Source organism: Halomonas sp. GFAJ-1 (assembly GCF_000236625.2).
Taxonomy (GTDB): domain Bacteria; phylum Pseudomonadota; class Gammaproteobacteria; order Pseudomonadales; family Halomonadaceae; genus Vreelandella.
Genome location: NZ_AHBC01000027.1, coordinates 56,474 through 113,164, shown reverse-complemented (window position 1 = coordinate 113,164; position 56,691 = coordinate 56,474). Strand labels below are relative to the sequence as shown.

56 protein-coding genes and 1 pseudogene (2 of these 57 only partly in view) are annotated in these 56,691 nt (G+C 56.1%); 23 read left to right on the top strand and 34 right to left on the bottom strand.

Features of this window, described 5'->3' with window-relative positions; genetic code table 11:
• From MOY_RS07540 to MOY_RS07530, 3 genes are all read right to left on the bottom strand, one after another.
• Positions 1–219, bottom strand: partial view of an endonuclease/exonuclease/phosphatase family protein gene (locus MOY_RS07540; protein WP_009098271.1) — the 5' portion only. It extends 639 nt beyond the left edge of the window; 219 of the gene's 858 nt are visible here — the first part of the coding sequence; the start codon lies at positions 217–219; its stop codon lies off the left edge, out of view.
• Positions 220–221: 2 nt separating this feature from the next.
• Entirely contained in the window at positions 222–854 is a 633-nt protein-coding gene (locus MOY_RS07535; RefSeq protein ID WP_009098269.1) for a thiol:disulfide interchange protein DsbA/DsbL, read from the bottom strand.
• Between the two features lie 108 nt (positions 855–962).
• On the bottom strand, positions 963–1,592 hold the full coding sequence (locus tag MOY_RS07530; RefSeq protein ID WP_009098267.1) for a c-type cytochrome: 630 nt from the start codon (positions 1,590–1,592) through the stop codon (positions 963–965).
• Between the two features lie 308 nt (positions 1,593–1,900).
• Here MOY_RS07530 and yihA point away from each other — a divergent pair, with 308 nt between their 5' ends.
• Positions 1,901–2,563 carry a ribosome biogenesis GTP-binding protein YihA/YsxC gene (yihA, locus tag MOY_RS07525; protein ID WP_009098266.1) on the top strand — a complete coding sequence of 221 codons (663 nt, stop codon included), beginning with the start codon at positions 1,901–1,903 and terminating at the stop codon, positions 2,561–2,563.
• Positions 2,564–2,600: 37 nt separating this feature from the next.
• Here yihA and MOY_RS07520 read toward each other — a convergent pair whose 3' ends face one another.
• From MOY_RS07520 to MOY_RS07490, 8 genes are all read right to left on the bottom strand, one after another.
• Positions 2,601–3,338, bottom strand: a complete 738-nt coding sequence (locus MOY_RS07520; protein WP_009098264.1) for an HAD family hydrolase — start codon at positions 3,336–3,338, stop codon at positions 2,601–2,603.
• A gap of 2 nt (positions 3,339–3,340) precedes the next feature.
• Positions 3,341–4,246, bottom strand: coding sequence for a tyrosine recombinase XerC (locus tag MOY_RS07515; protein ID WP_009098260.1), 906 nt, complete (start codon positions 4,244–4,246; stop codon positions 3,341–3,343).
• The gene (locus MOY_RS07510) at positions 4,239–4,949 is read right to left on the bottom strand and encodes a DUF484 family protein (protein ID WP_009098258.1); all 711 of its coding nucleotides are present in this window, start codon (positions 4,947–4,949) and stop codon (positions 4,239–4,241) included. The genes MOY_RS07515 and MOY_RS07510 overlap by 8 nt, the downstream gene beginning before the upstream one ends.
• A 16-nt stretch (positions 4,950–4,965) precedes the next feature.
• The gene (dapF, locus tag MOY_RS07505) at positions 4,966–5,799 is read right to left on the bottom strand and encodes a diaminopimelate epimerase (RefSeq protein WP_009098257.1); all 834 of its coding nucleotides are present in this window, start codon (positions 5,797–5,799) and stop codon (positions 4,966–4,968) included.
• Positions 5,799–7,070 carry a diaminopimelate decarboxylase gene (gene lysA / locus MOY_RS07500; RefSeq protein WP_009098256.1) on the bottom strand — a complete coding sequence of 424 codons (1,272 nt, stop codon included), beginning with the start codon at positions 7,068–7,070 and terminating at the stop codon, positions 5,799–5,801. Before lysA ends, dapF begins: the two co-directional genes overlap by 1 nt.
• Positions 7,070–7,198, bottom strand: coding sequence for an LPS translocon maturation chaperone LptM (lptM, locus tag MOY_RS16905; protein WP_009098254.1), 129 nt, complete (start codon positions 7,196–7,198; stop codon positions 7,070–7,072). Before lptM ends, lysA begins: the two co-directional genes overlap by 1 nt.
• On the bottom strand, positions 7,195–8,598 hold the full coding sequence (argH, locus tag MOY_RS07495) for an argininosuccinate lyase (protein WP_009098249.1): 1,404 nt from the start codon (positions 8,596–8,598) through the stop codon (positions 7,195–7,197). Before argH ends, lptM begins: the two co-directional genes overlap by 4 nt.
• 97 nt (positions 8,599–8,695) lie before the next feature.
• Positions 8,696–11,143 carry a sensor domain-containing protein gene (locus tag MOY_RS07490; RefSeq protein ID WP_009098247.1) on the bottom strand — a complete coding sequence of 816 codons (2,448 nt, stop codon included), beginning with the start codon at positions 11,141–11,143 and terminating at the stop codon, positions 8,696–8,698.
• 137 nt (positions 11,144–11,280) lie between these two features.
• Here MOY_RS07490 and hemC point away from each other — a divergent pair, with 137 nt between their 5' ends.
• The 4 genes from hemC to MOY_RS07470 are packed head-to-tail and all read left to right on the top strand — an operon-like array spanning position 11,281 to position 15,734.
• A complete protein-coding gene (gene hemC / locus MOY_RS07485) occupies positions 11,281–12,225 on the top strand; it encodes a hydroxymethylbilane synthase (protein WP_009098246.1) in 945 nt (314 codons plus the stop codon).
• Positions 12,222–13,001 (top strand): uroporphyrinogen-III synthase, encoded by a 780-nt coding sequence (locus tag MOY_RS07480; protein ID WP_009098244.1) that lies wholly within the window; start codon positions 12,222–12,224, stop codon positions 12,999–13,001. The genes hemC and MOY_RS07480 overlap by 4 nt, the downstream gene beginning before the upstream one ends.
• Positions 13,002–13,017: 16 nt before the next feature.
• Positions 13,018–14,451 (top strand): uroporphyrinogen-III C-methyltransferase, encoded by a 1,434-nt coding sequence (locus MOY_RS07475; protein ID WP_009098240.1) that lies wholly within the window; start codon positions 13,018–13,020, stop codon positions 14,449–14,451.
• Entirely contained in the window at positions 14,448–15,734 is a 1,287-nt protein-coding gene (locus MOY_RS07470; protein ID WP_009098238.1) for a heme biosynthesis HemY N-terminal domain-containing protein, read from the top strand. The genes MOY_RS07475 and MOY_RS07470 overlap by 4 nt, the downstream gene beginning before the upstream one ends.
• A gap of 200 nt (positions 15,735–15,934) precedes the next feature.
• Here MOY_RS07470 and MOY_RS07465 read toward each other — a convergent pair whose 3' ends face one another.
• Complete coding sequence (locus MOY_RS07465) at positions 15,935–16,708, bottom strand: CoA-transferase subunit beta (protein ID WP_009098236.1); 774 nt, start codon at positions 16,706–16,708, stop codon at positions 15,935–15,937.
• Complete coding sequence (locus MOY_RS07460) at positions 16,708–17,538, bottom strand: CoA transferase subunit A (protein ID WP_009098234.1); 831 nt, start codon at positions 17,536–17,538, stop codon at positions 16,708–16,710. Before MOY_RS07460 ends, MOY_RS07465 begins: the two co-directional genes overlap by 1 nt.
• Before the next feature lie 323 nt (positions 17,539–17,861).
• On the opposite strand from MOY_RS07460, the gene MOY_RS07455 reads away from it, so the two are divergent.
• Positions 17,862–18,605, top strand: a complete 744-nt coding sequence (locus tag MOY_RS07455; protein ID WP_009098232.1) for an SDR family NAD(P)-dependent oxidoreductase — start codon at positions 17,862–17,864, stop codon at positions 18,603–18,605.
• A gap of 13 nt (positions 18,606–18,618) precedes the next feature.
• Here the strand turns inward: MOY_RS07455 and MOY_RS07450 are convergent, their stop codons facing one another.
• From MOY_RS07450 to MOY_RS07435, 4 genes are all read right to left on the bottom strand, one after another.
• Positions 18,619–19,845 (bottom strand): CaiB/BaiF CoA transferase family protein, encoded by a 1,227-nt coding sequence (locus MOY_RS07450; protein ID WP_009098229.1) that lies wholly within the window; start codon positions 19,843–19,845, stop codon positions 18,619–18,621.
• 24 nt (positions 19,846–19,869) lie between these two features.
• On the bottom strand, positions 19,870–21,369 hold the full coding sequence (locus tag MOY_RS07445) for a tripartite tricarboxylate transporter permease (RefSeq protein ID WP_009098228.1): 1,500 nt from the start codon (positions 21,367–21,369) through the stop codon (positions 19,870–19,872).
• Between the two features lie 27 nt (positions 21,370–21,396).
• Complete coding sequence (locus MOY_RS07440) at positions 21,397–21,897, bottom strand: tripartite tricarboxylate transporter TctB family protein (RefSeq protein ID WP_009098227.1); 501 nt, start codon at positions 21,895–21,897, stop codon at positions 21,397–21,399.
• A gap of 77 nt (positions 21,898–21,974) precedes the next feature.
• A complete protein-coding gene (locus tag MOY_RS07435; RefSeq protein ID WP_009098226.1) occupies positions 21,975–22,961 on the bottom strand; it encodes a Bug family tripartite tricarboxylate transporter substrate binding protein in 987 nt (328 codons plus the stop codon).
• A gap of 226 nt (positions 22,962–23,187) precedes the next feature.
• On the opposite strand from MOY_RS07435, the gene MOY_RS07430 reads away from it, so the two are divergent.
• Complete coding sequence (locus tag MOY_RS07430; RefSeq protein WP_009098225.1) at positions 23,188–23,967, top strand: IclR family transcriptional regulator domain-containing protein; 780 nt, start codon at positions 23,188–23,190, stop codon at positions 23,965–23,967.
• On the opposite strand, the gene aroQ is transcribed toward MOY_RS07430, so the two are convergent.
• The 7 genes from aroQ to MOY_RS07395 form a co-directional block, all read right to left on the bottom strand.
• Positions 23,960–24,397, bottom strand: a complete 438-nt coding sequence (gene aroQ, locus MOY_RS07425; protein ID WP_009098224.1) for a type II 3-dehydroquinate dehydratase — start codon at positions 24,395–24,397, stop codon at positions 23,960–23,962. The two genes, MOY_RS07430 and aroQ, sit on opposite strands and share 8 nt — an antisense overlap.
• 101 nt (positions 24,398–24,498) lie before the next feature.
• Positions 24,499–25,158, bottom strand: a complete 660-nt coding sequence (locus tag MOY_RS07420; RefSeq protein ID WP_009098222.1) for a NapC/NirT family cytochrome c — start codon at positions 25,156–25,158, stop codon at positions 24,499–24,501.
• Complete coding sequence (locus MOY_RS07415; RefSeq protein ID WP_009098220.1) at positions 25,155–25,640, bottom strand: nitrate reductase cytochrome c-type subunit; 486 nt, start codon at positions 25,638–25,640, stop codon at positions 25,155–25,157. The genes MOY_RS07420 and MOY_RS07415 overlap by 4 nt, the downstream gene beginning before the upstream one ends.
• A gap of 20 nt (positions 25,641–25,660) precedes the next feature.
• A complete protein-coding gene (gene napA, locus MOY_RS07410; protein ID WP_009098219.1) occupies positions 25,661–28,165 on the bottom strand; it encodes a nitrate reductase catalytic subunit NapA in 2,505 nt (834 codons plus the stop codon).
• Entirely contained in the window at positions 28,162–28,449 is a 288-nt protein-coding gene (locus MOY_RS07405; RefSeq protein ID WP_009098217.1) for a chaperone NapD, read from the bottom strand. The genes napA and MOY_RS07405 overlap by 4 nt, the downstream gene beginning before the upstream one ends.
• Positions 28,442–28,951 (bottom strand): ferredoxin-type protein NapF, encoded by a 510-nt coding sequence (locus MOY_RS07400; RefSeq protein WP_009098215.1) that lies wholly within the window; start codon positions 28,949–28,951, stop codon positions 28,442–28,444. The genes MOY_RS07405 and MOY_RS07400 overlap by 8 nt, the downstream gene beginning before the upstream one ends.
• Positions 28,952–29,042: 91 nt before the next feature.
• The gene (locus MOY_RS07395) at positions 29,043–29,225 is read right to left on the bottom strand and encodes a periplasmic nitrate reductase, NapE protein (protein ID WP_009098214.1); all 183 of its coding nucleotides are present in this window, start codon (positions 29,223–29,225) and stop codon (positions 29,043–29,045) included.
• Positions 29,226–29,406: 181 nt separating this feature from the next.
• Between MOY_RS07395 and MOY_RS07390 the strand changes: the two genes are divergently transcribed.
• A complete protein-coding gene (locus MOY_RS07390) occupies positions 29,407–30,261 on the top strand; it encodes a DUF72 domain-containing protein (protein WP_009098213.1) in 855 nt (284 codons plus the stop codon).
• A 176-nt stretch (positions 30,262–30,437) separates the two neighbouring features.
• Positions 30,438–31,781 carry a sodium-dependent transporter gene (locus tag MOY_RS07385; protein ID WP_009098212.1) on the top strand — a complete coding sequence of 448 codons (1,344 nt, stop codon included), beginning with the start codon at positions 30,438–30,440 and terminating at the stop codon, positions 31,779–31,781.
• 73 nt (positions 31,782–31,854) lie between these two features.
• Here MOY_RS07385 and MOY_RS07380 read toward each other — a convergent pair whose 3' ends face one another.
• Positions 31,855–32,067, bottom strand: coding sequence for a PA3496 family putative envelope integrity protein (locus MOY_RS07380; protein ID WP_009098211.1), 213 nt, complete (start codon positions 32,065–32,067; stop codon positions 31,855–31,857).
• A gap of 314 nt (positions 32,068–32,381) precedes the next feature.
• Between MOY_RS07380 and hexR the strand changes: the two genes are divergently transcribed.
• From hexR to MOY_RS07365, 3 genes are all read left to right on the top strand, one after another.
• Positions 32,382–33,236, top strand: coding sequence for a transcriptional regulator HexR (gene hexR / locus MOY_RS07375; RefSeq protein WP_009098210.1), 855 nt, complete (start codon positions 32,382–32,384; stop codon positions 33,234–33,236).
• A gap of 77 nt (positions 33,237–33,313) precedes the next feature.
• Positions 33,314–35,512 (top strand): DNA helicase II, encoded by a 2,199-nt coding sequence (gene uvrD, locus MOY_RS07370; protein WP_009098209.1) that lies wholly within the window; start codon positions 33,314–33,316, stop codon positions 35,510–35,512.
• A gap of 130 nt (positions 35,513–35,642) precedes the next feature.
• Complete coding sequence (locus tag MOY_RS07365; protein WP_009098208.1) at positions 35,643–36,731, top strand: TRAP transporter substrate-binding protein; 1,089 nt, start codon at positions 35,643–35,645, stop codon at positions 36,729–36,731.
• 74 nt (positions 36,732–36,805) lie between these two features.
• Here the strand turns inward: MOY_RS07365 and MOY_RS07360 are convergent, their stop codons facing one another.
• The gene (locus MOY_RS07360; protein WP_009098207.1) at positions 36,806–37,219 is read right to left on the bottom strand and encodes an acyl-CoA thioesterase; all 414 of its coding nucleotides are present in this window, start codon (positions 37,217–37,219) and stop codon (positions 36,806–36,808) included.
• Positions 37,220–37,303: 84 nt separating this feature from the next.
• Here MOY_RS07360 and MOY_RS07355 point away from each other — a divergent pair, with 84 nt between their 5' ends.
• From MOY_RS07355 to cysZ, 6 genes and pseudogenes are all read left to right on the top strand, one after another.
• Positions 37,304–38,266, top strand: coding sequence for a PstS family phosphate ABC transporter substrate-binding protein (locus MOY_RS07355; RefSeq protein WP_009098206.1), 963 nt, complete (start codon positions 37,304–37,306; stop codon positions 38,264–38,266).
• A gap of 96 nt (positions 38,267–38,362) precedes the next feature.
• Positions 38,363–39,481 (top strand): ABC transporter permease subunit, encoded by a 1,119-nt coding sequence (locus MOY_RS07350; RefSeq protein ID WP_009098205.1) that lies wholly within the window; start codon positions 38,363–38,365, stop codon positions 39,479–39,481.
• Positions 39,478–40,896, top strand: a complete 1,419-nt coding sequence (gene pstA, locus MOY_RS07345; RefSeq protein WP_009098204.1) for a phosphate ABC transporter permease PstA — start codon at positions 39,478–39,480, stop codon at positions 40,894–40,896. The genes MOY_RS07350 and pstA overlap by 4 nt, the downstream gene beginning before the upstream one ends.
• Positions 40,890–41,714 carry a phosphate ABC transporter ATP-binding protein PstB gene (gene pstB / locus MOY_RS07340; RefSeq protein ID WP_009098202.1) on the top strand — a complete coding sequence of 275 codons (825 nt, stop codon included), beginning with the start codon at positions 40,890–40,892 and terminating at the stop codon, positions 41,712–41,714. Before pstA ends, pstB begins: the two co-directional genes overlap by 7 nt.
• 30 nt (positions 41,715–41,744) lie before the next feature.
• Positions 41,745–42,470, top strand: coding sequence for a phosphate signaling complex protein PhoU (gene phoU / locus MOY_RS07335; RefSeq protein WP_009098200.1), 726 nt, complete (start codon positions 41,745–41,747; stop codon positions 42,468–42,470).
• A gap of 70 nt (positions 42,471–42,540) precedes the next feature.
• Positions 42,541–43,262 (top strand): annotated as a pseudogene (gene cysZ / locus MOY_RS07330) (sulfate transporter CysZ).
• 287 nt (positions 43,263–43,549) lie between these two features.
• Here cysZ and MOY_RS07325 read toward each other — a convergent pair.
• The 5 genes from MOY_RS07325 to MOY_RS07305 all read right to left on the bottom strand — a co-directional run bounded on the left by MOY_RS07325 (position 43,550) and on the right by MOY_RS07305 (position 47,881).
• Positions 43,550–43,864 carry a hypothetical protein gene (locus tag MOY_RS07325; RefSeq protein WP_009098198.1) on the bottom strand — a complete coding sequence of 105 codons (315 nt, stop codon included), beginning with the start codon at positions 43,862–43,864 and terminating at the stop codon, positions 43,550–43,552.
• Between the two features lie 389 nt (positions 43,865–44,253).
• The gene (gene phoR, locus MOY_RS07320) at positions 44,254–45,588 is read right to left on the bottom strand and encodes a phosphate regulon sensor histidine kinase PhoR (protein WP_035540376.1); all 1,335 of its coding nucleotides are present in this window, start codon (positions 45,586–45,588) and stop codon (positions 44,254–44,256) included.
• A gap of 3 nt (positions 45,589–45,591) precedes the next feature.
• Entirely contained in the window at positions 45,592–46,281 is a 690-nt protein-coding gene (phoB, locus tag MOY_RS07315) for a phosphate regulon transcriptional regulator PhoB (RefSeq protein ID WP_009098196.1), read from the bottom strand.
• A gap of 110 nt (positions 46,282–46,391) precedes the next feature.
• Positions 46,392–47,282 carry a 4-hydroxybenzoate octaprenyltransferase gene (gene ubiA / locus MOY_RS07310; RefSeq protein ID WP_009098195.1) on the bottom strand — a complete coding sequence of 297 codons (891 nt, stop codon included), beginning with the start codon at positions 47,280–47,282 and terminating at the stop codon, positions 46,392–46,394.
• A gap of 32 nt (positions 47,283–47,314) precedes the next feature.
• On the bottom strand, positions 47,315–47,881 hold the full coding sequence (locus tag MOY_RS07305) for a chorismate--pyruvate lyase family protein (protein ID WP_009098193.1): 567 nt from the start codon (positions 47,879–47,881) through the stop codon (positions 47,315–47,317).
• An 87-nt stretch (positions 47,882–47,968) separates the two neighbouring features.
• Between MOY_RS07305 and MOY_RS07300 the strand changes: the two genes are divergently transcribed.
• The 4 genes from MOY_RS07300 to yccS all read left to right on the top strand — a co-directional run bounded on the left by MOY_RS07300 (position 47,969) and on the right by yccS (position 52,263).
• Positions 47,969–49,165 carry an NAD(P)/FAD-dependent oxidoreductase gene (locus tag MOY_RS07300; RefSeq protein ID WP_009098192.1) on the top strand — a complete coding sequence of 399 codons (1,197 nt, stop codon included), beginning with the start codon at positions 47,969–47,971 and terminating at the stop codon, positions 49,163–49,165.
• A gap of 117 nt (positions 49,166–49,282) precedes the next feature.
• Positions 49,283–49,555, top strand: a complete 273-nt coding sequence (locus MOY_RS07295) for an HU family DNA-binding protein (RefSeq protein WP_009098191.1) — start codon at positions 49,283–49,285, stop codon at positions 49,553–49,555.
• Entirely contained in the window at positions 49,555–49,911 is a 357-nt protein-coding gene (locus tag MOY_RS07290; protein WP_009098190.1) for a hypothetical protein, read from the top strand. Before MOY_RS07295 ends, MOY_RS07290 begins: the two co-directional genes overlap by 1 nt.
• A gap of 150 nt (positions 49,912–50,061) precedes the next feature.
• A complete protein-coding gene (gene yccS / locus MOY_RS07285) occupies positions 50,062–52,263 on the top strand; it encodes a YccS family putative transporter (RefSeq protein WP_009098189.1) in 2,202 nt (733 codons plus the stop codon).
• 11 nt (positions 52,264–52,274) lie between these two features.
• Here yccS and recG read toward each other — a convergent pair whose 3' ends face one another.
• Positions 52,275–54,353, bottom strand: coding sequence for an ATP-dependent DNA helicase RecG (gene recG / locus MOY_RS07280; RefSeq protein ID WP_009098188.1), 2,079 nt, complete (start codon positions 54,351–54,353; stop codon positions 52,275–52,277).
• The gene (locus MOY_RS07275; protein ID WP_009098187.1) at positions 54,350–55,279 is read right to left on the bottom strand and encodes a hydrogen peroxide-inducible genes activator; all 930 of its coding nucleotides are present in this window, start codon (positions 55,277–55,279) and stop codon (positions 54,350–54,352) included. The genes recG and MOY_RS07275 overlap by 4 nt, the downstream gene beginning before the upstream one ends.
• A 170-nt stretch (positions 55,280–55,449) precedes the next feature.
• Here MOY_RS07275 and MOY_RS07270 point away from each other — a divergent pair, with 170 nt between their 5' ends.
• Entirely contained in the window at positions 55,450–56,331 is an 882-nt protein-coding gene (locus MOY_RS07270; RefSeq protein ID WP_009098186.1) for an SDR family oxidoreductase, read from the top strand.
• 87 nt (positions 56,332–56,418) lie between these two features.
• Here the strand turns inward: MOY_RS07270 and MOY_RS07265 are convergent, their stop codons facing one another.
• A protein-coding gene (locus MOY_RS07265; RefSeq protein WP_009098185.1) for a RidA family protein crosses the window boundary here: on the bottom strand, positions 56,419–56,691 show its 3' portion. Its footprint extends 117 nt past the window's final position; 273 of the gene's 390 nt are visible here — the last part of the coding sequence; its start codon lies off the right edge, out of view — the gene reads right to left on this strand; it ends in the stop codon at positions 56,419–56,421.

Sequence of the window (56,691 nt, the reverse complement as noted above, 5' to 3'; positions counted from 1 at the left end):
GCTTAGCACTTCACCCATCACCGCTAACCGCTTCAAACGCTGGGGATGAGGTAAAAAATGCTGCCAGCTACGGGTTACATAGTGGTGGTAGGCGGAGGTTTGAATCCCCACCTGCAGATTGAACGTCAGTAGCCTGAGGTGGCCATGATCCAATAACGATTTTCCGCGATTGGACGTTAGCCCACCTGTTAAGCTGCCAACATGACCCTGCTCCAGCATTGTTATTCTGTGCGCTCGCTGCGGACGCGCTCAACTAACGCACCGGCAATCTGCGGCATGTTATCCAAGCTGCCGGCCGTACTAGGGGTAATCACATAGCGGCCATCAACCACTAGCGCAGGAACACCCATAAGGCGCATTTCTCGCATGCGGCTGTTCGCTTTGTTAACGTCACTGCGCACGCTGAAAGCCGTTAGCGCTTGCTTTGCTTCTTCTTCGCTGACGCCGTAATCCGCAAAAAATGCCGCAATGTCATCAGCATCTGTTAACGCACGACCGTCTTCATGAATCGCAGCGAAGAAATCTGCATGCAGCTCTTCTTCAATCCCCAGCGACTTAGCGGCATAAAAAGCATTCGCGTGGGTATTCCAGTCACCGCCCATGGTCGCAGGCATGTGCACGATGCTGACATCGTCCTCAAGCGACTCATACCACTCGCTTACCGGCGTTTGGAGGCGATAGCAGTGCGGGCATCCGTACCAAAACGCTTCGGTCACTTCGATCTGCCCTTCGTCTACGTTTGTCGCCACGGGGGTAGCAAGTAGCGTGTAGTGCTGGCCTTCGACCAACTCCTGGGCACTGACAGCAGCGGAAAGGCCGAAACCGGCCAACGCGACCACTAACGTTTTAAACATAGCGAGAATTCTCCAAGGATAAGCGAAAGCTGTGACCGTCAATGTAGGCCACAGGTTCCCCGCTTTGCCAACGTCGTTTAGCAAAAGGGAGAACCCTAGACGCTGAACTTAGTGCAAGCCCAACAGGTAGTTCGCTACCGCTTCCATGTCGCTGTCGCTCATTTTAGAAGCGATATCGCGCATTATGTTGTTCGGGTCGTTAGCCCGCTCACCGGCTGCAAAATCCTGCAGAGTAGCAATCGTATATTCCGCATGCTGACCGGAAAGCCCCGGATACACCGCACTGCCAATACCAACACCGGTAGGTGTGTGGCAAGCGCTACAGGAGGGGATACCTTTCGCCATGTCACCTGCACGATAGAGCTCTTCACCGCGGGCGAGAAGCTCTGCATCTTCATCGCTAGTTTGGCCCAAGTTAGCATCTTGCCCAGCGAAAAACGCGGCTACATCCCAGGCGTCCTGGTCGGAGTAATCATCTACTTGCCCCGCCATGGTGGGCACCATACGGTGGCCATCGCGGATGTCCTTAATTTGCTTGGCCAGGTAAGACATCTGCTGACCTGCCAGGTTAGGAAACGCACCCGACGGGCTGATGCCCGCTTGGCCGTGACAGGCCGCACAGGTTTGGGCCAGTTCACGACCTGCTGAAGCATCGGCTTCCGCTTGATAGTCGGTTTGCGCATGGGCGGTGCCAACGGCACCCATGGTAATTGCCAGGCTTGCCAGTAACTTTCTCATTGCTAGTCCACTATGCCGTTTGATTATTGACTGGTACGCATCCCGGGCGCTGCCCAGGTTCAGCACTTTACCAGGGTCAGCTCCGCCAAAACGAACAACATGTCGTGTTGGTCGCTGCTGGCTAGAGCGCGATGGTACACTAGCGCCCCAGGTCGCAGTTATAAACCTCTTGCATTATAACGAATCACCCTAGCGGCGGGAATGCAAGTCCAAGACTGCTTTCGGGGTAATTCGTCGCGGTATCGCTTTTTTTCACACTAATGTGGTGAAGCGGGCCGTTTATACGTTCGTTTTCCAGGATTGATTCCATGACTACCCCCCATGATAGCCTAGTCCCCCGACTGAACTACCCCACCGCCCGCTTTGTTATCAGTGCGCCGACCCTTGCGCTCTGCCCTGACGATACCGGTGCGGAAGTGGCCTTTGCCGGGCGCTCCAATGCAGGTAAATCCAGCGCTATTAACGCGCTTACCCAGCAGACCGCGCTGGCGCGCACGTCGCGCACCCCGGGTCGTACCCAGCTGATTAACTTTTTTAGCGTGATGAACGATGAATCACGCCGTTTGGTTGATTTGCCCGGCTATGGTTACGCCAAAGTGCCAGAATCGGTCAAGTTAGAGTGGCAAAAGCACTTGGCTGAGTATCTTCGTAACCGCTTTAGCCTGCGCGGCTTGGTGCTGCTGATGGATGTACGTCACCCGCTTACCGAGTTCGACCAAATGATGCTCAACTATGCCGACCAGCGTGAAATGCCGGTGCATATTTTGCTCACCAAGTCCGACAAACTCAAAAAAGGCCCAGCCAGTGCCACGCTACAAAAAGTCCGCTCACGCCTGAAAGAGTGGGAGGACCTCGTGTCTGTGCAGCTTTTTTCATCGCTTAAGCGCGACGGCGTGGATACGCTTTCCAAGAAGCTCGACCAGTGGCTGCATACACCGGACCAATCAGAGCACGACCAGCCGCCTGCCTAAGCGGCTCGTAACATTCGCTGGTGAAAATACAGCGCACTCAGCGCCGCTTCTCCAGCCACTCGATCAGGTTAGGCAACTCTTTGACATGGGCTATGCGGTGGACGCGCGCGGGTAGTGCCTGGTCACCGCGCTCGGCAATCCACGCAGCATGCATCCCCAGCTGCTGGGCGGGCAGCACATCCTCTTTCCACGAGTCACCCACGTGCATAGCCCGGTTTGGGGCCACGTTAAGCCGCTCAAGCGCGGTAAGAAAGGGCTTGGGATCAGGCTTCGGCGCCAGCAACTCACCTGCGGCAATCGCCACGGGAAAATAGCTGGCCAAAGGTTGGCGCTTTAAGTGGATATTGCCATTCGTAATCGCGGCCAACTGGTAGCGTTCAGCTAAAGCGGCTAACAAACCGGCCGCTTCAGGATGAGGCGTTACCTGTACCCGCAGGCGGTGAAACTCATTCATCGCGGCGGCCGCCCACATGAAGGCGGCACTGCGCGTCAGGCCCTGTGCCTCAAGCTGCTCTTCCAGCGCCCTTAACCGCAGCCAAGTAAAGTCTCCACGCCGTTCCGGCACCCGCTGTGCCCACTGCTGGCGACGCTGCAAATAATCCGCCACGCCTTGCTGGTAATGCAGTGCTAACGGCGGCTCCTGGCGTGCTTCGCGCCACATCGCCAGGGCTTCTAACAGCCAGCGATAGTGCCCCTCTTCCGTTTTTAGCATCACGCCCTGGTTGTCCCAAAGCGTATCATCAAGATCAAAAGTAATCGCTTCTAGCGACGACATGGTTAGCTCCCAGCAGGGCGGCGTTTAGCGCGCGGGTGAGCAGCATCGTAGCTTTCGGCTAGGTGCTGCCAATCCAGCCGCGTATATACCTGGGTGGTAGATAAGTTGGCATGGCCGAGTAGCTCTTGCACCGCGCGTAGATCCTGGCTCGACTCCAGCAGATGACTGGCAAACGAGTGGCGCAGGCGGTGAGGGTGCAGGTGTTCAGGCAAGCCACGGGTTACCGACAGCTGCGCCAAACGCTTTTGGATAGCACGATGCCCAAGGCGCGAGCCGCGCTGACCGACAAATAGCGCGACGTTACCCTCAGGCGCAAGCCCGCTACGGCAGGCAAGCCACGCTGTGAGCGCCTGATGAGCTCGCCGACCCACCGGTACTTGGCGGGGCTTACTGCCTTTACCCATTACCCGCACATGATTAGCGGTTAAATGGTTAAGGTCCAGCGCCGCCAGCTCCGCCAGGCGCAAGCCACTGGAGTAAAACAGCTCCAGCATGGCTTGGTCGCGTATCGCCAGCGGCGTGCCGTCGTGGGGGGTATCTAAAAAGCGCGCCAGCGCATCTACATCCACGGGCCTGGGCAGATGGCTTGGTTGCTTCGGGGTTCGCAGCAGGCCGACGGGGTTATCCGCAAGCACGCCTTGCTTTACCAGGTCATCCGCAAAGCGCGAAAGCGCAGCCCGCCTGCGTGCCAGGCTTCTGGGGGCTAGGCCACGGCTGCGCTCGGCCCCTAAAAATGCTCTGAGCAGGGTGGCATCCAGCGCGCTGGGCTCAGTGATGTCACGCTGCTGCGTAAAGCGGCAAAGCGCGGCTAAATCCTGGCGATAAGCCGCTACCGTAGCCGGGCTTGCGTGGGCCGCCAGGACCGCTAAATAGCGCTCAACCTGCTCAGCAATGGACGTGTTAGGCATGGGGTTCCAGGCGCATCAACAGCCGCGCCACAATATCGCCCAGGTACTCGGTAAACAGCGTATCCATACTGGCGCGGTAGCTCTCGGGGTCGGGACTGGCAAGCAGTAAATACCCTAGCGGCTCCCCTGCCGATAGCCGTGAAATGGCGCAGGAACCGGCCCTACGCGGCGCCTTGGTATGGGGCAGCAGGCACTTCCAGTCGCTCACGCTAAGCTTGGCGCAACGGCTGGTGCGGCCATCCAGCAGCGCCGCTAACCGCGCGCTGGCGTGCTGGTCTAACACGTGACGCGGCGGCTGTGGGGGCGCGGCTTCGCTATCGCTTAATGACGCCGGGCACCACAGCGCCATAGCGGGCGTATCAAAACGCTCGCTTAGCTGGGTGGCCAGGGCCTGGGCTAACGCATCACGATCTTGCGCTTCGACCAGCGCCAGCAGCGTTTCTCGCAGGCGGCGATATTGGGACTCGTTATGCCGTGCGGTCTCCAGCAGGTGCTCTAGGCGGTCTTCCGCGGTTTCGGCGCGCTGGCGCAAATCAATGACTAGCCGCTCAAGCAGCGATACGGCACCCTCTATATGGGGATGGGGCACCTTGAGCTGCTGCAATAGCCCTTCTCGACCGACAAAAAAATCGGGATGACGGGCCAGCCAAAACGCCACTTGGTCAGGGTCGAGCGTCTTGCGCGGCTCGGGGGCTTGTGACATCGCCGTTCTCCTCGAATTAGATGAGTGCTACACGACCATCAAAGACCCGTGTTGCGGGCCCAACCATGACAAGCGATGCTTCAGGGTCAGGCCACTCAATACTGAGCTGCCCCCCCGGTAGGTGTACCGTCACCGGGCTTTTCAACAGCCCTTGGCGGATACCGCTAGCCACGGCGGCACAGGCGCCGGTTCCGCAGGCAAGGGTTTCGCCGCTGCCACGCTCAAACACGCGCAGGCGGATCTCATTGGGCGCCACCACTTGCATAAAGCCGACGTTCACTCGCTTGGGAAAGCGCGGGTGTGATTCAAGCAGCGGCCCTAAGCGCTCCACCGGTGCGCTATCGACACTCTCCACCTGCAAAACCGCATGGGGGTTGCCCATGGACACTACGCCCAGCTGCAGCGTCTCCCCCTCCACAGCCACCTCATGAAGCGGCTGGTCGCCAGGCGCCTCAAACGGCAGCGTGGCAGGGTTAAAGCGTGGTCTGCCCATATCCACGCGCACCATGCCATCGTGCTGCACGTTCAGCACCAGCGGGCCACCCGCGGTTTCCACGTGGATTTCATGTTTATGGGTCAGGCGCTGGTCACGCACAAAGCGGGCAAAGCAGCGCGCGCCGTTGCCGCAGTTTTCCACTTCGCTACCGTCGGCGTTATAGATGCGGTAACGAAAATCCATCTCCGGGTCTCGGGGCGGCTCGACGATTAATAGCTGGTCAAAGCCAATGCCAAAGCGGCGATCCGCCAACTGGCGGATCTGCTCATCGAGCAACCTGGCGCGCTGAGTGACAAGGTCAACGACCATAAAGTCGTTGCCCAGGCCGTGCATTTTAGTGAAGTGGAGCAGCATCAGCGCGCCCCTTCAGGCAACAGCGCCTCGCCAGCCCACAGATTTTCCAAACTTTCCCGGGCGCGTATTACATGGTAGTGACTGCCATCTACCATCACTTCTGGCGGACGCGGGCGACTGTTGTAATTGGAGGCCATCACAAAACCATAAGCCCCCGCCGAGCGCACCGCCAGCAGGTCGCCTTCGGTAATCGCCAGCTCGCGCTCTTTACCCAAGAAGTCACCGGTTTCGCACACCGGCCCCACCACATCGTAGGTGGCTGTTGCGCGCTCGTGGCGAGTATCCACCGCCACAATGGCCTGCCATGCTTGATACAGCGCCGGGCGAATCAAGTCATTCATGGCGGCATCAACAATCGCAAAGTTTTTAGTTTCGCCAGGCTTTAAAAACTCCACGCGAGTCAGCATGACACCTGCATTGGCGGCAATGGAGCGGCCGGGTTCAAACAGCAGGGTCAGCGTTTCACCGCCTTTCCAGCGAGAGAGACGCGCCAGCAACTGGCTGGCGTAATCAAATGGCTGGGGTGGCGTTTCATCGCGGTAAGGCACACCCAGGCCGCCGCCTAAATCCAGGTGGTCGATTTCGATGCCACGCTCACGCAACCGCTCCATCAACATTAATAACCGCTCTAGGGCATCCAAGAACGGCGCGGTTTCGGTAAGCTGGGAACCGATATGGCAATCAAGCCCTGCCACCCGCAGGTTGGGCAGGCTGGCCGCTAGCTGATAAACGTCTAGCGCTTCATCTACCGGGATACCAAACTTGTTATCTTTCAAGCCGGTAGAAATATACGGGTGGGTGCCCGCGTCTACATCCGGGTTAACCCGCAGCGAGACTGGCGCAATTTTTCCCAGCTCACCTGCCACGCGATTCAAGCGCTCAAGCTCTGAGCGCGACTCAACGTTAAAACACTTGATGCCAACCTCAAGGGCGCGGGCCATCTCCTGAGGCTGCTTGGCAACCCCCGAGAAAACCACTTTTGCAGGGTCACCACCGGCTTTCAATACGCGCTCAAGCTCGCCCACTGAGACGATATCAAACCCGGCGCCTAGCGTTGCTAGCAGCCCTAAAACAGCAAGGTTGGAATTTGCTTTTACCGCGTAGCAAATCAGGTGCGGGTGGCCACCTAGCGCTTCGGTATAGGCACGGAAATGGCGCTTCAGCGTTGCCTTGGAGTAGACATAGCAAGGCGTGCCCAGCGCGTCAGCCAGCTGCGTTAGCGGCACATCTTCAGCATAAAGAACGCCGTCACGGTAGTTAAAGTGATCCATTACCCCTCCTGCTCGGCGGCCGAATCGTTGGTATCGTCAGGCAGATAAAGCGGTCCTTTCTGGCCACAGCCGACGAGTAGCAGCGCCGTTAGTAGCACTGCGCTCAATGTGAAGGCTTGCCGCTTCATGCATCACCTTTAAGCGCTGCCAGCGCTTCGCGGGCACGGCTTGCCGCTGCGCGCACTTGGTCAGGCGCGGTGCCGCCAATGTGATTACGCGCCGCTACAGAGCCTTCTAGCGTTAACACCTCAAACACGTCCTGCTCGATAATGGTGGAGAACTGCTGCAGCTCTTCCAGGGTCATTTCCGAGAGGTCTTTTTTGGTTTTCAGGCCATAGGCCACTGACAAACCAACAATTTCGTGGGCATCACGGAAGGCAACGCCTTTGCGCACTAAGTAATCAGCGAGGTCTGTAGCAGTGGAGAAGCCCCGCCGCGCGGCTTCATACATGCTCTCTTTCTTGGGCTCAATGGCGGGCACCATGTCGGCAAAGGCTTTTAAGCAGTCGCGCACGGTGTCTACCGCGTCAAACAGCGGCTCTTTGTCTTCCTGATTATCTTTGTTGTAGGCCAGCGGCTGGGACTTCATGAGCGTCAGCAGCGCCATTAAGTGCCCGTAGACCCGGCCAGTTTTACCGCGCACCAGCTCAGGCACGTCCGGGTTTTTCTTCTGCGGCATGATGGAGGAGCCGGTGCAGAAACGGTCAGGCAGGTCGATAAAGTCAAACTGGGCGCTGGTCCACAGCACCAGCTCTTCGCTCATGCGCGACAGGTGCATCATGAGAATGCTGGCAAAACTGGTAAATTCGATGGCGAAGTCACGATCGGAGACGGCGTCCAGGGAGTTTTCTGCTGGGCGGTCGAAACCGAGCAGCTCAGCGGTCACGTGGCGGTCGATGGGGTAGGTAGTGCCTGCCAGCGCTGCAGCGCCCAGTGGCAGTACGTTCACGCGCTTGCGGCAGTCCAGCAGGCGTTCGTGGTCACGGGCCAGCATTTCTTGCCAGGCTAGCAGGTGGTGGCCAAAAGTGACCGGCTGCGCCGTTTGCAGGTGGGTAAAGCCCGGCATAATGGTATCGGCTTCGCGGTCGGCAAGCTCAATCATGCCTTCGCGCAGGCGTACCAATTCCGCTTCAATGACGTCGATTTCATCGCGCATAAACAGGCGGATATCAGTGGCCACTTGGTCGTTGCGCGAGCGCCCGGTGTGCAGCTTCTTGCCGGTAATGCCGATTTTATCGGTCAGCCGCGCCTCAATGTTCATGTGCACATCTTCAAGCGGCACCGACCAGTTGAACTCGCCCCGCTCAATCTCGCCCTGAATCTCGGTCAGGCCGTTAATAATGGCGTCGCGCTCTTCATCGCTGAGCACGCCTACCCGGGCAAGCATGGTGGCATGGGCGATAGAGCCCTGGATATCCTGGCGCGCTAGGCGCTGGTCGAACGTTACTGACGCGGTGAAGCGTGCAACAAAAGCATCGGTGGGCTCGCTAAAGCGACCGCCCCAAGACTGGTTCGTAGCTTGGCTCATCGGAGGCATATCCTGCTGACAAAACTAATGGAATCGTTAATCGAAAGTGTACCAGAGTCGCCGCACTCAGCGGCATGCCGTTTTAAACAGTGGCCGCTTAAGACGTAGGTGACTCAATTGTAACGGTGGCGGTAAGCGGGGATTGTAAAAACGCATAGAACGCTGCAAGGGGCATCGGCCGAGCAAAGTAGTAACCTTGGAAGTGGGCACGCTGAACCCCTTTGAAATAGTTAAACTGCTCGGCGGTTTCGATACCTTCAATCAATACCTCAAGACCCAGCTTATCCGCCATGGTGACAACGCCATCCACAATGGCAGCGTCGCGGCGGTCGTTAACCACTTCGCGCACAAAGGAGCGGTCAACCTTGAGCTTATTAATGGGTAGGCGCTTTAAGTAGCTCAAGCTGGAGAACCCCGTACCAAAGTCATCCAGCGCTATGTGTACCCCCATGCGGCGCAGGGCATGCAGCGCTTGAATCGTGTGCTCGGCGCTATCCATGAGCACACCTTCGGTAAGCTCTAGCTCCAACAGCTCAGGCGCAAGACCGCTCTCTTGTAGCGCTTTTTCTATTGAAGCCAAAAAACCTGGCCGCTGAAACTGCATAGGTGACACATTAACGGCCATGGTGATCGGGCCGTGGCCTGCGGCGTTGAGGGCCACCGCGTCCCGGCACGCGGTGGCCAGCACCCACTCACTGATGGGCATAATTTGCCCGGTGTCTTCCGCTAGGCTAATAAACTGCACTGGCGGGATATTGCCACGCTCAGGATGGTACCAGCGGAGCAGTGCTTCTACCCCGGCCACCCGGCCGCGTTGGCAAACCTGAGGCTGATAATGTAGCTCAAACTGGTCTTGCTCAATGGCCTGCTGAAGAGCATGACGCAAACTGACGCGCTCGGTTACCTTGCGATTTAACTCATCGGTATACCACTGGTAGGTGTTGCGCCCCCGCCGCTTGGCTTTGTACATCGCAAGGTCTGCCTGTTGAATCAGCTGGCGTGGCTCGCTCATAGTCCCGTCATCGGTGGCAATACCAATGCTCGCGGAAATTCGTAGCTCGCTGGTGCGATACCAGTAGGGCGACGAAACCCGGGCAAGCAGACGCTCGACCACTTGCAGTACATCCTGCTCGTGGGCTAAATCTGGCAGCAGCACGACAAACTCATCGCCACCAAAGCGCGCCACGGTATCCCAAGGGCGCAGCTCCTCCTCCAGCCGCTTAGCCACTTCAATCAGCAGAAAATCCCCCACTTCATGGCCCAGGGTGTCGTTAATCGGCTTAAAGTCATCTAGGTCGACAAACAGAACGGCTAAGTAGCGATGGTAGCGCTTTGCTAACAGACACCCTTGGGCCAAGCGCTGGTTGAGCAACAACCGATTAGGCAGCCCGGTCAGCGCGTCGTGGCTCGCGTTATGGCGTAACTGCGCTTGATACTCGCGCTGTGAGGTAATGTCATTTTGTACGCCAATAAAGTGGGTCACTACGCCGGCTTCATCGCGCACCGGCGAAATGTATAGATCGTTCCAGAACGGCGTCCCGTCGCACCGGTAGTTGCGAATCACCACATGCACTTCACGCTGGGCATTAATACCTTTACGCAGCTGTCGCCGAGATTCCGGCGCGGTATCCTCTCCCTGAAGAAACCGACAGTTACGCCCCAGCACGGCTTGCCGGGAGTAGCCCGTGATGCGCTCAAACGCGGCATTGACATAAACCATCGGTAGATCGTCGCTGAGCGCATCAACGATAATCACGCCGTTAGTGCTCGACTCAACGCTGCGCTCTAGCAGCTGTAGCTTTTGCTCGGTGGCTTTACGGTGACTAATGTCCTGGGTTGAGCCTTGTATTTGAAAAATCTCTCCGTGCTCATCTCTCACCGCTCTGCCAATGGCTCTCACCCACAGGTGTCGCCCCTGACGCGTGATCACCTCATACTCGCCGTCAAAACTAATGCCGGTATCGCTACACGCCTGAAAATCGCGCATCAGTTGTTCTCTAGAGCCTGGCGCATAAAAAGCGAAAGCCTCCTCCACAGAGGGTTTAAACCCCGGCGGCATGCCGTGAATTTGGCACAGCTCGTCTGACCAAACGGGCACGTTATTCACCACATCTACGTACCAGCCACCAATCAGCGCAGACTCACCCGCCATTTCCAGCAGCCGCTGATTGCGTAAAAGCTGCTTTTCAATGGCCTTGCGCCGGGTAATATCTCGGGCAATGACATAAATCACCTTATCGCCGAGTGACGCCGTGACTTCCAGCCACAGCAGTTGCCTTGCTGCGGTTAACGCGCGAACATCAAAGGCTTTGATGATTTCTCCTTGAAGCAGTTGCGCCAGCGCCGTTTCAATCACCTTATAATCACGCGGGTCGATCACTTTACCGCACGGTCGGCCCACCAGCTCTGCAGCGCTATAGCCCAGCAGTGTTTCAAACATAGGATTGACGTTAAGCACTATGCCCGCAGCGTCGAGGCAGCAGAACATGTCTTGCGAGAGCCGGAAAAATTGATCGAGCTGACCTTGCGGTTCTTCAAGGGGCATCGCGTTACCTAAAGATGTAAGTCGCGTTTCAACGCTACGCTTAAATTTAACCGGTTATTTTTACTGTGTGGCCGGGTGCTTTATCATGAGACTTATCATAGTTCGACGCGCCGTGTCAGCGGCCAAGGGAGAATAACGTGTCATCCATCACTAAATTGCGCATTGCCACGCGTAAAAGCCAGTTGGCCATGTGGCAGGCCGAGTACGTCCGCGACCGTTTGATGGCGGCACACAGCGGTTTGGAAGTCGAGCTGGTTCCGCTCTCTACCAAAGGGGATAAAATTCTCGACACGCCGCTTTCTAAAATTGGCGGTAAAGGGCTGTTTGTCAAAGAGTTGGAAGACGCCATGCTGGATGGCCGCGCAGACATTGCCGTGCACTCTATGAAAGATGTGCCGATGCACTTCCCAGAAGGCCTCGGGCTTTCGGTGATTTTAGATGGCGCCGACCCCACCGATGCTTTTGTCTCCAACCACTACAGCAACATTGAAGAGCTGCCTGAAGGTGCCCGCATCGGCACGGCCAGCCTACGCCGTGGCCTGCAAATGCGCGAGGCCCGCCCTGATCTTCAAATTCTTAATCTACGCGGTAATGTACAAACTCGCTTGGCAAAATTAGACGCCGGTGAATTTGATGCGATTATTCTTGCCACCTCGGGGCTGCAACGCCTAGGGCTGGATGCACGTATCGCCCAAGCATTGCCCCCAGAAATTTGCCTACCGGCCTGCGGCCAAGGGGCGCTGGGTATCGAATGCCGCTTGCATGACCCTGAGCTGATCAGCTTACTGGCTCCTCTGGATGACCCTGACACCGCCACCCGCGTGCGCGCCGAACGGGCAATGAACACCCGCTTAGAAGGCGGCTGCCAGGTGCCTATCGGTGGTCATGCGATTCTCGACAAGGCCAACGAAACCATTTGGCTGCGCGGTTTAGTGGGCAACCCTGAAGGCACCGAAGTGCTACGGGCCGAAGGCAGTGGCTCCATCCACGAGCCGGAAGCGCTGGGCATTCGGGTGGCTGAAGACCTCCTTGACCAAGGGGCTGGGGATATCCTGGCCGAGGTTTACGGCCGCAACGTATGACCCAACCGGTACTGATCTGCCGTCCCGGAGAGCGTGGTGAAGCGCTTGCCGCTGCGCTGCGCGCCCAGGGCGCTTGGGTCGAATCCCTGGAGGTCATGCAGCTTGAAGCACTGCCTGAAACACCGGAACAGCGCAGAATCTGGCTGGATATTGATCAGTACCATAAGATAGTAGTGGTCAGCCCCTTCGCAGCCGAATGTTTAAGCGAAGCGCTGGAGCGTTATTGGCCGCAGCTTCCTGTAGGGATTGATTACTACAGTGTTGGCAGCACCACCGCCTACACCCTTTACAACCTGCTAGGCGTACGCGTTCACATTCCTTCACCTGCAAGCGGTGACGATACCAGCGAGGCACTGCTGGCACTTGCCTCACTAAAAGCATTAACCCACCAGAGAGTACTACTGGTAGCGGGTGAAGGCGGCCGCACACTACTCACCGAGACGCTGGAAACGCGTGGCGCGCAAGTCATCCGCGTAGAAGTATATCGGCGAGTGTATCAACCGCCCTCAGCGGCCATGCAGCAACGTCTTTTAGTAGGCGATTACCGGGCGTTAATCGTTACCAGCAGCGAACTGCTTGAACATCTGGCAAAATGGTGTAATCAAGCAGCGTTGAACCAACCGCTAATCGTTTCCAGTCACCGTTTAGCTACACTGGCCGGTAAACTGGGTTTTTGTGACCTCAAGGTGGCGTCGGGAGCAACGCCGGCTGCACTAGCAGCCGCGTTGGATCGGTCCTGCAACCCAAAGGGTGCCGATGTCGATCAAGGAACTTAATAAGGGCTAGCGACAGATGAGCAAACAACTAAACGATCAGGAAGGCGTACACAAGACGTCTGCCGATGCATCCCAAGAGGGCGCTAAGCCGAGCGATACCGCCGTGCCCGCCTCTTCCAACAGCGAGCCTGCAGGGTCAAGCACTACCTCAGCATCTTCCTCTTATGCCGCTAAGAACAGCCGTTCCCGGCGGCGTAATAAAGGCGGCCACCAACCCGCCGATTCTAAGCAAGACACCACAAGCGCCGCACCTGTAGCACCACACAGCGGTGCCAAAAAAGATGAGCCTGCCCCCAAACAGGCAGCGGGTACGAGCACCGCGAGCGCAAGCCCCAAAGGCGCCTTCACGCCGCCGCCCACTAACAGTGGTGGTGACCGCCACTCGGGTAGCGACAGTGGCAACGGCGGCAACAGTGGCAAGAGCGGCATGCTCGCCATTGTGCTGGTGATTATCCTGGCGGTGGCATTAGTACTGGTTGCTTGGCAAGGCTGGCAGCGCCTGGATAGTCAACAGCAGCGCATTGATGCGCTGACTCAGCAGACTGAAGACAGCGCCTCCCAGCAGGCCGTTAGCGACCTTGAGTCACGTATCGAAAGTGGCGAAGCAGAGCGCAGTCAGGCGCTGGAAAGCACCTTGAGCGATCTGCGCAGTGAACTTGACACTTACCGCAGTGACGTCGACGAGACGCTGGATCAAGTGCTGGCCCAGCTCTCCCAAGAGCAGGAAACCGACGAGCGCGACTGGCTACACGCAGAAGCCGCCTATCTGCTGCGCTTAGCCAACCAGCGCCTGCAGCTTGAAGGTGATGTCGATGGTGCAGCCGCCCTGCTTAACACCGCCGACGCCCGCCTAGTGGACGCCGACAACCCGGCACTCACCTCGGTACGCCGTGAAATCGCCAATGAGCTGGCCGCCCTTGATGCGGTACCCCGCGTAGACCGCACCGGTATCTATCTGGCGCTGAACGCCCAGCAGGAACGCATCGCTGGCCTGCGTCTTTCCCAGGAAGTGGAAGAGCGTGCCGTTACCTCTAGCATCGAGCAGCCGCCTACAGGTACCTTCCAGCGCCAGCTGGCACGCTTTGGCGAAGAGTTAAAAGATCTTGTCGTGATTCGCCATCATGACGAAGCGTTGGAAACGCTGATTACTCCAGAGCAAGAGACCTATCTGCGCCAAAGCCTGCGCCTAGTGCTTGAGCAGTCGCAACTGGCCCTGTTGAAAGAAGAGCAGGAACTTTACGAAGCGAGCCTTGATAAAGCCCTGGGTCTACTTAACAGCTACTACGACACCGATCGTGACGAGACTCAAAGCGTCATTAATCGCCTAGAAGAGCTAAAGCAAACCGAGGTGAAGCCAGAACTGCCCGATATCAGCGCGTCACAGCAGGCGCTAGCGAACTTCATTGAAAACCGCTTTGAATCGCGTCGCCAAGGCGGAGGTGATGCATGAGAAAGCTCATTCTTCTTATCGTCGCAGGCCTTGCAGTAGGTGCCCTATTTGGGCACCTAATGATGGCGGTGCCTGGCTACTGGTTAATTCGTGTCGGTGAAACCTCGGTACAGACCTCCTTCTGGTTTGGCCTGGTACTGCTACTCGCCGCCTTCCTTGTGCTGCACTTTGCCCTGCGGCTTTTAAGCGGCATTATTCGTCCAGTGGGTAACTTTCGCACCTGGAACAGCCGCGCCCGCAATCGCCGCGCCATGAAACGCACGGTGCATGGCTTAGTGGCCCTTACCGAAGGCCGCTTCAAAAAAGCCGAAAAAACGCTGGTTAACGCTGCCAATGACTCCAGCACCCCACTGGTTAACTACCTTTCAGCGGCGCTGGCGGCACACTACCAAGGCCACCATGTTAAGTCTCAAGAGCATCTCAACAAGGCTCAGCTAACGACCGAAGGCGCCGACACAGCGATTGGCCTGATGCAGGCTCAGTTGATGATCGACCGTCAGCAGCCTGAAGAAGCACTGGCGATTCTTAACCGTTTGGATAAGCAGCTGACCAACCACCCTCAAGTGCTCAAGATGCTTAAGCAGGTGCATCTCAGCGTTAACGATTGGGAGGGGCTACGCCACCTGATCCCGCGCTTAGCCGCGCAAAAGCTGATTACTCAGCAAGAGCGTGAGCAGCTGGAGTTCAAGGCCTACCGTGAACTGATTGTGTTTGAGGCCAAGAACCCCACGAATATCGAGCGCGTGCGGGGGTTATGGGCCGATATGCCGGACTACCTGCGTGGGAATACTGAGCTGATCGTGCTCTACACCGAGGCGCTGCTCCAGTCGAACGAAGAGCCTATTGCTGAACGGCTGCTCAATCACTCGCTGGACCACCACTGGGATGCACGCCTGGTAAAACGTTACGGCTTGCTTAACGTAGACGCAGCGCGCCAGCTGGTGAAAGCAGAGAAATGGCTGCAAGAGCGCCCCAATGACCCAGAACTGCTGTTAGCATGCGGGCGCCTATCGCTACGTATTGGCCAGTGGGAAAAAGCGCTGGAATACTTTGAAGCTAGTCAGCGCCAGCGCCCCAATGGTGAAGTATGTGCCGAGCTTGCCCGCCTCTACGCCAGCATGGGCGAGCATAATAAGAGCCAGCTCTACTACCGCCACAGTGTAGAAATGCTCGCCAAATCGCTGCCATCGCTCCCACAGCCAAGCGACGCCAGCGACAGCAAACCGAGTGATCAAAAAGATAAAGCGAGCGATCCTAAGATCACAAAGAAGAAAAGCGCTTAATCATCTTTAAGCGTTATTAGCATTACCTAAAAAAAGGGTGCCCGCTTAAACGGGCTCCCTTTTTTATTACGCAATAAGCGACTACCCACGCATTCGCGTAGACTTTTAGGCAGTTAAGTGGATATACCCATTGCGGCCGCGTACCACGACGCGTTTACTATCCTCGGATACCTCCCGCGATGCACCTCATAAAGTACTTCTTATGCGCCCGCGTGGGCTCGCTCGGTGCGCGCTTTCAGCTCACGCAAAATCGTCAGCTCGTTTTCGTTGGGCTCCGGGGTGCTCTCAAGCTGCTCGGCAAAGCGTACTTCCCAACCGGTGGCGTCAATCACGTCCTCGCGGGTTACGCCTGGGTGCAGCGATACCACCACTAGCTCTTTGGTGTCGGGATCAGGCTTCATCACGCACAGGTCGGTGATGACGCGGGTGGGGCCTTTGCCGATATTGGGCACGTTATCACGCCCTTTGCCGTCGCGGCCAAAGCCTAGCGTAGTGACGAAGTCGACATCTTTTACAAAAGCACGTTTGGAGTGCTTCAGGGTGATAAACACTTCCCCGGCGTTGGTGGCAATTTCCGGGGCACCGCCACCACCCGGCAGGCGAACCTTGGGTGCCTTGTAATCGCCAATTAGGGTGGTGTTAAGGTTAGCAAAGCGGTCGATTTGCGCGGTGCCCAAAAAGCCCACATCGATTTTGCCGCCCTGCAGCCAGTAGCGGAACATCTCCGGCACCGCCACGGTGGTCAGCGCTGATTCGCACAGTTCACCATCACCGATGGAAAGCGGCAGAATCGCAGGCTTGGTTTGCAGCGTGCCGGACTCGTAAATCAGCACCACATCAGGGGCATGGGTCAGCCGCGCCAGGTTGGCGGCTTCCGAGGGCAGCCCGATGCCCACAAAACAGGTCATGCCGTTCTCCAGCGCTCGCGCCGCCGTCACCGACATCATTTCAGACGAGGTATATTCCAGGCTCATCAGGCTTGGCCTCCCACGTTATCGGCGGCATTAAAGACGTTGTCGTCAAGCCACTGGGTAAAGGTGTCGCGATCCCGAGCAATAGCATCCCACTCCTTGTAGAAGCGATTGCTGCGGCCGTAATAACCGTGAGTATAGGAAGGCAGCGCGCCTTTCTCGGCCACCGCAACGGCGCTGATCGCCCAGCTTGGGATCACGCAAGCATTGGGGTGTGCGTTCAGATCATCGACAATCTCTTCCACCGTGACGATGCTGTGTTTGGCGGCCAGCACCGCTTCTTTTTGTACGCCAACAATGCCTTCTACCAACACGTTGCCTTGGCGATCCGCCCGCTGGGCGTGGATGATCGAGACATCTGGGCGCACCGACGGTATAGCGGCCAGGCGTTCACCGGTAAACGGGCACTCGATGAATTTGATTTGGTCGTTGACGCTGGGCAGCTCGCTACCGATGTAGCCACGGAAAACCGCCAGCGGTAATCCAGCCGCACCCGCTTCAAAGGCACAGGCCATGGCCGCGTGGCTATGCTCAAGAATCTCGATCTTGCACGGCCAGCCTTTCTCCACCGCGTCACGCAGGCGATGCAGCGAGCCCACGCCGGGGTTACCGCCCCAGGAGAAGATGACTTTTTTGGCACAGCCCGCGCCAATCATTTGATCGTAGATGATATCGGGGGTCATGCGGATCAGCGTCAGATCACGCTTTTGCTGACGGATCACTTCGTGACCCGCGGCAAACGGAATCAGGTGGGTAAAGCCTTCCATGGCAACGGTGGCGCCGTCTTGGACGTAGCGCGCTACCGCGTCATGCAAGCTGAGAAACTCGGCCATGATGGGTGCCTCTTAGCAGGTCGTTGCCGACGTTGTTAGCGCTTGTGCGTTTAACGAACATATATTCTTAATACGAACAAGTTACTGCCGATCGCTAATGAGGTCAAATGCCTAGCGGCTATTCAGTGCCTGGATGGCCTATCCCCCGCACTGAGTAACGCGTTTTAAAGATATTTTTCAGCTACTTATTTACTTTTCAGCCCTTTATTTGCACGCGTTACCTGGGCAGTGACGCTACCAAGGTATAAAGCCGGATTGCATGCATCACACTGCGTATTGGCGTTCTAATGGACACCGGTTTAGGTCAGCAAAGGACAACAACAATGAGCCAACCTTCTGTACATAACCAAAATAATCAATACGCCTGCGCCGTGGTTACCGGCGGCGCTAGAAACATCGGTCAAGCTATCGCGTTACGACTCCAACAGGATGGCTATCACGTTATCGTGGTGGATATCGTTGCGCCGGAAGTCGATGCGCTGCAGACTGACGCCTACCAGGTCGACCTTGCCGATGCCGACGCGACACGACGGGTGATGGCAGAAATCGCCGAGCGTTATACGGTGACCCGGCTAATCAACAATGTAGGTATCGTCGCCCCCGCTCTGCTTGAGGAGGCAACGCTTGAAGACTTCGACCAATTGATGCACCTGAACGTACGCTCGGCGCTGATCTGCACCCAAGCGCTGCTTCCTGCTATGAAGGCACAAGGTATGGGGCGCATCGTCATAAATGCCAGCCGCGTGGTGCTGGGCAAAGAAGCGCGAACTATCTACAGCGCAACAAAGGGAGCGCTGCAATCCATGGCCAGAACATGGGCGCTGGAACTGGCTGAACACAGCATCACCGTTAACTGTGTTGCTCCTGGGCCTATTGCCACCAGCGCCTTCTGGCAAAATAACCCGCCTGATTCGGAGCGCGCACGCCGCATCATCGACAATATTCCGCTACAACGCATGGGCCAACCTGACGACGTGGCCCAGGCCGTCAGTTTCTTCTGCGATGAGCGTAGCGGCTTCATCACCGGACAGACCCTCTTCGTGTGCGGCGGTGTTACGGTCGGTTAGGCAAATCGAAGGCTTATTTCACCACGCCCTTTTGGCGCAAGGCGCTGATGTCGGAAGCGCTCTTGTGTAATAGGCGCTCTAACACGCTATCGGTATCCTCGCCCAGTCGCGGCGGTGGCTTGTGATACGCCAACGGCGTTTTGGAGTATTTAATAGGGTTAGCCACACCAGGCACTACGCCGGTGTCGCTTTCTAGCTCAATTTGCATGTTTCGCGCCTGAACCTGCGGGTCATTGAAGACTTGGGCAATATTCTGAATCGGCCCGCAGGGAACGCTAATGGCGCCTAGCATTTCAATCCATTCGTGGCTGGTGCGGGTCCGAGTGATCTCCACCATCAGTGGAATTAGCACCAGACGGTGCTTCACCCGCTCAGGGTTAGTGCCAAAACGAGGATCAATGGCTAGCTCAGGGCGCCCCACCGCCTCACAGAAGCGCTTGAACTGCCCATCGTTGCCAATGGCGATAATGACTTTTTCACCGTCAGCCGTAGGAAACGGCTGGTAAGGCACTAAGTTAGGGTGATACTCACCGGTGCGGGTGGGCGGTGTGCCACTGCAGAAGTAGTTAAGCGCTTGGTTTGCCAGCCAACTGACCTGAACGTCCAGCAGCGCCATATCAATATATTGGCCCTCCCCGGTGCTATGTCGGTGATGCAAAGCACCCAGAATGGCGATGGTGGCATTCATCCCTGTGGTCAGGTCGGAGACCGCCATGCCTACCCGCTGCGGCCCAGCCCCCGGCTCACCGTCGGCGGCACCGGTAATACTCATTAGGCCGGATTGAGCTTGGATTAGGTAGTCATAGCCGGCCATTGCCGCCATTGGCCCGGTTTGACCAAAGCCGGTGATTGAGCAGTAAATCAACCCGGGATTAATCGCTTCTAGGGTGGCGTAATCGAGACCTTTTCGCGCCAAGCCCCCACTTTTAAAGTTCTCCACCAGAATATCGCTTTCTGCCGCTAGTTCACGCACCAGCGCTTGTCCCTCCGGCTGGCCAATATCCACCGTCACCGAGTGCTTGCCGCGATTGGCAGACAGGTAGTAAGCCGACTCTTGGGACTCCTTGCCCTGTTTATCGTTTAACCAGGGAGGCCCCCAGTGGCGCGTGTCATCGCCGAGGGTGGGGTGCTCAATTTTAATCACCTCGGCGCCCATATCGGCCAGTATTTGCGTACACCAGGGGCCTGCCATTACGCGGCTTAAATCCAACACTCGAAGCCCTGTTAGCGGTCCTGCCATAGCCATTTTCTCCGGTAGTCGTACTTACTGCGATTTACCGACGGCGTTGCGCGCTTCACGGCGTGATGAAATAAAGCGGTAAAGGGCCAAGGCAATGGAACCCACCGTCAATGCAATAAAGACCCAGGTAATGGGGCCACGCACAAAGATCGAAAGATCGTTATGACCGATCAATAGCGAGCGGCGCAGGTTATCTTCAAACATTGGCCCGAGGATAAAGCCGATTAAAAATGGCGCTGCCGGGATCGCGGCGCGATTGAAGATATAGCCCACGACGCCGAAGGCCAGCATTAGCCACACGTCAAAGGTGTCATTATTAACCGCATACGCCCCATAAACGCAGAACATCAACACAATCGGGAAAAGAATAGATTTAGGAATGTCAGCAATTAATGAAAAGTACTTAATGGCCACATTGCCCACTAGCAGCAATACCAGCGAGCTAAACATAATGCCCATAAACAAGGCATAGATGAGCGGCAGGTTTTCTTGGAACATAATGGGGCCTGGCGTTAGCCCATGAACCATAAAGGCCCCAAGAATAATCGCCGTAATAACATCCCCGGGAATACCCAGCGATAGCAGCGGAATCATCGTCGCCCCGGCAACCCCGTTATTACCCGCCTCGGCAGCGGCAACGCCTTCTACCTCACCCTTACCGAAGTTCGCCTTATTAGGCGACCGCCTACGTGCATCGCTATAGGAAATAAACGCAGCCGCCGTAGCACCAGTACCGGGGATGGCTCCAATAATCACGCCGATCAAACTGCCCCGCACAATAGTCGTCAAGCAGCGCTTCAATTCAGAAAATGCCAGGCCAGCACCGCTCGCCTTCGCCTTAATATGGGGAAGCGCCTTCTTGCGATAGAACTCGATAATCTCTGGGATGGCAAACAGGCCAATCAACAGAGGAATAAAGGAGATACTGTCCATTAAGTTATAGCTGCCAAAGGTAAACCGCTGGGAGCCGTAGACTTCATCCAGCCCCACCAGAGAAAGCAGAATACCTAACAACGCGGCCATCAAGCCTTTGATCATAGAGCCGCTGGCCAGGGAAATAATGATGGTGAGCGAAAAACAGATCAGCCAGAAAAACTCCGGCGCGCCAAAATTTAGCGCAATTTTTGCCAAATAGGCGGCAAAAAAGATCAGCGCGATGTTGGAAATAAAATCGGCGATTACCGATGAGAAGAGCGCAGCTTTGAGTGCCTTCTTGGCATGGCCCTGCTGGGCCATGGGGTAGCCATCTAACAAGGTACACGCGGATGCAGGTGAGCCAGGCGTTCTAATCAAAATAGCGGTAATGGAGCCACCGTACATGCCGCCTTTATAAATACCCACCAACAGCAAAATAGCGGCGACCGGCTGCATGGAGAAGGTAAAGGGCAGCGCCAGCGCCACCGCCATCGTGGCGGTCAGCCCAGGAATGGACCCCACCACCACACCGATGACCACGCCCATCGCGATGGCCAGAAAGTTATCTAAGCTAAAAAATATCGCGATGACTTCCGAAAAATGTTCCATAGATCACCCAGAAGATTAAGTAGCCAATCAGAAACCGATTGGTGATATCGGAAGCGGTACATTCATCACTTTTACAAAGATAAATGTCACAGCGATAGGAAAAACGAAGGCCAGGCTATAAACCCACCAGGTGCGAACGGGATGTGCCACAAAAAGCACCAGGGTCGCCAGAATGCCGGTAAATACCGCCCCCATCGACTCAAATAGAGAGACATAGATGACCAGAGCGACCACCATCAATATGAAACGCCGGGTCGTCCCTTTCTCGATATTTCGTTCATCCTCCTCGCTGCTTCTATCCAACAGGAAGCCTTGTAGGATAAGCAGAATAGAAAACAGTAGGATCAACCAGCCGACGATTCCCGGCAGCCAGCGCGGCGACATCATCGGGTTTTGCAGAATAGGCGGTTCATTGACGTAGTTAGGCACTAAGTAAAACACCAGTGCCAGCGAGAAGCCCAGCAGGATAACTCCCGCGACTACGTCACTTGGGTCTTTTACCCTGCGCTTAGAATCTGAGGGTGTCATCGCTGCCTTCTCCAGGGAAAACAATAAAGGCGAGAACGCATGTCCTCGCCTCAGTGTTTGATGAGAGGCTGCCTAGCTTACTGGCTAATGCCAGCTTGCTGGGCGACGCCGTCCCAACGCTCCAATTCTTCAACGATGAACTGTTTAAACGCATCACCCGACACTTGCCCCGGCTCTGCGCCTAACTGCTCTGCGAAATCTAGAAACTCTTCCCGCTCCATCACCCTGGCCAATGCATCTTGCATGACGCTTTGTGCTTCTTCTGGGAAGGAGCTGTGGGCAATCAGCCCAAACCAAGCAGTGGTGATGAACTGGTCAAGGTTATGCTCGCCAATTTCCGTTAATGTTGGCACATCAGGAAGGTACTCAGAGCGTTCAGCGGAGGTAACCGCCAGTGCACGCAGATCGCCGGAGCGAACGTGGGAAAGAACCGTTGGCATATTTTCAAACGATACGTCTACATCACCACCTAACAGCGCAGGCAGTGCCGCACCGCTACCCGCAAAAGGCACCGCGGTCATGTTGGTCTCGGTCAGCGTTTTAAATAGCTCGCCAGACATGTGAATAGAGCTACCCACACCGCTGTGACTGAAGGTCATGTTTTGTTCTTTTGCAGCTTCTACGAATTCAATAACGTTTTCATAGGGGCTGTCAGCGGGCACGACCATGACGTTAGGAATATCGATCATGTTCTGCAGGAAGACGAAGTCATCAACGGGGTCGTAGCTGAGGTCAGGATAAATAGCGGCACCGATGGTATGGCCTGGCGATGCCATAAGAATGGTGTGATCCGCACCGCGCCCACCGCGTGCAAGGCGCCCGGTGCCGACAGTGGAACCCGCACCCGGGCGGTTTTCTACCACCACGTTAGTATCGAGTTCTTGCTGGAGTAGATCGGCAACGCGCCGCGACAACACATCGGTAGTACCACCTGGGGCGTATGGAACGACTAGGCGAATATCATCAGTCGGCCACTCATTGGCGCTGGCAGAGGAAACAGCAAGGCCAAGTGCAAGCGCGCTACTACAGGCAGCTAAACATGTTGCGCTAAGGAGTTTATTCATTGTTATCTTCCTGTGCGTTAGTTAATTATTGTTCGCATTGCGTACACGTATTCGTAGTGCATGCCTTGAGATTACGTTGTTGTTAACACTTTAAAAAACACAACTTTAGTAGTATGGCAGTAAATACTCTCCCCACAGCGAGCCTATAGTGAAAACCCTAAAGTTCGCATGGCGAACTTTTTTACGTTACTCTCTTATCAGAGGCTTCAAACAGTGGATAGCGACGATGCAAGAAGAGATGCTTAATACAGAGAGTCGTGACTTTGTCACTGCCCTGGCCAGCGGCCTGGAGGTTATACAGGCATTTGACGCTGAACACCCACGCATGACGTTAAGCGAAGTGGCGACGCGCACTGGCATGAATAGAGCAAAAGCTAGGCGCTTCTTACTGACGTTGCATGCGCTAGGGTATGTCCGTAAAGAACAACGCTATTTTGAATTAGCCCCTCGAGTTCTACAGTTAGGCTACGCGTTTCTATCCGCCAACAACTATCAAGGGGTTATTCAACAGTACTTGGAAGAAATAACCGCAGAAACCGGGGAGTCTTCTTCTCTGGGCGTCTTAGATGGTAACGATGTTATTTATGTCGCTCGTTCTGCAGCCAAACATCGCTTAATGGCGATTACGTTATCCGTAGGCACGAGACTTCCGGCTGCGCACACCTCAATGGGTCGCATGTTGTTGGCTCAGCTTAACGATAAAGATCTTGATCACTTCCTATCGACTATTTCCCTAGAGCCCTACACCGATAAAACAGTGACCGATGTTAAAGAGTTACGCAGCCAAATAGTTAATGCACGCCAGCAAGGCTATGCGATTTCTGATCAAGAGTTGGACTCGGGCTTACGCTCTATCGCTGTTCCGGTTTTTGATGCTAAGCAGCACTTAATGGGGGCAATCAATATCAGCACCAACGCAGCTCGGGTCGACCTCGACACGCTCGTTAATGTTTACCTACCTGTGCTGCAAAGCAAAGTCGCGTACATCCGCGCGCATATTAATTGACCATTACAGCCTCTAACGCAGCGCGATAGCCTTGCACGCCCAATCCGGCAATCACGCCATCGGCGCGTAGCGATATATAGGAGTGATGCCGAAAAGCTTCGCGTTTGTGCACATTGGAGAGATGCACCTCAATGACTTTGCCATCAAAGGCATTAAGCGCATCGAGAATAGCCACCGAGGTATGGGTATAGGCCGCCGGGTTAATAATAATCGCCTGGGTACCATCAAGGCGTGCGGCGTGGATCGCATCAATCAAGGCGCCTTCATGATTACTTTGAAAGCAGGTGATGTCCCAATCGGCCATCACCGCTTTCTCCCGCAGCATGTTATTCACATCTTCTAACGTCTCATAGCCGTAGATCTCTGGCTGACGGCTACCCAGCAAATTCAAATTTGGGCCATGTAATACCAATACTTTTCCCTGACTCATTCTCTCTTCCACCCTGTGCGCTGGCGCATACATTGACGATGATGCTTGTTCTAGCATCTAGCGCATCTATTGCGCCAGCGACTTTTCAATCAACGCCGACGCTACTGCTCGGCATAGGCACCGCTCTCCAGCTCTAAATGCGCGGCCCAGGACACGATATCGGGCACTCCCACAGCAGCCTCTATTTTAGGACTCATATCCGGTAGTTCGTGGGCGATGCCTTTATGGCAGTCGATACAGGTTGCATCGCCCRMGGCAAGGTTGGTGGAGTGGGCCCGGGCAGCACGCGTACTCTGCTGGGTGAAGTCCATGGAGTCGAATTCGTGGCAGTTGCGGCACTCTAGCGAGTCATTGGCCTGGAGCCGCACCCATTCACGCTCGGCAAGCTCGCGGCGCTTTGCCTCGAACTGCTCTTCGGTGCGAATTGAGCCAAATACCCAACCCCACACCTCTTTAGAAGCCTCCATTTTACGCGCTACTTTGTGCGTCCAGCCATGAGGAACGTGGCAATCCGAGCACGTCGCCCGCACCCCAGAGCGATTGGTGTAGTGAATGGTGGTTTTGAGCTCCTGCATCGGGTTGCGCTCCATCTCATGGCAGGAGATGCAAAACTGCTCGGTGTTGGTGGCTTCCATCGCCGTGTTGAAACCGCCCCAAAAGATGATACCGGCGATAAAACCACCCAGGGTTAAAAACCCCAGGCTAAAGTGAACGCTGGGGCGGCTTAAAATACGCCAGTAACGGGTAAAAAAGCGCTTCATTGCCCCGCCTCCTGGCGCTCACGTAGCGCCTCGTTAATCACCTCTTCCACCGACTTGAAACGATTGGGTACCAGAGGGGTGGCATCGGTTTTGGGCACGTGGCACTGAGTGCAGAAGTAGCGATCCGGCGATACGGCGGCTAATACCTGCTTATGGCGATCCATAAAGTGAGTAATACTCACCATAGGCGCACCCGCGCTGACAGCCTGCTCTCGGCTATGGCAGTTTAGGCACTGGTTAACCCGCATATCGACCTGGTAGTCACGAATCGAGTGGGGGATCACCGGCGGCTGCTCTGGATAGCTGCGCACTTCACGGCCGCCATCTCGCGGTTCACCGGCAATAGGCGCCGCAGACTGCGTTTGGCTAATGGTGCCGCCGAGACGCAAGCCATCCGGTGCAGGCGCATCGCTTGCCTCATCCGCACCGGCCGCCCCCGCCAGCAGCGCCATGGATAAACAGAGAGGAAAAAGCCATTTCATCGTTATTCTCCTTAGCCTGTTTACGCCAGATTGACGAGTTCAAGGCGCACCGCGCACTTTTTGAAATCGGTCTGTTTTGAAATAGGATCGGTGGCATCCAGCGTGACCTTATTGATCAGATAGGAGGCATCAAAAAAGGGCACGTACACTAAGCCACGGGGCGGTTTAACGCGCCCACGGGTTTCTACCCGCAGGTTCACATCCCCGCGTCGGCTGGCCACTTTAACCTCGCTTCCCCGCCGGAACCCTTCAGCGCGAGCGTCCTCTGGGTGCATATATAAAAGCGCGGCAGGTACGGCCCGATGAAGCTCAGGCACGCGACGGGTCATGGAGCCGGTGTGCCAATGTTCCAATACCCGCCCTGTACAGAGCCAGTAGGGGAAGTCATCGTCAGGAGCCTCGGGAGGTGGCTCAGCCGGGACTGCGAAAATTAACGCGCGATTATCCGGCTTCGCGTAGAACTGCCAGCCGCTGCCGGGTTCTACATAAGGGTCATACCCCTCCCGGTAGCGCCATAGCGTTTCCTTGCCATCCACCACCGGCCAGCGCTTGCCCCGGTTGGCGTGGTAAGCGTCGAAATGATCCAAGTCTTTGCCTTTGCCGCGGCCAAAGCGGGCGTACTCTTCAAACAGCCCCTTTTGGATATAGAAGCCGAAATCGTCTGCCTCAGCGTTGGCGTAGCCCTCTTCCATATCGGAGGTGGGGTACTGGTCGACCTGACCATTGGCAAACAGTAAATCAAACAGGGTTTTGTCACGCATCTCCGGGGCAGCTTCTAGCAACTCTTCGGGCCAGACGTCAGCCACGCGGATGCGCTGGGAGAGGGCCACGGTCTGCCATAAATCCGAGCGCGCCTCGCCGGGGGCATTGACCAACTGATGGAAAAACTGGGTGCGCCGCTCGGAGTTACCAAAAGCGCCCTCTTTTTCTACCCAGGACGCCGCGGGCAAAATCAGATCCGCCGACTGGGCTGAAACGGTGGGGTAGATATCCGAGACCACTACAAAGGCTTCGGGGTTACGCCAGCCAGGCAGAATCTCTTGCATGACGTTGGGCCCGGCCTGCATATTGTTGGTTACCTGGGTCCAGTAGACCTTGATGTCACCGTCTTTAAGGCGGCGACTTTGGGCCACCGCGTCAAAGCCCACCCACGAAGGGATCGTGCCCTCAGGCAGTTTCCAGATTTTCTCCGCATCGCGGCGATGCTCCGGATTGGTAACCACTCGGTCGGCGGGCAGACGGTGAGCAAAGGTACCCACCTCCCGCGCCGTGCCACAGGCTGAGGGCTGGCCGGTAAGCGAGAAAGGGCTATTCCCCGGCTCTGAAATTTTGCCAGTAAGCAGGTGGAGGTTGTAAATCAGATTGTTGATCCACACCCCGCGGGTATGCTGATTGACCCCCATAGTCCAGAACGTCATCACCTTTTTATCAGGGTCGGCATACAGCTCTGCCAAGGCCTCAAGGCGGCTTTCAGAGACGCCGGACTCTCGCGCTGCCCGCGCTAAGGTATAAGGCGCAACATAGTCGGCGAACGCCTCAAAGCTCATATCCGTCCAGCTATTAGCGTTATCAGCGTTCTTCGCCGCCTGCTGCAGCGGATGCTCGTCGCGCAGGCCATAGCCGATATCATCAGTGCCGAGCGCGAAGTTGACATGCTTATCGACGAATGACCGATTTACCCGGTCAGTCTGAATAATATGGTTGGCAATATAGTTAAGGATCACGATATCCGCGTTGGGCGACATAATCATGGGGATATCGGCCAACTCAAAGCTGCGGTGCTCGAAGGTCGACAGCACGGCGACCTGGGTGTCCGGAAAAGAGAGGCGCCGGTCAGTAACGCGGGTCCAGAGTACCGGGTGCATCTCGGCCATGTTAGAGCCCCACAGCACAAAGGCATCCGCATGTTCGATATCGTCATACACGCCCATGGGCTCATCCGAGCCGAAGGTGCGCATAAAGCCGAATACCGCCGAAGCCATACAGTGGCGGGCGTTGGGGTCGATATTGTTCGAACGCAGCCCGGCTTTAAATAGCTTACTCGCCGCGTAGCCTTCCCAGATAGTCCACTGGCCGGAGCCAAATAGCGCGATGCTCTCCGGGCCGTGTTCACGAATGGCGCTGGTAAATTTTTCTGCCATGAGGTCGAGCGCCTCATCCCAGGAGACCGGCTCGAAATCGCCATCTTTAGCATATTGACCGTTGCGCTTACGCAGCAGCGGCTGGGTCAAGCGATCTTCCCCATAGAGAATTTTGGAAAGAAAATAGCCTTTAACGCAGTTAAGCCCCCGGTTTACTTCAGACTGATTATCACCATGAGTCGCCACGATTTGGCCGTTATAGGTGCCAACCATGACGCTACAGCCGGTACCGCAAAAACGGCAGGGGGCTTTATCCCACTGCAAGCGGTTCAGATCAGCATGGGTAATCAGGTTGCTGGCGCCTGCGGGAATCGACATCCCTGCCGTAGCAGCGGCCACCGCTGCGGCGTTCGCCTTTACAAACGCTCGGCGTGTTAGTTTCATTGCTCCCCCTCCTGTACGTGCGGCTCATCCGCTGTCAGGGCATCAACCACTTCGTGATACACAAAGGCGGCGTCAATAACCCCAGGCTGCTCGCGTACGTGATCCATTAAAGCCAATAGTTGTTGTTCGTCAGTATGTTCGGCGACGACCACGAGCTTTCCAGCCGCGTCTTCGCCCATCACTTCGCCAATGCTATGTTGGGTAATCCACTCCGCTGTCTGCTTCAGCGCCTCGGGCCGCGCATGAACGATAAAGCTAATGATGTGTAGCAGTTGATCAGACATAGACGGTATCTTTTGTTATCAGTGAGATTGCTTGGTTAGGGCAGGCGGAATAGCAAGCACCGCATCCAGTGCAGCTTTCTAGGTGGATTTCAGGTTGCGGCGGCCGACCACCGGGGCGCAGCGGAAAGCGAATCGCGTTCCACTCGCAGGCGTCCTGGCAGCTTTGGCAATGGATACTCGCCAGTGCCAAACAGTGCGGCTGAACTTCGGCTTGCCAAACAAAGGCTTCGCTAACGCTAGCGCCGCGCTCTATCGCCTGTGGCTCGCATACCGTTGCGCAATCACCGCACAGTGCGCAGCCCGCTTGGGCAACGCTAAGCTCGGGATAGCCACCGCCACCGCGCGTCAAAATGCCTTCCGGGCACGCGTCGACGCAGGCGTTACAACCGGTACAGAGGTCGAGAAAGGCAGCTCTGCTCCAGGGCGGCCGACGCACATCATCACGCCCCGACAAGCGGCGAAAAAGATTGCGCCGATTATTGTTTTTATTCGTGCGCGTCATAAGTATTCCTAAAATAAAAGAACACTAACCCCTGTGCTAAACAGTGGTTAACCACCTTTTAAACTTATTTCTTAGAAGCGTTACGGGCGCCTTATAGCGGCGGGCCGGGAGGGCCTGCAAACATCTGATAAACCCATACCGAAAAGCCATAGCCCCCTACCACCGCTATCGCCAAAATAGGAAATAGCAGCACGACAATAAACAGAAACAGCCCTAATTCCTGGCGTTTGCGAGGTGTTTCTTCCGCCGTTATTGGATGAGATTTTTTAGCCATGCCTAACTCCACAGGGTAGGGACACACCACTGTAGATGTGTATTAAAATAGTTATTTATAAAGCGTAGTAACTAAGTTCAACTTGTCACTTGATCCAGATCAATTTTTACAAGTTAGTAACTAGATCGCTTGGTACTAACCTAATACCAATGAAGGCCCTCCTTATGAAGGCTCAATTCTTATGACGCTTCCGCTTTATTTAGGCTTACCCATGTGGGCCAACCAAGATTGGCTGGGAAGCCTATACCCGCGCCACGCCAAAACAGACCTTTTAAGTGACTATGCGGCGGTTTTTTCAAGTGTCGAGGGCAACACGACCTTTTACAGTGGTGCGCCCAAGCCTGAGACAATTGCTGCTTGGGCTCGCCAGGCACCCCCTTACTTTCGCTTTTGCTTTAAATTGCCGGCTAGCGTCACCCATGATCAGCGGCTAACGCGCTTGGAAGATGCCTGGGCATTTTTAGCCGCGCTGGAGCCACTTCATGATCGCCTTGGCCCTACCATGGTTCAGTTACCGCGAGATTTTGGCCCCCAGGAGCTGCCCCAGCTAGAAGCGCTACTCGCCCAGTGGCCCGCACATTTACCCTGCGCTGTCGAAGTGCGTCACCCTGAGTTTTTCCACAAGGGAGCCGCTGAGAAGGCGCTTAACCAATTGTTGATAACTTACGCAGCTAACCGCGTGATGCTTGATGTGCGCCCACTGTTTTCCACCCCGGCTAATGGCCATGCTGGGCTTGCCCACGCCCAGCAGGAAAAGCCGAAAGTCCCACTACACGTGCTTTCCACGGCACAGCAGCCTGTTATTCGTTTCATTGGGCATATTGACAAAACCATCAACAGCGGCTACTTCAGCCCATGGAAATCGCGTCTTAGCCTGTGGATAAAACAGGGGAAAACCCCTTTCTTATTTGTGCATACTGCAGATAACCGGGAGTCTCCCGAGATGGCGCGCATGCTCTATAAAGAGCTACAAACACTGGCACCGCTACCTCCCCTGCCAGCGTTTGCTGGCGATAAGCAGAGCCAACTGTTTTAAACAGCCTTTTTAGCTGTGTTTACTGGCATGCACTCTTTCTATCGGATAAATTGCGTCTACTTTCGGAAAATAACGCTGGAAAATATCTTTTTCTCACAGTTTAGTTTTCCGAAAATTAGCATTTTACGATAGCAACACCTTATTAATTACAATTGAACCCATATAGAAGGTGAAACATGGCAAAACTTGCACATGCACAGTGGTCATCAAAGATGGCCTTTGTGCTCGCTGCCGCAGGGTCGGCAGTCGGTTTAGGGAATATTTGGCGCTTCTCTTATATGGTGGGCGACAGCGGCGGCGCCGCCTTCGTACTGGTGTATCTCGCCTGTGTGGCGCTGGTCGGTCTGCCTATTCTAGTGGCGGAGTGGATGATTGGTCGCCGAGGCCAGAAAAACCCGATTAACGCTATGGCCGAACTGGCCGCGAACCACGGTAAATCTAAGGCGTGGGCGCTAATCGGGGTTAGCGGTGTCTTAGCGGCATTTTTGATTCTGTCGTTTTACAGTGTCATTGGCGGCTGGTCGCTGAACTACACGCTAAGCTCAGTGATTGGCACCTTTGACGGCCAAGATGCAGACGGCATCAGCGGCTTGTTTGGCGGCATGCTAGGTAGCCCCACTACGCTGCTGCTCTGGCACACCGCCTTTATGGTGCTAGTGGTAGGCATCGTGGCCCGTGGGGTCACCAAAGGGCTGGAAAGTGCGGCGCGGTTGTTAATGCCTGCCCTCATCATATTAATGCTCATCCTGGTGGGCTACGGCGTAGCCAGCGGTTATTTTGGCGAAGCATTAGCCTTTATGTTCCGCCCTGACTGGAGCGCGCTTAACGGTGGGGTTGTATTAGCCGCCATGGGCCAGGCTTTCTTCACGCTGTCGCTGGGTATGGGCATCATGATGGCGTACGGCTCTTACCTGGGTGAAGACGTTAACCTGCTGGGCACTGCGCGCACGGTGATCATTCTGGATACCGTGATTGCACTGCTGGCCGGCTTGGCCATCTTCCCGATTGTCTTCGCCAATGGCTTGAGTGCCGGTGAAGGCCCAGGTTTGATCTTTGTTACGCTGCCGCTGGCGTTTGGCAATATGGCAGGCGGCACCATTCTGGGACTGATGTTCTTCCTGCTATTAACCTTCGCAGCGCTAACCTCGGCTATTTCTCTGCTGGAACCCGTTGTGGAAACATTGGAAGAACGCACGTCCATGAGCCGTATCGCATCTACTCTCGCGAGTGGTGTTGCTGTATGGCTATTAGGCGTCGCGGCGCTTCTATCATTCAACGTCTGGTCTGAGGTGCTGTTCTTTGGCCTGAATATTTTCGACCTACTGGATACCTTTACCAGCAAAGTTCTGCTGCCGTTAACAGGTCTGGGGGCGATTGTATTTGTGGCGTGGTGCTTGAAGCGCGAAAGCGTGGAAGCTGAGCTGGGACTCTCAGCAACAGGTGTCAGCCTATGGAACATCATCGCACGCTATGTAGCGCCCGTTGGCGTTATCATTGTGTTTGTGACTGGCCTTATTTGAGCCATTACTAAGGCCTCAACAAAGCCGAGCAAACAGCCGCCCTGCTGCATAGCGGGGCGGTTTCGTTTAGACGCTAGTGAAGTTCGCTCTCTTGCTCGTACTCGGGCAAGGGGGCGATATCCCGCGACAACTTCTGAAACTCCCGATGTAACTCTATTCCCCTGCGCGCCCTTAAGCTGCGCTGGGCAGAGCTGCGCCGTTGCTGGGCGTGCTCATCGACCTGCATGCTCATAAAGATGTCGAGCAATTCGTTTTTTACCGAGGTGATTCGTTCGACGTTTCTCATAATCGACGTTCCTCCAGGTGAATATGCCTACGTCCACCTGCATCCGTAACCACTGATTTGCAAATGATGCAGTGCGGCACTTCACTTCTTACTATAACCTACTTGACAAAATGATGACGAATCCTGCTCAAATGTCTTAACGGCATTTAAACGCCTGCAGATTAGGCGCTGCTGCCGACGCGGGCATGCTGTCATCAAGCGAGTTACCGCTCTACCGCAGCAAACGATGAACCGTCATTAAAAACGAACGTTTTAAACAGGTATTTTTTATCGTACTGTAAATACCTGTTTGTTGAGCACCCAAGGAGCCGAACGTGAGCCGCGCCCTGTTTGATGAAATGAGACGCCGCATGGAGCACTTCCGTCGCTCCGAGCAAAAGGTTGCACGGTTTGTACTGCGCAATCCTGACGAAGTTATCCACATGCGGATTGTGGATCTCGCCACGGAAGCCAAAGTGAGCGAGCCTACGGTGGTGCGTTTCTGCCGCGCATTGGGCTGCAACGGCTTCCAGGACTTCAAGCTACAGCTGGCACAAATGCTGGCCAGCGGCAGCCAGTTCGCCCAGTTCTCCATGAACGACAGCGACTCAGTCGCAGAATTTTCCCACAGCATTTTCGACTCCACCGTGGGCACGCTGTTATCGGTGCGCGACCGACTCGACAACGAAGCCTTAGGGAAAGCCGTTAACGCCTTGGCCATGGCCAACCGAGTTGAGTTCTATGGCTTTGGGGCCTCTGGCGCGGTGGCTTTCGACGCCCAGCACAAGTTCTTCCGCCTGCAGATCTCCACCTCCGCTTACGCCGACCCGCACATGCAGAATATGTCTGCGGTGACCTTAAAAGAGGGCGACGTGGTGGTGGCGATCTCCCAGACGGGCCGCACCAAAGCGCTGGTGGCTAGCGTACGTTTGGCTCGCGATGCGGGCGCGACGGTGATTGGCCTCTGCCCAAGCGACTCACCGCTGGCCAGCGAGGTCAGCCTGCCGCTGTATATCGATGTTCACGAAGACACCGAGATCTATACGCCGCTAAGCTCCCGCATTGCCCACCTAGTGCTTATCGACGTATTAGCAGTTGGCGTTGCCAAAACCCGCGGGCCAAAGCTCGCCGAGCAGCTTAAAGCGGTTAAAAAGAGCCTTAACACCCTGCGCTACCCCGAAGAGAGTTAAACGCTCGCCCTGTACGCACAGCCAGTTCCCTGGCTGTGCTAAACTGGCTGCCCATTTTCGAACCGGCAGCGGCTTATATGGACGACGTCACGGCGATTCTTGATCAGCTCAACCCCGCCCAGCGCGAGGCAGTTAGCGCCCCCCAGGGCAATCTACTCGTGTTGGCTGGCGCGGGGTCGGGTAAAACCCGCGTGCTGGTTCATCGCATCGCCTGGTTGATGCAGGCCGAGGGACTTTCTCCCTACGCCCTGCTGGCGGTGACGTTTACCAACAAAGCGGCCAAAGAGATGCGCACCCGCTTAGAGGCGCTGCTGGGCATCTCTATGCGCCATGTGTGGGTAGGCACCTTCCACTCCATTGCCCACCGCCTGCTGCGCACCCACTGGCAGGATGCCCGGCTACCCCAGCACTTCCAAATCATCGACTCCGATGACCAGCTACGCTTGGTTAAACGGCTGCTGAAAGATTATTCGATCGACGATGAGCGCTACCCGCCGCGTCAGGTACAACATTTTATTTCCGGTTGCAAAGAAGAGGGCCTACGCCCCCACCAGGTAAACGTCGATGGCGATGCTTACCTGGGCCAGATGGTCGAGCTTTACGAACGCTACCAGCTAACCTGTGAGCGCGGCGGGCTGGTGGATTTCGGTGAGCTGCTGCTGAGAAGCCTGGAGTTACTGCGCGATAATCCGGCGCTGTTAAACCACTACCAGGAACGTTTTGGTCACGTGTTAGTGGATGAGTTTCAAGATACCAATACGCTGCAGTACGCTTGGCTGAAGTTGCTGACCGGTATGAAAACACCGATGACCGCCGTGGGTGATGACGACCAGTCCATCTATGGCTGGCGAGGCGCCAAGGTGGAAAATATCCGCCGTTTCGAGCAGGAATTTCCGCACACCCATACCGTACGTCTGGAACAGAACTACCGTTCTACCAGCGCAATTCTAGAGGCCGCCAACACGCTGATCAGCCACAATAGTGAACGGCTAGGTAAAAACCTGTGGACCGATGGCATCGAAGGCGAGCCAATTTCTATCTACGCCGGGTTTAACGACCTTGAAGAAGCCCGCTATATCGTCGATACCATCAAAGAGAAGGTCAACGAAGGCTTTAACCGCCGAGACGTTGCGATTCTCTACCGCTCCAACGCCCAGTCGCGGCTGCTGGAAGAGACGCTGATTCGCCAAGGCATGCCCTACCGTATTTACGGCGGCCATCGCTTCTACGAGCGCTTAGAGATCAAAAATGCCCTGGCGTATTTGCGCCTGCTGCTTAACCGTGATGACGATGCCTCGTTAGAGCGGGTGATCAACGTACCCACCCGTGGCATTGGCACCCGCACAGTGGAAATTGTTCGCCACCGCGCCCGGGAGCAAAGCGTGTCGCTTTGGCAGGCGCTCCATGATGCGATTCACGACGGTACATTAAAGGGCCGTGCCGCCAACGCAGTACAAACCTTTGCCAACCTGATAGAGCAGCTGGATAACGATGCCGCCGGGCTGCCTCTGCACGAAATCATCGACCACGTGACGGCGCATACCGGGCTAATTGAGCACCATAAAAGCGAGCGCGGCGAGAAAGGCCAAGCGCGAGTAGAAAACTTGGAAGAGCTGGTTACCGCCGCCCGTGCCTTTACCCACGGCGACGCGTTTGAAACCCCGGAAGCGGGTGAAGGTATGGCAGCGCTTGAAGCGTTCCTTTCTGAAGCGGCGCTCAACGCTGGCGACCACGAAGCGGAAGAGTTTGAGGACAGCGTCCAACTGATGACGCTGCACTCAGCAAAAGGCTTGGAGTTCCCGGTGGTCTTTATTGCCGGCGTTGAAGAGGGCCTGTTCCCTCATAAAATGTCGCTGGAAGAGCCTGGCAGGCTCGAAGAGGAGCGGCGCCTCTGCTACGTGGGCGTTACCCGAGCCATGCAAAAGCTCTACCTCACCCACGCCGAAACCCGCCGCCTACACGGCAAAGAGGTATTCCCACGCCCGTCGCGCTTTTTGCGCGAACTCCCGCCTCACTTGCTGGAAGAAGTACGCCTGCGCGGGCATATTTCCCGCCCGGTCACCGCGTCGCGTACCTCCTTTGCCCAACAAAGCATCGAGAGTGACGGTGACCTACCTAGCCTGCACGTGGGCCAGCGGGTGGCGCATCCGGTATTTGGTGAAGGCATTATTCTGAACGCCGAAGGGGAAGGTGCCCGCGCCCGGGTGCAGGTCAGCTTCGAGGGTGATGGCGTTAAGTGGCTGGTGCTGGGGTTTGCTAAGCTGACGCCGCTTTAAACGCCAACGCCTTGGCGTTGAGGGCAATGGCTTGCCGATTAAAACTTGGTTGGCGCATACTGGCAAACGGACACTGTGCTTTTCTGCACGCTGACAAAAATATCCTATAATTTCCGGAGTCTTGCTCATTATGCAACGCCGCAATTTCCTCAAAGCCGCCGGCCTTGGCGCCGCCGGTGTCGCTGCCGCCCCGTTTGTTTCTACCGCCAGCGCTAACGAAACCTACACCTGGGATATGGTGACCTCCTGGCCGAAAAACTTTCCTGCACTCGGTACTGGCGCGAACGACTTCGCCCGCCGGGTAGAGCAACTCTCTAACGGCCGTATGCGCATCCGTGTACACGGTGCGGGCGAGCTGGTGCCTGCCATGGAAGTATTTGACGCCGTAGCCGCCGGTACCGCTGAAATGGGTCACTCCGCCTCTTATTACTGGCGCGGAAAAGTAGCCGCCTCGCAGTTTTTCACTGCGGTACCGTTCGGCATGAACACCACTGAAATGAACGCCTGGTTATACCACGGCGGTGGCCAAGAGCTGTGGGATGAGATCTACGCCAACCATAACCTGAAGCCTTTCCCGGTCGGCAATACTGGCGCGCAAATGGCCGGTTGGTTCAAAAAAGAGATTAACTCCCTGGCCGATATGCAAGGCCTGCGCCTGCGCCTACCGGGCTTGGCAGGCGAAGCAATGAACGCTATTGGGGTAACCACCGTTAACATGCCCGGTTCGGAAATTTTCACCTCGCTCCAAACCGGCGTACTTGACGCTGCCGACTGGGTAGGCCCTTACAACGATATGGCGTTTGGCCTGCATCAGGTCGCCGACTACTACTACACCTCGGTGTGGAATGAGCCTACCGCCGTGCTAGAAGGCACCGTTAACCTGGACGCCTGGAATGCCCTACCGGAAGACCTCCAGGACGTTATCCGCGAAGCGGCACGCGCGTCTAACCTCGCCATGATCAGTGAGTTCGCCTACCGCAACGCTCAAGCGCTGGAAACCCTGGTAGATGAGCACGGCGTTCAGCTACGAACCTTCCCGGAAGATGTCATGCAAGCGCTCCATGAATCTTCCCAAGAGGTTATTCAGCGCCAGGTAGACAGCGACGAAGCGTCTCGCCGGGTGTGGGAGTCTTACTCAGCCTTCCAGCAAGTACTGCGCCCGTTTAGCGATGTGGGTGAGTACGCTTACTTGAAAAGCCGTGATGAGCTAACGTCTTAAGCCACTTTTAGCACACTGGTACTTCTTAAGAAAACTCGATCTTCTTAAGCACAAAGGGCGCCTCGGCGCCCTTTTTAGCTGTGCACCGCGCGAATTCGACCATTTTCATCCAGCGCTACCATGACAAAACGTGCTTCGGTGACTTTCTGGCGCTCTTCAATATGGCGACCGTGAGGCGGGCGCACCCAAACTTCCACATCAATTTTGATTGAGCTGTGACCAATTTCCCGCACCTGGGTATAAACACTGACCATCGACCCCACACGTACCGGGCTTAAAAAATCCATCGCTTCAATGGCAACGGTGGCGTTTCGCCCGCCGGCTTCACGGCCTGCGGCAAGCTCGGCGGCTTGATCCATCTGGTTGACGAGCCACCCACCAGGAATATCGCCATAGAGATTGGTATCTTGTCGAGAAGCCAGTAGCTTTAACGTGAGCTGCCCTTGGGGCGCAGGTACATCGTCCAAATCAGAATCCAACGGTGTCATAAGGTGGTCGCTTTGTGGGTTTATTGTTGTGATGTTGCTGCATCGCAATAGAGTGGCATTAGTTAATCACAAGAGGAAAGGCGTTTGAAGGGTAACGGTTTATGGCTTAGGAAGAAATATCGCCTACGCTTAGCGCTGCTAGGTGCACTGCTGGTGGTCACCCGGTTAGCCTGGGGGCAGCCCGCCGTGGCGCCATCCCTGCCAAGCGGCACGCTAGGGGCGGTGGGTTCCGACACCATGGCGGGGCTGGTATTACGCTGGGGAGAAGCGCTCACCGCTCGTCATCCAGAAATTAACCTCCAGTTTCAAGCGGGCGGCTCAGCCAGTGCGCCCACGGCGTTAATTGCAGGCACTACACGCCTTGGCCCGATGTCCCGGCCGATGGCTGCGACTGAGCGCCAGCAGTTTATCGACCACTATGGCTACCCGCCCCTTGAGCTGCGTGTGGCGCGGGATGCGCTGGTCGTCGTTGTCCATCGCCACAACCCGCTTGATGTCTTAACCCGTCAGCAGGTCGATGCCATTTTCTCCACCGGCCTTGCCTGTGGTGCCAGCCAGCCCATTCGGCGCTGGGATGCGCTCCTTGATGCCGAGCAGTGGCCTTACGGGCGTATTGCGCTGCATGGGCGCAATTTGGCCTCGGGCACCCACGGATTATTCCAACAACAGGCGCTATGCAGCGGCCAGTTCCGGGTCGATATTAGCGAGCACCCTGGCTCTTCCGCCGTGGTCGCCGCAGTGGGAGAATCGCCTAACGCGATGGGTTATGCAGGCTTCAACCACCTTACCCCCATGGTAAAAGCGCTGCATCTAGCCGACCAGCACGGCAACGCCCTGGCGCCTAAGGAATCAGCGATTCAGCGTGGCGAATATCCTTTATCCCGCGATCTCTATCTCTACGTTAATCTGCCCCCAGGGGAGGCGTTACCGGCCGCCGAGCAGGCGTTTATTGAGCTGATTATGTCGCCAGAAGGCCAGCAAATTGTCCGCGCTTCAGGCTTTGTACCGCTGCCGCCTAGCGACCTGAACGCCCAGCAGCCATGGTAACGACTGTCATTTAATTGTCATAAAAATGTTTTAGGGTAAGGAGAATCCCATGCATATTTATTTTAGCGATGGCACCCGCTTCTCAATGATGTCGACATGACTCCCCCCCGGCTAACCCGCGTTCATCTGCCGCTGCGCCAACTTCAAGACCGCATTGCCACTGGGCTAATCACCGCTGGGGGCATTGGGGTGTTATTGGCGATTCTGGCCATCGGGGTTTTCCTTATTTGGGAAACGCTTCCGCTGCTCGCATTAGGCGATACCTTCGCGCTTAGTAAGCTCTCACCACTTGCCTGGGGCACCCTAAAAGCCGCCCTCGCCGCCATGCTGTTTGCAACGCCTATTGCGTTAGGCGCAGCCATCTACTCGGCACTGTTTATGTCGGCGCGTTTGCGTAGTCGGCTAAAACCCGCACTAGAACTCATGGAAGCGGTACCTGGCGTTGTGGTCGGCTTTATTGCTGGCTTAGTGCTAGCACCCTGGGTAGAGCGCCACTTAGCCAGTGCCCTGCTGCTCATCGTGTGGCTGCCCTTCAGCGCCGTGTTGGCCGGTGTCTTATGGCATCTTGCGGCGACCCGATTGCGCCAGCGCTTACCGCACTCCTGGGCGGGACTATGGCTAATCCCGTGGCTTGCGTGCATGGTCGTCGTGGCACTGTGGCTCGCGCCATGGCTTGAGCACCACCTGCTAGGGGGCGATCTACGCCGCCTGCTCGACCAACGCTACGGCATGGATTACGCCACACGAAACGCGCTGATTGTCGGTATCGCCATGGGGTTTGCCATCATTCCGAGTATTTATGCGCTGGCCGAAGATGCACTCGCAGATATCCCCCCCACCTTAATGGAAGGCGCGCAAGCGCTGGGGGCCAGCCGTTGGCAGGCGCTTTGGAAAGTAGCGCTACCCACAGCTGGCCCCGGTATTTTTTCAGCGGTCATGATTGGCGCAGGCCGCGCTGTGGGTGAAACCATGATCGTACTCATGGCTAGCGGCAACACCGCGCTGTTTAGCGCCAGTCCCTTTGAGGGACTACGCTCGCTCTCCGCCGCTATCGCCATTGAACTGCCCGAGGCGACCCCCGGCGGACTCACTTATCATCTGTTGATTTTGGCCGCACTAGCGCTGTTCATTTTTACCTTCTTGGTCAATACCCTGGCAGAAGTGGTGCGCCAGCGACTGCGCCGCCGCTACCATCGGCTGGGGGGCAGCCAATGACGCCACTATCCGAACAGAGCAAACGGCGGGTTAACTGGCTAAATGATGGGCTGTGGCCGTGGCTATGCGCTGCCTGCGTGGCGCTTTCACTACTGATGTTGGCAGCGCTGCTCACCCTGTTGGCGACCCGGGGGCTAGGGCACTTCTGGCCAGCTACCCTGGAGGAGGTCACGCTTGCCTCAGGTGATACGGTTATCGGCCAGCCGGTACGCGAAACCCCGCTACCGCTAAACGCGGGCATGGAGCGGCTCTATTTTACCGGCAACCGCGATATCACCGGGGCTAACTGGCGCTGGATAAACGTCGAGGACATCGCTGAGCAAGCGACCCCAAACGACCTAATCCGCTTAGAACGTACCCCCTGGGGCGATTTTATTGGCCGTTTAGTCGCAGTGGAAAGCGATGGCCAGCGCTTAACCGGACAAGCTGCCTGGGAGTACATGACGACTTCCCTAGCGCTGCCAGCCAGCCAGCGGGCTAGCAGTGAGCTACTGTTGCTGACCGCCGATGGCCAAGCGCTACGCCAGTCGCTCTCCAGTATCCGCCATTTTCAGGCCCCCAATGCCATGTCCTGGTGGCAGAAAGCCACAGCCTGGGGGCAAAACGTTTGGCGCTTTCTGAGCGAAGGGCCACGGGCAGCCAATACCGGCGGCGGCGTGTGGCCGGCTATTTTTGGCACCGTACTGATGGTTATTTTAATGTCGGTGATCGTGACCCCGTTTGGCGTACTGGCGGCGATTTATCTCAATGAAATCGCTCATCAAAATCGGCTCACCCATTTAGTACGCATTGGCGTGCGCAACTTAGCAGGCGTGCCATCGATTGTTTACGGCGTGTTCGGCCTGGGAGTGTTCGTCTACGGCATTGGCGGCTCTATCGATAATTGGTTCTTTAGCGATGAACTGCCCTCGCCCACCTTCGGCACCGGCGGGCTTTTATGGGCCTCGCTGACCCTTGCACTACTAACCCTGCCGGTGGTGATTGTGGCAACCGAAGAGGGCTTAGCGCGAATACCCGACGCCCAGCGCGAAGGGGCGGTAGCGCTAGGGGCCACACGCCTAGAAATGTTAACCCGGGTGGTGCTGCCTATGGCTACCCCTGCGATGCTCACCGGAGTGATATTAGCCATCGCCCGGGCCGCTGGCGAGGTGGCACCTTTAATGCTGGTGGGCGTTGCAAAACTAGCGCCGCAAATGCCGCTGGATGGTGATTTCCCTTATTTGCACCTTGAGCGCAAGTTTATGCACCTTGGCTATCATTTATTTGATACGGCGTTTCATGGGGAGGATGTTCAGGCCGCCATCCCGCTGGTTTACGCCACGGCGTTACTATTAGTGCTGATTGTGCTGGTGCTTAACCTAACTGCCATATTTCTGCGTCATTATCTAAGGCGTCAACGAGGAAACGAATGCTAGCGCCCTTAACACCAAGCCAAGCGTCAGGCCAAGCATCACAGGCTCCGGTGACCACCTTTGCTCCCGGGCAGTGCTGCCTAAGCATCAATCAGTTTAACCTCGCCTATGCGGGGAAACCTGCCTTGCGGCAGTTGACGCTCGACGTGCCTCGCCATCGGGTTACCGCTTTTATCGGCCCCTCTGGCTGCGGTAAATCCACGCTGCTTAGGGCGATTAATCGGTTACATGACCTCAACGAATCAGTTTCCCACAGTGGACACATAGCGCTTGAAGGGCAGGATATTCACGCCCCCCAAACGAACGTCACCGAGCTGAGGCGCCGCGTGGGTATGGTGTTTCAAACCCCGAACCCATTTCCGATGTCAATTTATGAAAACGTCGCTTTTGGGCTGCGCTTGCAGCGCCGATTACCCAAGCGTAAGCGAGACGACATTATTGAGTGGGCGCTAACGTCTGCCGCGCTATGGGAGGAGGTTAAAGACCAGTTGCACCGTTCAGCATGGCAGCTCTCCGGTGGGCAACAGCAGCGTTTAGTCATTGCCCGCACGCTGGCCGTCCAACCCGACGTTTTACTGTTAGATGAGCCCGCTTCGGCACTGGATCCCATCTCAACACTCAAGGTGGAAGAGCTGATTCGCAACCTTAAATCGCAGCTTACCTTGGTGCTGACCCACAATATGCAGCAGGCCGCCCGGGTTTCTGACTACACGGCGTTTATGCAGCACGGCGAGCTGGTTGAATTCGGCTTAACCGACCAAGTGTTCACCAACCCGCGTTTACAACGCACTGAAAACTACATCACCGGCCGCATGACCTAGGCCCCAGAGACGACCCGTCAGGAGTGCGCAATGGACATTACCAGCGATACCCACAGCCAGCATATCTCTCGCCAGTTTAATCAAGAGCTAGAGGAGCTAAAAACCCACCTAATGGCCATGGGTGGCCTAGTGGAAAAGCAGGTGCAAGACGCCGTATTCGCACTGCTTGAAGGCGACAGCCACCTCGCCGAAAAAGTGCGCGATAACGACCGCCAAGTAAACGATCTGCAGCTACAAATAGATGACGAGTGCACGCGTGTTCTAGCGCGCCGACAGCCCGCAGCTTCTGACTTGCGCTTAGTGCTGGCGGTTATTCGCGCCACCTCAGACCTTGAGCGTATCGGCGATGAGGCCAGCAAGATTGCCCGTAACGCGATGCTATTAAGTGAAAACAACGGCAGTGTTCGTGGCTTGGTAGAAGTACGCCATATCAGCGAACACGTCCGTAAAATGCTGCGCGATGCGTTAACCGCGTTTGCCCGCTTTGATACGGAACTTGCCATGCAGGTCGTGCGTGAAGACGAGCTCGTGGATGACGAGTATGGCAGCGCCATGCGCTCGCTGATGACCTTTATGATGGAAGACTCTCGCTCTATCAGCTCGGTACTCAGCATTATGTGGGTACTGCGCGCCCTGGAACGCGTAGGCGACCACGCCAACAACCTCGCGGAATATGTGGTTTATCTCGTAAAGGGACTGGATATTCGCCATACCGACCTCGACAGCTTAGATCAGGACGTGCTTAAAAAGTCTTGACCTATCCTGTAATACCTCCTGCAATACGCCCAGATGCGCTGCCTGGGCGTATTGATAAGGAGTTCGCACATTGAATGCATTTACCGCGCTAAGCCGAGGCACTCGGCTGGTGTATCGAAAGGCCTGCGGCGCTATGTCTTCCTTCCCTTGCTGGTAAACCTTGTGGTTTATGCCAGCATGCTCCGCTTGGTGGTTAACCGCTTTTCTGGCTGGCTAGACAGCGCGATGGCAATGGTGCCGAGTTGGCTTGAGTGGCTATCCTGGTTAATTTGGCCTCTTTTTTTCGTCAGCCTACTACTGGCCGTGTTTTTCACCTTTACGTTAGTCACCCACCTGATCGCCGCGCCTTTCTACGGCTTTTTAGCCGCCAAAGTAGAGCGTCAAGCCACTGGCCGCGAACCGTTAGACGACCGCGGTCTGGCGAAAACGGCGATTGATGCAGTGGGGCGTGAGCTGGTGAAATTAGGCTACATCCTGCCCCGCGCGGCAGCACTGTTGGTGTTTAGCTGGATTCCAGGGCTTAACCTGCTGGCGCCTATTTTGTGGGCACTGTTTTCTGCCTGGATAATGGCCATCACCTACTTAGACTACCCAATGGATAACAATAAAATAACGTTTCGGGATATGCGCCAACGACTTTCACGGCGCTGGTGGCAAAGCCTAACTTACGGCGGGCTGGTGACCGTGGTTACCTGGATTCCGCTGGCAAATTTATTCTTAATTCCTGGTGCGGTGGCAGGCGCCGTTTTGATGTGGGATCACCACTACCGTGGTGTGGTCACCGCGGAATGAACGTGTGGAATGAACACACTTTTCGACCGTCTACAAAAAACGAGACCCCGCCAGGGCGGGGTCTTGATAACTCTTAATATGGGCGATACCTAACGTTAGCTTCCTATCCTTTTGCGGGACTCCAACCTTGGAATTAACCCTGACTAACGTGTTGTTCGTCGCTTGATTCACTCCTTGAATCGGTGAGCATCCTTGCTATGGGACATCCTTGCCCCTTATGTGCTCACTCCTAAGCGTAAGAGTTATTTTCAGCTTTGTAAACTAATGTTACCGATAAAAAATACTAATTACGATGCACTATTTTCTTCAACAACGTCGTCAGGCGTATATTCTTCATCGTCACCGTTCATGTTAGTTGACTCGGGATCGTCAACCACGTCTGGGCCTTGCGTACCGTGATCGGTAGTTAAATCTTCACTGTCATAGTCACCAGGATTTGCATTTTGCGAGTGGCTATCCCTCGGCTCTTCATCAGCCGTTATATCCTGGTTTTGATCAATTGATGAATGGTCCGTGGTGTCAGCAAATGCTAATGGGCTAGCCATCAAGCCAAAACTTACACCTAAAATGCCAGCTTTCTTGAGTAGTTCCTTGGACATCATGTTCCGTCTCCTCGATCGCTGTGATACCGCTAATTTTTAAGGAAGAGTGCCATTGAGGCTTACCAGTTCCAGCGGTGATCTTCCTTAACTAGGTAGTTGCACTGCTTGTGCCATCTTGCCAAAAAATAATATAAAACAAATTAAATACAGGGGCTTATAGACATTATTCGATTATTTATAGCCACTCTAAAAGCGCTGTCAAAGCTGCAAAAGTGGCTAAAAATGACACATGCGCAGCGTTTGACCATCCTTAACAGACAATCTGGCACACTTGTACAAGCGTTGTCTTTTTTAGGGAACGCGTGCTTCTTTGTAACAGGAATTGTTTGACCAGCACCGCCGTTGAATTCAGTGGTTGAATGCAGGGTTTGAAAACGCAGCGTGGTTTTTTAAAAGGCGGTATTAGCCACCAAGGCCCGTGTGGCAGGAAATACGCAGCGAAACTGCGCGCCTTCGCCAGGACGGGAGACTATCTGTAGCTGAGCATCGTGGCGCAGCAATACATGCTTAACAATGGCTAATCCCAGGCCTGTGCCCCCAGTGGCGGTGCTGCGTCCTTTATCAACTCGGTAGAAGCGTTCAGTCAGCCGGGGGATATGCACCGGATCGATCCCCTCGCCGTTATCCTCCACCGAGATGTAAGCGCTACCGTTCTCCAGGGTGACCCAACGCAGGGTTATTTGGCTGCCTGCAGGGGTGTAGCGCACCGCGTTAAAGGCAAGATTAGAAATAGCGCTGCGGATTTCCTGCTCGCTGCCCACTAGCTGGGCCTCGCTCTCAACACTTACGTGGATGCTATGCAGCTGGCTACTCGGCACTTGATCGCCTTTCTGCTGGCCGGAGAGCGCCAAGGCATCCTGGCGAATGCTCTCAAGTAACGGCCCAACGACCAGTGGTTGGTGGTCTTTTCCACCTTGGTCAATTTCCAACCGAGAAAGCAGTAGCAGGTCATTCACCAAGCTCTGCATGCGCTTGGTTTGTTCCTCCATCTGACCAATTCCCCGGCCTAAGCGTGGCGGCAGCTGGTCGCTTAAGTCGCTGTAGGTCTCCAAATAGCCGGAAAGCACCGTTAGCGGTGTGCGCAGCTCATGGGAAACATTCGCGACAAAGTCACGCCGCATCTGCTCAAGACGATGCAGCCGGGTAATATCCCGCGCCATGACGAGACGCTCATCGTCTCCATAGAGGGTAATCTGATACTGCAGAATTTGGCGTTCATCAATTGGCGAGGTTAGCGTTAACGGTTCGCTATACTCGTTGGCATTGAAGTAGCTGATGAAACGCGGGTCACGCAGCAGATTCGTAATATGCTGCCCGCGGTCATGGGCGGTTTGTAGGCCCAGCATCTCAGTGGCGGCACTGTTCCACCACTCAAGGTCACCATGGCGGTCTAACATGACGACGCTGTCGCGCATGGCTTCCGATGACTCTTGAATACGCCCGAGGGTAGCCCGTAAGCGGGTTTGGGTAATGCGCTGGCTCTTTTGGTAACGGTAGAGCCGATCAAATAGCTCGCCCCACATGCCCCGCGCCGAAGGCGGTTCATCCTGGGGATGCAGCGTTAGCCATTGAAAAAGCGCCAGCAGTTGGCGCAAATGGTAAAACAGGCACACCGCAAGCCCTGCGGCCAACCCTAACCCAGGCGCGCTTAGCGCCCAGCCCAGCAAGACCCCTAAGGTAGCCAGCCAAGCAATTCGCCACAGCTCACGACTCCAGAGACGCACCATTTACACCCGAGCGGAGAAGCGGTATCCCGTGCCTCGTACCGTTTGGATAAGGTTTTGGTGGGCTTCACCTAGCGCTTTACGTAAGCGGCGAATATGTACATCAACAGTGCGCTCTTCAACGTAGACGTTGCCCCCCCATACTTGATCAAGCAGTTGGCTGCGGGTATAGGCGCGCTCTTGGTGGGTCATAAAAAACTGCAGCAGGCGGTACTCTGTGGGACCCATTTCCAGCGGTTCACCATGGGCGCTTACCCGATGGCTTACCGGGTCGAGCATTAGGCCATTAATCTCAATGGGGTCTTCCACACCCCGGGGGGTGGTACGCCTTAGCACGGCTTTCAAGCGCGCGACCAGCTCACGGGGCGAAAATGGCTTAGTGATGTAATCGTCGGCACCCGCTTCAAGACCTTGAATCTTATTATCCTCTTCGCCCTTAGCAGTAAGCATAATAATGGGTATTTCAGCTGTAGACTCTTCGCGTTTTAGGCGCCTTGCAAGCTCAATACCGCTGGTGCCGGGCATCATCCAATCCAGTAGCAGCAAATCAGGCTGATGGTCGACAACCATCGCATGAGCATCTTGGGCGTTATCCGCTTCAAGCACGTGATAGTCAGCCATTTCCAGCGCCACTGCGATCATTTCGCGAATCGGCGCCTCATCATCGACAATCAAAACGGTCTTGGCGGTCATTCCTGGGCCTCACGGTGTGCAATGAAACTAGCTCATAGAAAAACAGTTCAATGAAATATCTGTGACGATAACACCATGGCTTAGTGACAATTTTATGACACTCAGCGTATTTAGCCAGTGATTGGCCACCAGCTCAGAGCAATACCGGCAAAAATAAGCAGGCCCGACCAGTAATTATTCAAAAACGCCCGGAAGCAGCCATCACGCTCACGGTGCGCTATCAACCGCTGCTGATGGACAAACGTCGCTGCCATCGCTATTAGCCCTAGCCAGAAAAAACCGCCTAACGCTACTCGTAGCCCTACCCAGGTTAATAGCGCCAGCGTAGCAAGCTGTAGCAGGCCAATGATTAATCGATCAGCATCTCCGAACAGCACCGCCGTTGATTTAATACCGATTTTTAAGTCATCGTCGCGATCAACCATGGCGTACTGGGTATCGTAGGCCACGGTCCACAATACGTTGGCGAAAAACAGCAGCCATGCTTCAAGGGGCACGCTCCCCAGCACGGCACCAAACGCCATCGGTATCGCCCAAGAGAAAGCCGCTCCTAGTACCACTTGGGGAAAGTGGGTGTAGCGCTTCATAAAGGGGTAAATAAACGCCAGTACCAAGCCCCCAATAGAGAGCAAAACCGTAAACCAGTTAGTAAGCAGCACCAGAATAAACGCAATCGCCACTAGCCCAACAAACAGCAGCTGCGCTTCGGTTTCGCTGATACGCCCGGTGGCGAGCGGCCGATGCTTGGTGCGTTTCACATGGCCATCAAAGTGGCGGTCCGCATAATCGTTTACCACACAGCCCGCCGCGCGCATTACATAAACACCGGCAATAAAGATCAGCAATACATTTCGCCCAGGTACTCCCTCTGCCGCAATCCACAGCGCCCACAGGGTTGGCCACATCAAAAGCCAGGTACCAATGGGCCTATCCAGGCGCATCAGTTGTAAAAAATCCGCCACCCGAGCCCACCCCGTTGGCCGCAACAGAGAACGATCCATGCTTACCTCACGAATAAAGATGCAGTGTTAGCCTAGCGCGAAGGCAGGCCAAGATCATCCGCCATGGTGGATAAAAAGTACTCTTGAACCAGCAGCGAAAGCCCGCTGTGCTGAAAAACTGAGCGCCGCCCCCATACGCCAGCCACATTTGGCGCGCAAAGCCGGTGGGCAAAACAGGGCCAATGCTTGGTGGCGTAAAGGGGGCCACGCACTAAATCAGGCTGGCGAAACAGCCAGCTGCCCAAAGAGCGTTCGCCGAGCCCCTCTAACCCTTTCCCCTGCAGCTGGGTCAGCGGCGCTACCGAGCGGGCCACCACCCAAGGCGTATCGTCCACACAGAGCGCTACTTCCCGCAGCCACGCATAGCGGCGCGGCTCAATACCCAAGGCCAGCGCCTCATCCCGCTGAGGCAAGCCAATTGTCTGGCGTAATAAGCGCACCCGAAACGGTTTATCGGCTGCCGCCGCGGTTAGCCGCGCCGTTAACGAATCGGTAGAAGCCACCCATTGCCGCCAGGGTGCGCTCATCGCAGGGCGCAGCGCATTAACGGGTAGCCAATGCATAAAAGGCTGGGCTTGCCGGAAAATTGGGGCCGTCACCGGGTTCTCCAAGGCAGTCAAAAAAGTGAGCGGTAGTGTAACATGGTGCTCTGACAGGCTTTTGTTCCACCGACTTTTGGTGACTGCATGCCCCCACCGATTGAACAACGCGCCGACGCCCCCCACGCAGCGCTGGTGATTATTGGCACCGGCATGGCAGGTATTGGGCTTGCCCGCGCCCTGCGCCGCCAAGGCGATACCCGTACCATCGCTCTGTTGAGTGCTGACAGCGGCGACGAATACAGTAAACCGCTGCTTTCCACCGGCTTTGCCAAACGCATTGGCCCCGAAAAGCTGGCCCAGCGCAGCGCAGCCGACGTAGCAGAAGAGCTTAACGCAACGCTAGTTACCCACACCCAGGTTGTCCAACTGGATGTGGATAACCAAAAGGTGCGGTTGAGTGACGCCCGAGAGTTTTACTATGACGACTTAGTTTTAGCGACGGGCGCGGCCCCACGCGCGCCCTTCAGCGTGCCCGAGCGCCTTAGCAGCCGCTGCTTCAACGTGAACGACTTAGATGATTACCGCCGTTTTCATACCGCACTAACACAAGGCCCCACGCGGGTCGCGGTGATTGGTGCCGGGCTGGTGGGCTGCGAGTTTGCTAACGACCTGATTGCTGGCGGCCACCACGTCAGCCTATTGGCCCCCGAAAACACGCCGCTAGCGCGCCTACTGCCCGAACCGCTAGGCCGCGCGCTAGCCACAGCCTTTGAAGAGGCGGGCATAACACTCCACCTGGGCCACGCCATTACGGCAATAACCGACGCCGTTAATGACCACGCTATAGACATCCAGCTTGATAACGGCGAGTCGTTTCAAGCCGATAAGGTGTTAATGGCCACGGGACTTACCCCACGCACCGCGCTAGCAAACGCCTCTGGGCTCGCGGTGGCCTCTAGCGGTATACAAGTGGACCGCTACTTGCGCACGTCTGAGCCTAACATTTACGCCTTAGGCGACGTGGCCTGTGTTGAAGGTGTTAACGCCATGTACGTACAGCCGCTTCAGGCCAGCATTAAAGCATTGGCGGCTACCCTAAGCGGCACGCCCACTCGCGTCGCCTTTGGCGCATGGCCGGTCATCGTAAAAACAACGCTACTCCCCGTGGTGGCCTACCCGCCGTTAACCACGCCCGAAAAGTGGCGAATTGAAGGAGAAGGGGGAGAAATGGCAGCGTTGGCAGAAGATAAAGACGGTCGTTTGATTGGTTTTGCGTTGACAGGCGGCTGCGTGAGAAGGAAAGTGGAGCTTTCCAGAGCAGCCCCTGCGCTGCTAGGCTGATTTTCGCCGCATTCACGACTAGTCTAAGAAGCTGGACCAGCCGGGTAATGCTTAAACAACACTGTTTCTTACACATCACAAGCGTACGCTTGATTCTGTTACAAGGGAGTTTCCTCTATGCGCAAACCTGAACTCGCCGCTGCTATTGCTGAAGGTGCCGACCTTTCCAAAGACAAAGCGGGCCAAGTCCTCAACGTCATCCTGGATGAGATCACGAACAGCGTCGCCAAGGGCGAAGACGTCGCCCTGATTGGTTTTGGTACTTTTACCGTTCGCGAACGTGCCGCACGTACCGGCAAGAATCCGCAAACTGGCGCCCCGTTACAAATTCCCGCCAGCAAAAACGTTGCCTTTAAGCCAGGCAAAGCGCTCAAGGACGCCGTTTCCTAATGAAGCTAACGCTTACGCTGTGGCTGCTGAGTTTTATGCTCAAGCGTGCCCTACGCCGCAAGCCGCGCTTTAAAGAGCAGCTAGAACGCATGCGCGGACTGGACTGGGGGATTGCCACCGAAGACTTAAGCATTGCCCGCTACTACCGGATGACGCCCCAAGGGGTAACCACCGGCAAAGGCTTGCCCGTTGACCTTGATCTTGAGCTACGTTTTCGCGACCAAGATGCCGCGCTACGCATCCTCAAGAAGCCGACCCAGCAGGCATTTCTAGACGGCATGGTAAACGGCGAGGTGCGCCTCGTCGGCGACTCCGCCGATATGAACAAGCTGCAAAAGCTGTTGAAGTATTTGTAACGCTAGTGGCTCTATTGCTTGCCGCCTATTGCCCCGCAGCCCATCGCACTGCGGGGCTTTTCGTTGATAGGCCACAACAGCGTCTCCCTAGCCATGCGGCAACGCAGCATATAAACTAAAGTCTAACAACCTCTGCCTACAAGAGCCCCTATGCCGCTTTCACTGCCCCTACGGCGCCTTTGGACACTGGATAAGTTCGCCTATAGCCTGCGGGTGTTTATCGCCTTCAGCGGGGCGCTGCTGTTTAGCGGGGTAGCGGGAGACGTGGCACTGGTGATCCCGCTGTTTTTAGGCATTATCGCAAGCGCGCTTTCAGAAACCGATGACAGCTGGCAGGGGCGCCTACAAGCGTTGGCCGTCACCCTGTTATGCTTTGCCTCGGCGTCGTTTGTGGTGCAGTGGCTATTCCCGTGGCCGTGGCTGTTTGCCCTTGGGTTGGCACTCTCTACCTTCACGTTGATTATGCTGGGCGCCATCGGCCAGCGTTACGCCACTATTGCCTCGGGCACGCTGATTCTATCGATTTACTCGATGATCAATATTGAACAGCACGGCGGCGTGGATGAAGACGTCGCCGCTCGCCAACTGCTGCTATTAGCCGGGGCAGCGTGGTACGGGGTTATTTCTGTTGTGTGGTGCGCGCTGTTCTCCCGCCAGCCGGTCAAGCAGAGCATGGCCAGGGTATATAAAACTCTGGGCGAGTTTTTAATTCTCAAATCTGCGCTGTTTGAACCCGTGCGCGGCGTGGATATAGAGGCCCGCCGGGTGGCGCTGGCGCGGCAAAATGGCCTTGTGGTCGATGCCCTTAACCAAGCGAAAGAGATGATTTTCCGCCGCCTAGAAGGCCAGCGCGGGAGTCGCAAGCTTAACCGCTACCTGCGGATATACTTTATCGCCCAGGATATCCACGAACGAGCAAGTTCGACCCACTACCCCTACGGCGCGCTCACCGAAGCGTTTTTCCACCACGACGTGCTGTTCCGCTGCCAGCGGCTACTCGACCAGCAGGGTCGTGCCTGCCGTCAGTTGGCCAAATCACTGCTGCTTAATCGCCCCTTTGACCACCAGCTAAGTGAGCAGGCGCTCGCGGACCTGCGCGCCTCTATCGATAATCTGAGCGAGCGCGGCAAGCCGGAATGGCGGCCGTTGATGCACCCCCTCAACGCCTTGGCCGATAATCTTGCAACGTTAGAGGCGCAGATTGCCAGTGCCCACAACCCCGATAGCGATGACCCGCGCCGGGACAGCGCGCTCTTTGACCGTTCGCCATCCAGCTTACTGGAAGCCTGGCGCCGGGTACGGCTAAACGTTACGCTGGGGTCACCCACCTTTCGTCATGCGATACGCTTAACCACCGCGCTGGTGGTTGGTTACGGGCTGCTGCAGTGGCTAGACCCGGAGCAGGGCTTCTGGATTTTGCTGACCACGCTACTTGTCTGCCGACCTAACTTCGCCACCACGCGGCGCTTTCTTTCCCAGCGCATCGTCGGCACGGTACTCGGGTTAGTCGCGGGATGGGTGTCGATTAGCCTATTTCCTCAACCCTTGGTACAGAGCATGATTGCGGTGGCCGCGGGCGTCTCATTTTTCGCTAACCGTGAAAAGCACTACGTCATTGCTACGGCATCCATCACCCTGCTGATACTGTGCAGCTTTAATCAGGTGGGTGACGGCTTTGATTTAATCTGGCCGCGCCTGTTTGATACGTTAATTGGTTCGTTAATCGCGGGACTCGCGGTGTTTTTTATTCTGCCCGACTGGCAGGGCCGCAGGCTCTACCGGGAAGCCGCCAACGTGCTGACTAATCACCGCCGCTATTTAGACGAAATTGTTCATCAGTATGAAGAGGGCAAACAGGACGATTTAGCCTACCGGCTAGCGCGCCGTAATGCCCACAATGCCGATGCGGCCCTCTCAACGCTGCTGACCAATATGCTCCACGAGCCGGGCCACTACCGAAAGCAGGATGCCGATAACGGGCTGCGTTTTTTGGTGCTGTCCAATACGCTGTTAAGCCATCTCTCAGCACTGGGAGCCCATCGTCATCGGCTAGCAGAAGACGAAGACGATGCCGCGCTAGTTCCCCTTGCTAAGCGCATCAGCGCCCTGTTAGAAAAGCTGGCGGAGCAGTTGCATAAACGCTTGCCCATCGCACCCCTGGATGAGCACGCCCGCGAGCTACTCGTACAAATAGAAGAGCAGCCCACCCCCGATGAAGAGAGCGCCGTGACGCTCTACCGGCCTATTCAGAGCCAGCTACGCCTGATCACCCAACAACTCGCTCCTCTAGGCGATGCCGCCAGCCGTTTAGCCCGCACGCAAGAGGTGGAACCAACGCCCACCGCAGCCTGACAACACGCTTGCTACACCTGCCCGTAGCGGCCAGCGGCTTCACCTAACCAGCGGCGTACCAGCACGGCGGTGATCTCGGCGTTGCCCTGTAGCGTTTGGGCAAGGGCAGTCACACGCTCTAATAGGTCAGCGTCGCGCTCAAGGTCGGCAATTTTCATTTGGGCAAGGCCGGTTTGGCGGGTGCCCAGCACTTCCCCTGGCCCGCGGATCTCTAAGTCCTTCTCAGCGATGCGGAAGCCATCGGTGGTTTCGCGCATCACGCCCAAGCGCTCACGGGAGCTTTTCGAGAGCGGCGGGTGATAAAGCAGCACGCAGAAGCTTTCAGTGCTGCCACGCCCTACCCGGCCACGTAACTGGTGAAGCTGTGAAAGCCCTAGGCGTTCGGGGTTTTCGATAATCATCAGGCTGGCATTAGGCACATCCACCCCCACCTCAATCACCGTGGTGGCCACCAATAAATCTAACTCACCGGTTTTGAAAGCCTCCATCACCGCGACTTTCTCGCTGGCCTTCATGCGCCCATGGATCAAGCCAATCGACAGCTCCGGCAACGCTTGGGTCAGCTCCTCACGGGTAACTTCAGCAGCCTGGCACTGCAGCACTTCTGACTCTTCTATCAGCGTGCATACCCAGTAGGCTTGGCGGCCATCGCTACAGGCGTTGCGAATGCGCTCCACCACTTCGGGGCGGCGCTCATCCGACACCACCACGGTTTTTACCGGCGTGCGCCCCGGCGGTAGCTCGTCAATCACCGAGACATCGAGATCCGCATAGGCGCTCATGGCCAGGGTGCGGGGGATGGGGGTGGCGGTCATGATGAGCTGGTGGGGCGTCAATCCACCGGCTTCACCTTTTTCCCGCAGCGCTAGGCGCTGGTGAACCCCAAAGCGGTGCTGCTCGTCAATAATCGCCAGCCCCAGGCACTGAAAATGCACATCGGCCTGGAACAGCGCATGGGTGCCTACCACCATGCGCGCCCGGCCATCGGCAATGGCCGCTTTGGCATCTAGCCGCGCTTTGCCTTTAAGTTTGCCCGCCAGCCACGCCACCTCAATGCCTAGCGGTTCAAACCACGCCTTGAAGGCACGGTAGTGCTGCTCGGCGAGGATCTCCGTGGGTGCCATCATCGCCGCCTGACAGTTGCCCGCCAGCGCCGAGAGCGCAGCCATTGCCGCTACCACCGTTTTCCCTGAACCCACATCCCCTTGCACCAGCCGCAGCATTGGGGCTGGGCGAGCAAGGTCCAGGGCGATCTCTTCCAGTACGCGCTGCTGGGCACCGGTCAGCGCAAATGGCAGCTGAGCTAAGAAGCGGGTTTGCAGACCACGCCCCGAAGGCAGCGCCGGCGCGCCGTCAGCCTGAATGCGTAAGCGTACTTCCCGCAGGCTAAGCTGGTGGGCCAGTAGCTCTTCCAACGCGAGCCTGCGGGTGGCAGGGTGGTGCCCATATGTGAGCGACTCTAAATCCACATCCGGCGGCGGCTGATGCAGCAGTTGTAGGCTAGCGTGCAGCCCCGGCAGGTTAAACCGCTGAAGCAGGGCGTCGGGTATCACCTCCGGCAGCGCCGCTGGCGTTTGCGCTAACATACCTAGCGCCTGCTGGGTAAGTGCCCGCAGGCGGGTTTGGTGAAGCCCTTCGGTAGTGGGATAAATCGGCGTGTAGTACTCCTCAACCGGCGTTTCGCTGCCGCCGCTTAGCCGGTACTCCGGGTGATAAATCTCCAGGCCTGTGGCCCCGGCGCGTGCTTCGCCAAAGGCGCGCACCGTTACCCCAGGGCGCAGCTGTTGCTGCTGAGCGGGGGAGAAGTGGAAAAACCGCAGGCTTAAAATACCGCTACCATCGCGCAGGCGAACCAGCAGGCTGCGTCTGCGCCCCTTCACCACGTCACTGGCGGTCACTTCTCCTTCAACCACGGCTTCCTGACCCGCCCGCAGCAGCCCGATGGGCGTTAGCCGCGTGCGGTCCTGATAGCGCAGCGGTAGGTGAAAAAGCAGATCGCTAATGCGCTCAATCCCCAGGCGCGCCAGTTTAATTGCTAGCGCCTCGCCTACCCCTTTGAGCGCGGTGACCGGTGACGTGAGTTCACTCATGAGGAGACTTTAACCATCTTAACAGGCTGCTTGCACTGGCTAATCGCCTGGGCCAAGGCTTCAATTGCTTTAGGCCGAGGGAAGCTGGCCCGCCAGGCAATGGCGACCGTGCGCGAGGGCGCAGGATCGGCAAAGGGCCTACTCACCAGCATGGCGTTTTCGTACTGGTCAGTGCCTAGCGCCGACTGCGGCAACACTGTAATGCCCAGCTTTGAAGCCACCATATGGCGAATAGTTTCCAGTGAACCGCCTTCAGCAATGAGTGTGTTATTGGGGCTGTTGAGTTTCTGGGAGATTGCCGGGCAGGCCTCTAAAATCTGATCGCGGAAGCAGTGGCCTTCGCCCAGCAGTAATAGCCGCTCTTCCAGCAGATCCTCTTTATTAATCATCTTACGCTCCACCCAGCGATGATTGGCAGGCAGCAGCACTTCAAAGTGCTCGTCGTAAATCGGCTTGGTAACCACGTCAGTTTCGGTAAACGGCAGCGCCACAATAATCACATCAAGCTCACCGCTACGCAGCTTGGCGCGTAGCGAGCCGGTCATACCCTCTTCGATATATAGCGATATTTGCGGTGCAGCATTAGCCAGCGCAGGAATTAAATGGGGAAATAAATAGGGGCCAATCGTGTAAATAGCGCCAATACGCAGTGGGTTCGCTAGCTGATCTTTCCCCGCGCTGGCCATTTCATAAATCAGGCTGCTCTGCTCTAGCACCCGCTGCGCCTGGGCAACAATTTTCTCACCTAGCGGGGTAACCTGCACGGTAGATTTAGAGCGCTCGAAGAGCGGGATATCCAGCTCATCTTCGAGTTTCTTCACTGCGACCGATAGCGTAGGCTGGGAAACATGGCAGCGCTCTGCCGCCCGCCCAAAGTGGCGCTCTTGGGCAAGGGTTACGATATAGCGAAGTTCTGTTAAAGTCATAACGGTGCCAGTTGGCATCCTCTCGTTGCTGCTTAGGATTAATAGTAGCTTGTGACTACTAATCGTGACGGTTAACGGGATGGCAAGGACAAGCAAGTCCTATTGAAGATGTCACATCTCATAGAGACTTTGTATCTGATAGGGAATATTTATCAAGAGGAGTGAGCCAGGTGAAGCTAACTGTATTGATTGTCGGCTGTGGCGATATCGGAATTACCTTAGGTCGCGAGCTACTCAGCGAGGGGCATCGTGTCATCGGTATACGCCGCCAAGCTGATGCTTTACAGGGTAGCGGCATTGAGCCGCTAGCGCTGGATCTCAATGACCTTGAAGGCGCCGATGCCTCGGCGCTGCCTCAAGCCGACTACGTTGTTTACACCGTGAGTGCCGACCGCTTTGAAGAGAGCGCCTATCAAAGTGCTTACCCCGATGGCCTTAAGCGCGTATTAGGTGTGCTGGAGCAGCACAAAAAGCCGCCAAAGCGCATTTTCTTCGTCTCATCGACCAGCGTCTATGGCCAGCAGGAGGGCGAGGTTGTAAACGAGGCAAGCCCCACCGAATCGACCAGTTTCTCAGGCAAACTGATGTGCGAAGCGGAGCAGGCGCTGCTCAACCATTCGCTACCCGGCACCGTCGTGCGCTTTTCCGGCATTTACGGCCCAGGCCGTGACCGGCTAATTCATCAGGTGGCAGAAGGCCGCATTGCCGCCGTAACGCCAGTCATCTACTCCAACCGCATTCACCGGGACGACTGCACCGGCATTTTGGCACATTTAATTCGCTGCCAAGAAAAGGGCCAGCCCCTTTCCGACCTTTACCTCGGCAGCGACTGTGAACCGGTTACCATGCACAACGTAATGGCGTGGTTAGCCACACAGCTAAAAGTGGAGTCCACTGAGACCATGCAATCACCGCTGCGTCGCCGGGCCAGTAAGCGCTGCGATAATAGCCGAATCCGTGAAACCGGTTATAACTTCCGCTACCCAAGCTACAAAGAGGGCTACGCCCAAGTGCTTAAAGAGGGCGGCTTCTTAACGCCGCAAACAATCTAGCCGCTGGCTAGCTATTTTGCGTAAAACACTAAAAGAGCGGCCCTTGAAGGGGCCGCTCTTTTTATGGTGTTCGCGTTTAACCGGTGTTTAGTCGCCAATCACCATCACGGCTTCGGCTTCAACTTGGCTACCCTTGGGCAGCGCCTTCACACCTACCGCTGCGCGGGCGGGGAACGGCTGGGAGAAAAACTCTTCCATAACCTTGTTAACAATGGCGAAGTTGTCTAAATCCACCAAATAGAGGTTGAGCTTCACGATATCGCCAAGCGATCCTGCGGCTTCTTCACATACCGCTTGCAGGTTAGTGAATACCTGGCGTGCCTGGGCTTCGAAATCCTCAGAGACGATTTCCATTGTCTC

Excerpts from the sequence above, each read along its gene's own strand:
- MOY_RS07535 (WP_009098269.1), bottom strand. The coding sequence starts at position 854 with ATGTTTAAAACGTTAGTGGTCGCGTTGGCCGGTTTCGGCCTTTCCGCT.
- MOY_RS07530 (WP_009098267.1), bottom strand. The coding sequence starts at position 1,592 with ATGAGAAAGTTACTGGCAAGCCTGGCAATTACCATGGGTGCCGTTGGC.
- yihA (WP_009098266.1), top strand. The coding sequence starts at position 1,901 with ATGACTACCCCCCATGATAGCCTAGTCCCCCGACTGAACTACCCCACC.
- MOY_RS07520 (WP_009098264.1), bottom strand. The coding sequence starts at position 3,338 with ATGTCGTCGCTAGAAGCGATTACTTTTGATCTTGATGATACGCTTTGG.
- MOY_RS07515 (WP_009098260.1), bottom strand. The coding sequence starts at position 4,246 with ATGCCTAACACGTCCATTGCTGAGCAGGTTGAGCGCTATTTAGCGGTC.
- MOY_RS07510 (WP_009098258.1), bottom strand. The coding sequence starts at position 4,949 with ATGTCACAAGCCCCCGAGCCGCGCAAGACGCTCGACCCTGACCAAGTG.
- dapF (WP_009098257.1), bottom strand. The coding sequence starts at position 5,799 with ATGCTGCTCCACTTCACTAAAATGCACGGCCTGGGCAACGACTTTATG.
- lysA (WP_009098256.1), bottom strand. The coding sequence starts at position 7,070 with ATGGATCACTTTAACTACCGTGACGGCGTTCTTTATGCTGAAGATGTG.
- lptM (WP_009098254.1), bottom strand. The coding sequence starts at position 7,198 with ATGAAGCGGCAAGCCTTCACATTGAGCGCAGTGCTACTAACGGCGCTG.
- argH (WP_009098249.1), bottom strand. The coding sequence starts at position 8,598 with ATGAGCCAAGCTACGAACCAGTCTTGGGGCGGTCGCTTTAGCGAGCCC.
- MOY_RS07490 (WP_009098247.1), bottom strand. The coding sequence starts at position 11,143 with ATGCCCCTTGAAGAACCGCAAGGTCAGCTCGATCAATTTTTCCGGCTC.
- MOY_RS07480 (WP_009098244.1), top strand. The coding sequence starts at position 12,222 with ATGACCCAACCGGTACTGATCTGCCGTCCCGGAGAGCGTGGTGAAGCG.
- MOY_RS07475 (WP_009098240.1), top strand. The coding sequence starts at position 13,018 with ATGAGCAAACAACTAAACGATCAGGAAGGCGTACACAAGACGTCTGCC.
- MOY_RS07470 (WP_009098238.1), top strand. The coding sequence starts at position 14,448 with ATGAGAAAGCTCATTCTTCTTATCGTCGCAGGCCTTGCAGTAGGTGCC.
- MOY_RS07465 (WP_009098236.1), bottom strand. The coding sequence starts at position 16,708 with ATGAGCCTGGAATATACCTCGTCTGAAATGATGTCGGTGACGGCGGCG.
- MOY_RS07460 (WP_009098234.1), bottom strand. The coding sequence starts at position 17,538 with ATGGCCGAGTTTCTCAGCTTGCATGACGCGGTAGCGCGCTACGTCCAA.
- MOY_RS07455 (WP_009098232.1), top strand. The coding sequence starts at position 17,862 with ATGAGCCAACCTTCTGTACATAACCAAAATAATCAATACGCCTGCGCC.
- MOY_RS07450 (WP_009098229.1), bottom strand. The coding sequence starts at position 19,845 with ATGGCAGGACCGCTAACAGGGCTTCGAGTGTTGGATTTAAGCCGCGTA.
- MOY_RS07445 (WP_009098228.1), bottom strand. The coding sequence starts at position 21,369 with ATGGAACATTTTTCGGAAGTCATCGCGATATTTTTTAGCTTAGATAAC.
- MOY_RS07440 (WP_009098227.1), bottom strand. The coding sequence starts at position 21,897 with ATGACACCCTCAGATTCTAAGCGCAGGGTAAAAGACCCAAGTGACGTA.
- MOY_RS07435 (WP_009098226.1), bottom strand. The coding sequence starts at position 22,961 with ATGAATAAACTCCTTAGCGCAACATGTTTAGCTGCCTGTAGTAGCGCG.
- MOY_RS07430 (WP_009098225.1), top strand. The coding sequence starts at position 23,188 with ATGCAAGAAGAGATGCTTAATACAGAGAGTCGTGACTTTGTCACTGCC.
- aroQ (WP_009098224.1), bottom strand. The coding sequence starts at position 24,397 with ATGAGTCAGGGAAAAGTATTGGTATTACATGGCCCAAATTTGAATTTG.
- MOY_RS07415 (WP_009098220.1), bottom strand. The coding sequence starts at position 25,640 with ATGAAATGGCTTTTTCCTCTCTGTTTATCCATGGCGCTGCTGGCGGGG.
- napA (WP_009098219.1), bottom strand. The coding sequence starts at position 28,165 with ATGAAACTAACACGCCGAGCGTTTGTAAAGGCGAACGCCGCAGCGGTG.
- MOY_RS07405 (WP_009098217.1), bottom strand. The coding sequence starts at position 28,449 with ATGTCTGATCAACTGCTACACATCATTAGCTTTATCGTTCATGCGCGG.
- MOY_RS07400 (WP_009098215.1), bottom strand. The coding sequence starts at position 28,951 with ATGACGCGCACGAATAAAAACAATAATCGGCGCAATCTTTTTCGCCGC.
- MOY_RS07395 (WP_009098214.1), bottom strand. The coding sequence starts at position 29,225 with ATGGCTAAAAAATCTCATCCAATAACGGCGGAAGAAACACCTCGCAAA.
- MOY_RS07390 (WP_009098213.1), top strand. The coding sequence starts at position 29,407 with ATGACGCTTCCGCTTTATTTAGGCTTACCCATGTGGGCCAACCAAGAT.
- MOY_RS07385 (WP_009098212.1), top strand. The coding sequence starts at position 30,438 with ATGGCAAAACTTGCACATGCACAGTGGTCATCAAAGATGGCCTTTGTG.
- MOY_RS07380 (WP_009098211.1), bottom strand. The coding sequence starts at position 32,067 with ATGAGAAACGTCGAACGAATCACCTCGGTAAAAAACGAATTGCTCGAC.
- uvrD (WP_009098209.1), top strand. The coding sequence starts at position 33,314 with ATGGACGACGTCACGGCGATTCTTGATCAGCTCAACCCCGCCCAGCGC.
- MOY_RS07365 (WP_009098208.1), top strand. The coding sequence starts at position 35,643 with ATGCAACGCCGCAATTTCCTCAAAGCCGCCGGCCTTGGCGCCGCCGGT.
- MOY_RS07360 (WP_009098207.1), bottom strand. The coding sequence starts at position 37,219 with ATGACACCGTTGGATTCTGATTTGGACGATGTACCTGCGCCCCAAGGG.
- MOY_RS07350 (WP_009098205.1), top strand. The coding sequence starts at position 38,363 with ATGACTCCCCCCCGGCTAACCCGCGTTCATCTGCCGCTGCGCCAACTT.
- pstA (WP_009098204.1), top strand. The coding sequence starts at position 39,478 with ATGACGCCACTATCCGAACAGAGCAAACGGCGGGTTAACTGGCTAAAT.
- pstB (WP_009098202.1), top strand. The coding sequence starts at position 40,890 with ATGCTAGCGCCCTTAACACCAAGCCAAGCGTCAGGCCAAGCATCACAG.
- phoU (WP_009098200.1), top strand. The coding sequence starts at position 41,745 with ATGGACATTACCAGCGATACCCACAGCCAGCATATCTCTCGCCAGTTT.
- MOY_RS07325 (WP_009098198.1), bottom strand. The coding sequence starts at position 43,864 with ATGATGTCCAAGGAACTACTCAAGAAAGCTGGCATTTTAGGTGTAAGT.
- phoB (WP_009098196.1), bottom strand. The coding sequence starts at position 46,281 with ATGACCGCCAAGACCGTTTTGATTGTCGATGATGAGGCGCCGATTCGC.
- ubiA (WP_009098195.1), bottom strand. The coding sequence starts at position 47,282 with ATGGATCGTTCTCTGTTGCGGCCAACGGGGTGGGCTCGGGTGGCGGAT.
- MOY_RS07300 (WP_009098192.1), top strand. The coding sequence starts at position 47,969 with ATGCCCCCACCGATTGAACAACGCGCCGACGCCCCCCACGCAGCGCTG.
- MOY_RS07295 (WP_009098191.1), top strand. The coding sequence starts at position 49,283 with ATGCGCAAACCTGAACTCGCCGCTGCTATTGCTGAAGGTGCCGACCTT.
- MOY_RS07290 (WP_009098190.1), top strand. The coding sequence starts at position 49,555 with ATGAAGCTAACGCTTACGCTGTGGCTGCTGAGTTTTATGCTCAAGCGT.
- yccS (WP_009098189.1), top strand. The coding sequence starts at position 50,062 with ATGCCGCTTTCACTGCCCCTACGGCGCCTTTGGACACTGGATAAGTTC.
- recG (WP_009098188.1), bottom strand. The coding sequence starts at position 54,353 with ATGAGTGAACTCACGTCACCGGTCACCGCGCTCAAAGGGGTAGGCGAG.
- MOY_RS07275 (WP_009098187.1), bottom strand. The coding sequence starts at position 55,279 with ATGACTTTAACAGAACTTCGCTATATCGTAACCCTTGCCCAAGAGCGC.